Source organism: Streptomyces sp. NPDC102259 (genome assembly GCF_044766465.1).
In the GTDB taxonomy this organism is placed as follows: Bacteria; Actinomycetota; Actinomycetes; order Streptomycetales; family Streptomycetaceae; genus Streptomyces.
Genome location: NZ_JBIWMA010000008.1, coordinates 299,961 through 343,445, shown reverse-complemented (window position 1 = coordinate 343,445; position 43,485 = coordinate 299,961). Strand labels below are relative to the sequence as shown.

The 43,485-nt window shown below is 70.9% G+C and carries 41 protein-coding genes and 1 rRNA gene; 17 read left to right on the top strand and 25 right to left on the bottom strand.

Translation table 11 applies throughout. From position 1 onward, the window contains the following. Positions 1-93 (top strand): 5S ribosomal RNA (rrf, locus tag ACIRPU_RS21415); the annotation flags it as partial. Positions 94-155: 62 nt separating this feature from the next. Further along, the gene (locus ACIRPU_RS21410; RefSeq protein ID WP_403869469.1) at positions 156-719 is read left to right on the top strand and encodes a GNAT family N-acetyltransferase; all 564 of its coding nucleotides are present in this window, start codon (positions 156-158) and stop codon (positions 717-719) included. Here ACIRPU_RS21410 and ACIRPU_RS21405 read toward each other — a convergent pair. The 9 genes from ACIRPU_RS21405 to ACIRPU_RS21365 all read right to left on the bottom strand — a co-directional run bounded on the left by ACIRPU_RS21405 (position 708) and on the right by ACIRPU_RS21365 (position 12,298). After that, the gene (locus ACIRPU_RS21405) at positions 708-2,282 is read right to left on the bottom strand and encodes a type IV secretory system conjugative DNA transfer family protein (protein ID WP_403869466.1); all 1,575 of its coding nucleotides are present in this window, start codon (positions 2,280-2,282) and stop codon (positions 708-710) included. The genes ACIRPU_RS21410 and ACIRPU_RS21405 overlap by 12 nt on opposite strands. A 20-nt stretch (positions 2,283-2,302) precedes the next feature. Beyond that, complete coding sequence (locus tag ACIRPU_RS21400; RefSeq protein WP_351766832.1) at positions 2,303-3,733, bottom strand: ATP-binding protein; 1,431 nt, start codon at positions 3,731-3,733, stop codon at positions 2,303-2,305. Between the two features lie 14 nt (positions 3,734-3,747). Then, on the bottom strand, positions 3,748-5,307 hold the full coding sequence (locus ACIRPU_RS21395; RefSeq protein WP_403869463.1) for an SCO6880 family protein: 1,560 nt from the start codon (positions 5,305-5,307) through the stop codon (positions 3,748-3,750). Then, complete coding sequence (locus tag ACIRPU_RS21390) at positions 5,304-6,650, bottom strand: hypothetical protein (RefSeq protein WP_403869460.1); 1,347 nt, start codon at positions 6,648-6,650, stop codon at positions 5,304-5,306. Before ACIRPU_RS21390 ends, ACIRPU_RS21395 begins: the two co-directional genes overlap by 4 nt. Then, a complete protein-coding gene (locus ACIRPU_RS21385; protein WP_403869457.1) occupies positions 6,640-7,491 on the bottom strand; it encodes a hypothetical protein in 852 nt (283 codons plus the stop codon). Before ACIRPU_RS21385 ends, ACIRPU_RS21390 begins: the two co-directional genes overlap by 11 nt. A gap of 201 nt (positions 7,492-7,692) precedes the next feature. Next, a complete protein-coding gene (locus ACIRPU_RS21380; RefSeq protein WP_003991275.1) occupies positions 7,693-8,001 on the bottom strand; it encodes a hypothetical protein in 309 nt (102 codons plus the stop codon). A gap of 410 nt (positions 8,002-8,411) precedes the next feature. After that, positions 8,412-9,752 (bottom strand): peptidase S8, encoded by a 1,341-nt coding sequence (locus ACIRPU_RS21375; RefSeq protein ID WP_403869454.1) that lies wholly within the window; start codon positions 9,750-9,752, stop codon positions 8,412-8,414. Between the two features lie 438 nt (positions 9,753-10,190). Next, the gene (locus ACIRPU_RS21370) at positions 10,191-11,477 is read right to left on the bottom strand and encodes a PP2C family protein-serine/threonine phosphatase (protein ID WP_403869451.1); all 1,287 of its coding nucleotides are present in this window, start codon (positions 11,475-11,477) and stop codon (positions 10,191-10,193) included. Next, entirely contained in the window at positions 11,474-12,298 is an 825-nt protein-coding gene (locus ACIRPU_RS21365; protein WP_403869448.1) for an alpha/beta fold hydrolase, read from the bottom strand. The genes ACIRPU_RS21370 and ACIRPU_RS21365 overlap by 4 nt, the downstream gene beginning before the upstream one ends. A gap of 223 nt (positions 12,299-12,521) precedes the next feature. On the opposite strand from ACIRPU_RS21365, the gene ACIRPU_RS21360 reads away from it, so the two are divergent. After that, positions 12,522-13,745 carry a phosphatidylserine/phosphatidylglycerophosphate/cardiolipin synthase family protein gene (locus ACIRPU_RS21360; protein WP_403869445.1) on the top strand — a complete coding sequence of 408 codons (1,224 nt, stop codon included), beginning with the start codon at positions 12,522-12,524 and terminating at the stop codon, positions 13,743-13,745. A 137-nt stretch (positions 13,746-13,882) separates the two neighbouring features. Beyond that, entirely contained in the window at positions 13,883-14,053 is a 171-nt protein-coding gene (locus ACIRPU_RS21355) for a hypothetical protein (protein ID WP_028807375.1), read from the top strand. Positions 14,054-14,118: 65 nt separating this feature from the next. On the opposite strand, the gene ACIRPU_RS21350 is transcribed toward ACIRPU_RS21355, so the two are convergent. Beyond that, on the bottom strand, positions 14,119-14,373 hold the full coding sequence (locus ACIRPU_RS21350; protein WP_403869442.1) for a DUF397 domain-containing protein: 255 nt from the start codon (positions 14,371-14,373) through the stop codon (positions 14,119-14,121). Positions 14,374-14,489: 116 nt separating this feature from the next. Between ACIRPU_RS21350 and ACIRPU_RS21345 the strand changes: the two genes are divergently transcribed. The 3 genes from ACIRPU_RS21345 (at position 14,490) to ACIRPU_RS21335 (ending at position 17,548) form a co-directional block, all read left to right on the top strand. Beyond that, the gene (locus ACIRPU_RS21345; protein ID WP_403869439.1) at positions 14,490-15,236 is read left to right on the top strand and encodes a trypsin-like peptidase domain-containing protein; all 747 of its coding nucleotides are present in this window, start codon (positions 14,490-14,492) and stop codon (positions 15,234-15,236) included. A 425-nt stretch (positions 15,237-15,661) separates the two neighbouring features. Then, entirely contained in the window at positions 15,662-16,669 is a 1,008-nt protein-coding gene (locus ACIRPU_RS21340; protein ID WP_403869436.1) for an NlpC/P60 family protein, read from the top strand. 168 nt (positions 16,670-16,837) lie between these two features. Continuing rightward, positions 16,838-17,548, top strand: a complete 711-nt coding sequence (locus ACIRPU_RS21335) for a phosphatase PAP2 family protein (protein ID WP_403869433.1) — start codon at positions 16,838-16,840, stop codon at positions 17,546-17,548. 9 nt (positions 17,549-17,557) lie between these two features. Here the strand turns inward: ACIRPU_RS21335 and ACIRPU_RS21330 are convergent, their stop codons facing one another. Both ACIRPU_RS21330 and ACIRPU_RS21325 read right to left on the bottom strand, forming a co-directional pair. After that, entirely contained in the window at positions 17,558-19,114 is a 1,557-nt protein-coding gene (locus ACIRPU_RS21330) for an FAD-binding oxidoreductase (protein ID WP_403869430.1), read from the bottom strand. Positions 19,115-19,297: 183 nt separating this feature from the next. Beyond that, positions 19,298-19,468, bottom strand: coding sequence for a hypothetical protein (locus tag ACIRPU_RS21325; protein WP_355706145.1), 171 nt, complete (start codon positions 19,466-19,468; stop codon positions 19,298-19,300). Positions 19,469-19,610: 142 nt separating this feature from the next. On the opposite strand from ACIRPU_RS21325, the gene ACIRPU_RS21320 reads away from it, so the two are divergent. Together ACIRPU_RS21320 and ACIRPU_RS21315 are read left to right on the top strand one after the other, a co-directional pair. After that, positions 19,611-20,447, top strand: a complete 837-nt coding sequence (locus ACIRPU_RS21320; protein WP_403869426.1) for a hypothetical protein — start codon at positions 19,611-19,613, stop codon at positions 20,445-20,447. A 130-nt stretch (positions 20,448-20,577) separates the two neighbouring features. Next, positions 20,578-20,835, top strand: coding sequence for a hypothetical protein (locus tag ACIRPU_RS21315; protein ID WP_403869514.1), 258 nt, complete (start codon positions 20,578-20,580; stop codon positions 20,833-20,835). Here ACIRPU_RS21315 and ACIRPU_RS21310 read toward each other — a convergent pair whose 3' ends face one another. After that, a complete protein-coding gene (locus ACIRPU_RS21310) occupies positions 20,836-21,186 on the bottom strand; it encodes a metal-sensitive transcriptional regulator (RefSeq protein WP_355706143.1) in 351 nt (116 codons plus the stop codon). Positions 21,187-21,416: 230 nt separating this feature from the next. Between ACIRPU_RS21310 and ACIRPU_RS21305 the strand changes: the two genes are divergently transcribed. Both ACIRPU_RS21305 and ACIRPU_RS21300 read left to right on the top strand, forming a co-directional pair. Next, on the top strand, positions 21,417-22,037 hold the full coding sequence (locus ACIRPU_RS21305) for a DUF47 domain-containing protein (protein WP_028807372.1): 621 nt from the start codon (positions 21,417-21,419) through the stop codon (positions 22,035-22,037). A gap of 7 nt (positions 22,038-22,044) precedes the next feature. Continuing rightward, complete coding sequence (locus ACIRPU_RS21300) at positions 22,045-23,043, top strand: anion permease (protein ID WP_385568063.1); 999 nt, start codon at positions 22,045-22,047, stop codon at positions 23,041-23,043. Positions 23,044-23,248: 205 nt separating this feature from the next. Here ACIRPU_RS21300 and pstB read toward each other — a convergent pair whose 3' ends face one another. The 11 genes from pstB to ACIRPU_RS21245 form a co-directional block, all read right to left on the bottom strand. Continuing rightward, positions 23,249-24,025 (bottom strand): phosphate ABC transporter ATP-binding protein PstB, encoded by a 777-nt coding sequence (gene pstB / locus ACIRPU_RS21295; RefSeq protein WP_355706141.1) that lies wholly within the window; start codon positions 24,023-24,025, stop codon positions 23,249-23,251. Positions 24,026-24,093: 68 nt separating this feature from the next. After that, entirely contained in the window at positions 24,094-25,158 is a 1,065-nt protein-coding gene (gene pstA / locus ACIRPU_RS21290; RefSeq protein ID WP_403869421.1) for a phosphate ABC transporter permease PstA, read from the bottom strand. Next, positions 25,155-26,174 carry a phosphate ABC transporter permease subunit PstC gene (gene pstC / locus ACIRPU_RS21285; protein WP_384121668.1) on the bottom strand — a complete coding sequence of 340 codons (1,020 nt, stop codon included), beginning with the start codon at positions 26,172-26,174 and terminating at the stop codon, positions 25,155-25,157. The genes pstA and pstC overlap by 4 nt, the downstream gene beginning before the upstream one ends. Positions 26,175-26,316: 142 nt before the next feature. Next, positions 26,317-27,444 carry a phosphate ABC transporter substrate-binding protein PstS gene (pstS, locus tag ACIRPU_RS21280; RefSeq protein WP_355706138.1) on the bottom strand — a complete coding sequence of 376 codons (1,128 nt, stop codon included), beginning with the start codon at positions 27,442-27,444 and terminating at the stop codon, positions 26,317-26,319. A 256-nt stretch (positions 27,445-27,700) separates the two neighbouring features. Next, entirely contained in the window at positions 27,701-28,132 is a 432-nt protein-coding gene (locus ACIRPU_RS21275) for an NUDIX hydrolase (protein WP_355706137.1), read from the bottom strand. 22 nt (positions 28,133-28,154) lie between these two features. Beyond that, positions 28,155-29,258 (bottom strand): CHAD domain-containing protein, encoded by a 1,104-nt coding sequence (locus ACIRPU_RS21270; protein ID WP_403869417.1) that lies wholly within the window; start codon positions 29,256-29,258, stop codon positions 28,155-28,157. Beyond that, positions 29,239-31,596, bottom strand: a complete 2,358-nt coding sequence (locus ACIRPU_RS21265) for an RNA degradosome polyphosphate kinase (RefSeq protein ID WP_403869414.1) — start codon at positions 31,594-31,596, stop codon at positions 29,239-29,241. Before ACIRPU_RS21265 ends, ACIRPU_RS21270 begins: the two co-directional genes overlap by 20 nt. A gap of 310 nt (positions 31,597-31,906) precedes the next feature. After that, entirely contained in the window at positions 31,907-32,929 is a 1,023-nt protein-coding gene (locus ACIRPU_RS21260) for a hypothetical protein (RefSeq protein ID WP_403869411.1), read from the bottom strand. Beyond that, complete coding sequence (locus tag ACIRPU_RS21255; protein ID WP_403869408.1) at positions 32,926-33,954, bottom strand: ABC transporter permease; 1,029 nt, start codon at positions 33,952-33,954, stop codon at positions 32,926-32,928. Before ACIRPU_RS21255 ends, ACIRPU_RS21260 begins: the two co-directional genes overlap by 4 nt. Beyond that, positions 33,951-34,880, bottom strand: a complete 930-nt coding sequence (locus ACIRPU_RS21250) for an ABC transporter ATP-binding protein (RefSeq protein WP_403869405.1) — start codon at positions 34,878-34,880, stop codon at positions 33,951-33,953. Before ACIRPU_RS21250 ends, ACIRPU_RS21255 begins: the two co-directional genes overlap by 4 nt. Then, on the bottom strand, positions 34,877-35,344 hold the full coding sequence (locus tag ACIRPU_RS21245) for a GntR family transcriptional regulator (protein ID WP_403869402.1): 468 nt from the start codon (positions 35,342-35,344) through the stop codon (positions 34,877-34,879). Before ACIRPU_RS21245 ends, ACIRPU_RS21250 begins: the two co-directional genes overlap by 4 nt. A gap of 121 nt (positions 35,345-35,465) precedes the next feature. Here ACIRPU_RS21245 and ACIRPU_RS21240 point away from each other — a divergent pair, with 121 nt between their 5' ends. From ACIRPU_RS21240 to ACIRPU_RS21220, 5 genes are all read left to right on the top strand, one after another. Further along, complete coding sequence (locus ACIRPU_RS21240) at positions 35,466-36,017, top strand: RNA polymerase sigma factor (protein WP_355706128.1); 552 nt, start codon at positions 35,466-35,468, stop codon at positions 36,015-36,017. 67 nt (positions 36,018-36,084) lie between these two features. After that, the gene (locus tag ACIRPU_RS21235; protein ID WP_403869399.1) at positions 36,085-36,927 is read left to right on the top strand and encodes a zf-HC2 domain-containing protein; all 843 of its coding nucleotides are present in this window, start codon (positions 36,085-36,087) and stop codon (positions 36,925-36,927) included. A gap of 67 nt (positions 36,928-36,994) precedes the next feature. Then, a complete protein-coding gene (locus tag ACIRPU_RS21230) occupies positions 36,995-37,873 on the top strand; it encodes an ABC transporter ATP-binding protein (protein WP_403869396.1) in 879 nt (292 codons plus the stop codon). Beyond that, positions 37,870-39,420, top strand: a complete 1,551-nt coding sequence (locus ACIRPU_RS21225) for an ABC transporter permease (protein WP_403869393.1) — start codon at positions 37,870-37,872, stop codon at positions 39,418-39,420. The genes ACIRPU_RS21230 and ACIRPU_RS21225 overlap by 4 nt, the downstream gene beginning before the upstream one ends. Continuing rightward, positions 39,408-40,121 (top strand): ABC transporter, encoded by a 714-nt coding sequence (locus ACIRPU_RS21220; RefSeq protein WP_403869390.1) that lies wholly within the window; start codon positions 39,408-39,410, stop codon positions 40,119-40,121. The genes ACIRPU_RS21225 and ACIRPU_RS21220 overlap by 13 nt, the downstream gene beginning before the upstream one ends. Before the next feature lie 118 nt (positions 40,122-40,239). On the opposite strand, the gene mshD is transcribed toward ACIRPU_RS21220, so the two are convergent. Then, positions 40,240-41,166 (bottom strand): mycothiol synthase, encoded by a 927-nt coding sequence (gene mshD, locus ACIRPU_RS21215; protein ID WP_403869387.1) that lies wholly within the window; start codon positions 41,164-41,166, stop codon positions 40,240-40,242. 249 nt (positions 41,167-41,415) lie between these two features. Here mshD and ACIRPU_RS21210 point away from each other — a divergent pair, with 249 nt between their 5' ends. Further along, the gene (locus tag ACIRPU_RS21210; RefSeq protein ID WP_403869384.1) at positions 41,416-43,218 is read left to right on the top strand and encodes a bifunctional metallophosphatase/5'-nucleotidase; all 1,803 of its coding nucleotides are present in this window, start codon (positions 41,416-41,418) and stop codon (positions 43,216-43,218) included. Positions 43,219-43,485 lie beyond the last annotated feature (267 nt).

Genomic DNA, 43,485 nt, shown 5'->3' with positions numbered 1-43,485 from the left:
ACGCCCGGTTACATTCCGAACCCGGAAGCTAAGCCTTACAGCGCCGATGGTACTGCAGGGGGGACCCTGTGGGAGAGTAGGACACCGCCGAACAAATATTACGGGAAACCCCCGCACCTTATGGTGCGGGGGTTTTCTGCGTTACGGTGCTTTATATGTACACGTATATGGTCCGGACCGTAAGGGCTGATGAATGGGCCTCGGTCAAGGCTCTGCGGTTGCTCGCGCTCAGGGATCCGGCGGCGCCGATCGCCTTTCTGGAGACGTATGAGGTGGCTGCGGAGCGGCCCGACGCTTTCTGGCAGGAGCGGGCGGCCGGGGCCGCCGAGGGTGCTTCCGGGGTCCGGCAGTTCATCGCCGAGGCGGAGGAGGGGCAGTGGGCGGGGACGGCCACCATGCTCGTCGAGGAGGCCGGGACCGTCGACTGGGCCGGCTTCCCCGTGGAGCTGCGGCAGGGGCACGTCGTCGGGGTCTATGTGCGAGACGAATGGCGGGGCCGCGGGGTGATACGCGCGCTTCTCGACGCCGCCGTGGACTGGGCCCGGGAGCTGGGGCTCGAACGGGTGCGGCTCATCGTCCACGAGGAGAACCTGCGGGCGCAGGGCGCGTACCGCAAGGCCGGGTTCATACCGAGCGGGCGGACCGTGCCGCTGGGGCCGGGGGTCGAGGAGGCCGAGTACGAGTTCGTCCTCGACAGTGCCGGGGCGTCAGACCGGTAGGTCCTGGTGCGGCCAGCGGGCCTTGGCCTGCTCGCGGGAGCGGAGCAGGGCCAGGGTGGGCATACCGCGGTCGGTACCGGTGGCCAGGAGATCCGGGAGCTGGGGGATCGGAGCCACGGCCGCCACATCGTCGAGGACCAGGGACATTGGTGGGTCGAGGCGACCGGAGGATGACCGTTCGGCCATGCGCCGGCCGCGCTCGACCACGCTGGAGACGAGGGCCGTCAGGAGCGGCATCGCGCCGGGACTGGTCCTGGGGTCCTCGATTGATTCACCGAGCACATAGAGAGTTCCCCCTTCGTCCACGAAGGAATCCAAGGCGAGGGCGTCAGTTCGGTTGGGAGTGCACGCCTCGCGGATGTTGACCGTGGAGAGGGCGGAGAGGGCACGGGACGTCAGTTCCTGAGCGATGTCCCGGCGTTCGGGGTGGGCGGTGAGGGCGGCTTCGAGCTCGCCTGCCGCGCCCGGGGCGGCCTTGGGGTTGGTCCGGAGGGTGCGGACGGCTTCCTGGATTCCGGTGCCCTGGGACCAGCGGTGGACGTGGCGGATGGTGCGGCCGTCGATGGCCGCGGCGTGCAGGTAGCTGCGCAGGAGGGTTTCGGCGGTGTCGCTGACCGCCTGGTCGAGCCGCGAGGCGGGCCGGACGGGCGCGAGGAGCGCGACGGCGCGTGAGATCGCGGTCGGTTTTTCCTCGCAGCCCGTGATGGGGGACCAGTGGAGGCGGGCCGGGGTGTCGCAGAGGTGGCCGGGGTCGTAGAGGTGGACCGGGCCCAGTTTGGCTCTGGCGTCCTTGGTCTCCTGCCAGAGGGCGGGGCTGGAGGTCAGGATGAGGGCGGGGCCCTCGGCGTCGCGGATGGCCTGGGTCGCGGTCGCGTGGCGGGTTTCCGGCGGGACGTAGTGCGCCGCACCCTCGAATCGGTTGGCTTCCCACCCGACGGCCCGTTCACCTGTCGCGGCCGGGAACAGGGCTGCGGCTGCCGAGGGCTGCTGCGACTGGGGAGATTGGGGGGGCGGCGTGAGCGAGGCGTGGTGCGCGGCCGGGGTCGGCTGGAGGGTCTGCGTCGGCGTTGGAGCCGGCGGCTCGACCTCCGTCCTGGGTCCGGTCTCGACCCGCTGGGTCGGCACCTCGTGGTGCGTCGGTGGTGTCACGGTCTCCTGAGCGGGCGTCGGCGACAGGCCCGCGCGCTTTCTCGCTCGTACCGCCCTCCACCGGGCGAGTGTCCCCATCACGAACACCGTGAGGACGAGCAGGATCATCACCTGGCCGATGAACAGGCCCCAGAACAGCCCGTAGCCCGAGAAGTCCGCGGCCTCCGCTTCCGGCCAGGCGCCGGGGATGTCGTGCGGCTTGGCGATCAGGTGGCGCATGGCCAGCGGGGTGCGGGTGAAGGTGACGCCCGAGGGCCAGGAGCCGTGGTGGAAGAGGGCCGCCAGACCGGTCGCCGTCCAGACCAGCAGGGTCATGCCGAGCAGGAACGCGAGTATGCCGACCAGCAGCCCGTCGGGGACGCCTCCCTGACCGTGGCCGGGGCTGCCGTGGCGCTGCTCGTCTCCCGGTCTCATGACGACCCCCCTCTCCCGCGCTACGCCACCGTCGACTCGGACGAGCCGTCCAGGTCGGCCAGGTGCTGTTCCATGAAGGCCGCCGCTCGTCGTTCCTGCTCCAGCTCGGCGGCGAGCAGTGCGTCGTCGTCGGACATGGTGCGGTCGGTGGAGGACTCCGTCATCGCCCGGTCGGTGAAGACCAGGGGCCGTTCCGTCTCGGTGATCAGGTGTTTGACCACCTGCACATTGCCGTTGACGTCCCAGACCGCGATGCCCGGGGTGAGGGTGGGGATGATTTCCACCGCCCACCGCGGCAGGCCGATGACCCGGCCCGTCGCTCTCGCCTCGTCCGCCTTCTGGGCGTAGATCGTCCGGGTCGACGCCATCTTCAGGATGGCCGCCGCCTCCTTCGCCGCCGCTCCGTCCACGACGTCGGACAGGTGGTGGACGACCGCCACGAACGACAGGCCGAGACGCCGGCCGAACTTCAGCAGTCGCTGGAACAGCTGGGCCACGAAGGGGCTGTTGATGATGTGCCAGGCCTCCTCGACCAGGAAGATGCGCTTCTTCCGGTCGGGGCGGATCCAGGTGTGCTCCAGCCAGACCCCGACGATCGCCATCAGGATCGGCATGGCGATCGAGTTGCGGTCGATGTGGGACAAATCGAACACGATCAGCGGAGCGTCCAGGTCGATGCCGACCGTCGTGGGGCCGTCGAACATGCCCCTGAGGTCACCGTCGACCAGGCGGTCCAGGACCAGTGCCACGTCCAGGCCCCAGGCCCGTACGTCGTCTATGGCGACGTTCATCGCCTCCGCCGACTCCGGTTCGGGGTGGCGCAGCTGCTCGACGATGTCGGTCAGGACCGGCTGGCGTTCCACGATCGTCTCGTTGACGTAGGCGTGGGCGACCTTCAGCGCGAAGCCGGAGCGCTCGTCCAGGCCGTGGCCCATCGCCACCTCGATGATGGTGCGCAGCAGCGCGAGCTGGCCGGTCGTGGTGATCGACGGGTCCAGTGGGTTGAGGCGGATGCCGTGGTCCAGGGCGGCCGTCGGGTCCAGGCGGATAGGAGTTATTCCCAGCGCCTGCGCGATGAGGTTCCATTCGCCGACGCCGTCCTCGCCCTGTGCGTCCAGGACGACGACCTGGCGGTCGCGGAAGCGCAGCTGGCGCAGGACGTAGGTCTTCTCCAGCGCCGACTTGCCGTTTCCGGACTCGCCGAGGACCAGCCAGTGCGGGGCCGGGAGTTGCTGGCCGTACAGCTGGAAGGGGTCGTAGATGTAGCCCTTTCCGGAGTAGACCTCGCGGCCGATGATGACGCCGGAGTCGCCGAGGCCGGGGGCGGCCGTGGGCAGGTACACCGCCTGGGCCTGGCCCGTGGAGGTGCGTACCGGCAGTCGGGTCGTCTCGACCTTGCCGAAGAGGAAGGAGGTGAAGGCGTCCGTGAGGATGGACAGCGGATCCCGCATCAGCTCATCAGCCCCTACCTTCGGATTCCGGTGGCGAACGGGAGGGTGTTCACGAACGCCCGGTGGTGCTCTCGGTCGCACCATTCGAGTTTGAGGTACGACTTGCCGGCCGACGCCCTTATCGTGCGTTTGTCGCGGGCGAGGGCCTCGGGATTGCGGGAGGAGACGGTGATGTAGCCGACCAGGTTCACGCCGGCCGCGCCGGACGCCAGGTCCTCGCCGCGCTGGTCGAGTCGGGAGTGGGCCGCCACGTCACGTGGGTCGACGGTGCGGTTCATCTTGGCGGCCCGGCTCGCCTCGGCGTCGTCGTTCGTCTTCTCCGTCAGCATGCGTTCGATGGCTACCTCGGTGGGTTCGAGGTCCATGGTCACGGCGACGGTGCGGATGACGTCCGGGGTGTGGACGAGGAGCGGTGCCAGGAAGTTGACGCCCACCGGGGTCATCGGCCACTCCTTCACCCAGGCCGTGGCATGGCACCAGGGGGCCCGGGTGGACGACTCGCGGGTCTTGGCCTGGAGGTACGTGGGCTCCATGGCGTCCAGTTCGGCCGGCCAGGCGTTGCGCTTCGTCATCGCCTGGATGTGGTCGATGGGGTGGTCCGGGTCGTACATGGAGTGGACGAGGGAGGACAGGCGGCCCTGGCCCAGGGGCTGGCGGACGCGGATGTCCGCCTCCTGGAGGCGGGAGCAGATGTCCGTCAGCTCGCGGGCCATGACCACGGCCAGGCCCGCGTCGCGGTCCAGTTTGCGGCCCGACTGGGGGCGGGCGGCGCGGGCCATGGCGTGGGCCTCGGCGGACAGTTCGCGGGTGAAGTGCATACAGGCGACGAGGTAGGCGCGGTGCTGCTCGCTGCTCGTGGACACCATGGACTGGAGCTGGTCGTAGGAGCGGGCCAGCCAGTCGGGGGACCGCTCGTCCCCGCGGACGGCGACGTCCTTGGCGTGGGCGTCGGGGTCGGCGGGGAGCGTGCGGGCGAGCATCTGGAGCCGGGTGACGAAGCCGTCGCCGTTCGCCACGTGCTTGAGGAGGGTGCCGAAGCGGTCGACCAGGGCCTCCTGGTCCTCGCTGTCGCGCAGGCCGACGCCGGGGCCCTCGATCTCGATGGCGGCCGTCACGGTACGGCGGTCGGCGTGCAGGAGTACGGCGATCTCGTCGGGGCCGAAGGGGGCGGCCAGCCAGTTGATGCGGCCGATGCCCGGGGGCGGGCCGATCTCGATCTCCTGGCCGTCGATCCTGGTGCCCGCCTCCATGACCGTCGAGCGGTAGGTCGTGCCCTGGCGCAGGGTGCGCTTGTAGCTGCGGTTGATCTCGAACCACTTGTAGAACGTGCGGTGTTTGTACGGCACGTAGACGGCGGCCAGCGCGATCATCGGGAAGCCGCTCAGCAGCACGATCCGCAGGGCGAGGACGGGGACGAGGAGGCCGGACATCATGCCGAGGAACGCGCCGACGACGATGAGCGCGATCTCGCCGGACTCGCGGTTGCGGCCGACGATCGCGTTCGGCCGGGCGCGGCCGATCAGATATGTCCGGCGGGGCGTGATCGCGTGGGACACGTGGGAATCAGCCGTCAACGCCCTTCACCTCCCGTGCGGTTGTTGCTGCTGTTGCGGGTGTTGCTCGCGTGCGGGGTGTTGACCGGGCTGCTCGCGCGAGGGGCGGGTGCGGCGGAGGGGACAGATCCGCCGCCCCCGTTCGAGGTGCGCGAGCTGTGCGCGGCGACTCCGCCTGAGGCGGGGTTGGAGGGGCGGGCGCCGGAGGACCCGGACTGACCGCCGCCGTTGTTGTCCGCACGGGTGCTGTGCGTCTTGATGCCCTGGGCGACGAGGGTCGCCGGGGAGCTGATGACGGCCGCCGCCTTGCCCTCGGCGCCCTGCATGATGCGGTTGTTGCGGGAGCCCGCGATCTCGTCGCCGAAGCCGGGGACGAAGCGGTAGATCATCGCGCTGGCGAAGATGGCGAGCAGGATGATGGACAGGCCGGAGACTACGGCGGAGAAGGCGTTCGGGCCGTCGGCGGAGGACAGCGCGCCGGCCAGGCCGAGCACTATCACGATGACCGGTTTGACCAGGATGACGGCGATCATGATGCCGGCCCAGCGGCGGACGTGGCTCCACAGGTTCTTGTCGACCAGGCCCGCGTAGACGACCGTGCCGAGCAGGGCGCCCACGTAGAGGAGGGCGGCCCGGATGACGAGCTCCAGCCACAGCACTCCGGCCGCGAGGATCGACACCAGGGACACCACGATCAGCATGATCGGGCCGCCGCCGATGTCCTCTCCCTTGGAGAGGGCCGCGGAGAAGGTGCCGAAGAACGTGTCGGTCTGGTTGCCGGTGGTCTTCGCGAGGACGTCGGTGATGCCGTCCGTGGCGGAGACGACCGTGTAGAGGATGAGAGGGGTGAAGGCGGAGGCCAGGACGGTCAGCCAGAGGAAGCCGACGGCTTCGCCGATGGCGGTGGTGAGGGGGACTCCGCGCACCGCCCTCTTGGCGACGGCCAGCAGCCACAGCAGGAGGGTCAGGACGGTCGAGGCGGCGAAGACGACGGCGTACTGCTGGAGGAACCGCTCGTTGGTGAAGTCGACGGTCGCCGTCTCCTTCACCGCCTCGCTGAGCTTGTCCACGGTCCAGGACGCGGCGTCGGCACAGCCCTTGGCGAGGGAGGAGAGGGGGTCGAGGGTGTCGGAGACGCCGGGGTTGGTGGTGGCGCCCGAGCCCGCGTTGCCCTTCTCGCAGTACTTCTTGGCCTCGCCGGAGATGAGGCTGCAGTCCAGGCTGTCGGACGGAGAGGGCGACGACGAGGGCGACGGGTCGGGTGTCGGGGCCGCGAAGGCACGGGTGGCCAGCAGGACGGCCGAGGTCTGGACGGCCGTCACGGCTCCGGCGAGCGTGAGCAGGCGGCGCGGGTTAGCGGGCATACGTGAACCCTCCGTACTCCTCGATGGCCTTGCTGATCTCGTCGGAGGTGGCGGCCTGGTCGTCGCCGGGGACCGGGGCGGGGCCGTCCTTCTGCTCGTCGCTGACGATCTTCCAGTCACCGTCGGTCCACTGGAGGTCGAAGGTCCAGGTCTTCCAGGACGAGGTGACGGGGTCGGTCGAGCTCGTCCCGGACATGCCGATGAGGCCCAGGTACCAGACGGCGACCTTGGCGGTAGCGGTGGAGTAGGCCTGGGGCGTGGTTCCCACCGGCACCACTCGCGAGACGAAGGTGTCGCCCTGCGGGGCGTTGCCGTCGGCGTCCAGGCCCATCTTCGCGAGGAAGTCGGTCGTGTACGCCTGGTCCATGGCGCCTTGCAGCTTCGCCGCCGCGGCGGTGGTGTAGATGGTGTCGACGAGGGTGTGCCGGTTGTCCGTGCGGAACATCGCGGTTGAGCCGAGCGCCACCGCGTAGTTGGCGGCGGCCGACTGGGCACCCTGTTGGGTGTGTGCGAACCCGGAGGGAATGCCGCCCGTCTTCGTGTCCACCGGCTTGGTTCCGGTCGCGGCTGTGCTCGTGGCGTTCGGCTTGTCGCCGGTCGGGCTGTTGGCCGAGGTCGACGAGGGGTCGTCTCCTCCGCGGTTCGCGAAGGCGATCGCCGCGATGAGGAGGACGACGACGCCGACCACCGTGACCAGGCTCCGGGAGGACGAGCGGCCGCCGCCTCTGCGGGCGCCGCCGTAGGGGTCGTTCTCGGGCAGCCGCAGGCGGGTCCGGCCGTACCCCTGACCCTCGTCGGAGCGCGCGGATTCGCCGTAGTCGTGTTCGTCGCCGGGAGTCATGCCGCGTGGGCCCCCTCGCTGCCGTACCGGGACGCGTACAAGTACGACGGTAGCCGTGCTGGTTCCCGCGCGGGCGCGGTGTGGTGACTCGACATCAGGGACATCAGGGAAACGCAACCTCAGCCGGTGGGCACGACAGGTGGGTGGGGGTTGTGGGCCGGGCGTGCCCGGACGGGACTGGGGGTGGTGCGGAGGCCGCGGCTACACGGCCATGCCGTACACGATGGTGAACAGCGTCCCGAGGGAGCCGATGATGAAGACCCCCGTCAGCCCGGCGATGATGAGGCCCTTGCCCTGTTCCGCACTGAAGGTGTCCCGCAGGGCGGTCGCGCCGATGCGCTGCTTGGCCGCGCCCCAGATGGCGATGCCGAGGCAGAGGAGGATGGCGACCGCCATCACGACCTCGATCATCACCTTGGCCTCGTTGCCCAGGCTGCCGAAGGGCCCCCAGTCCGGAGCGATCCCGCCGATGATGGTGTTGATGTCGCCCTTGTCGGCCGCAAACAGCATGTAAGTCACCGCCCCTGGTGGGTAGTTCCGCGGATCCTCCGCGGGTGTGCAGAGGTCACGCCTCATTCTCGCCGACAAAGTCGCCGTCGTATGTCGACTTGACGCCATTGACGGACCGGATTCGTACGAATAGCTCGTATGGTCACTCTGTGTATCACGGCAGGTCACGCCGGGCAATGAGGCCGGAGCGGAACCTGTGGTGTGGTTCCGTCGTTAGCCCACTTCACGGCCCTGTGCCGTTTCTGACGGCTGGTCGGGTGAGCGTACGTTTCGATGTTCTCATGACGTGGCGCACACCGGGCATGGCGAACGGGCCGCGGCTGGATGCCGAGGCCCGTTCGTCCTTTCACCACGTGTGGCCCCCACGGCCCACGGTGGCTGTTCTGTTGTGGCGGAGGGGTGACGCCAGGTCAGCCGGTGAAGGCGTCCGTGCCCTGCGGGGTGCCGAGGCCGGTCGGGCCGTCGTAGCCCGACTTGGCGGTGCAGAGGTAGGCGGCGCTGGAGGAGCAGGTGCCGTTGCTGCCGCTGGTGACGTCGTTCAGGGCGGAGGTGCCGACGGCCGCGTAGGGGTACGAGGCCGGGTAGTCGCTGCTGCCGGGGGTGCCGGCGAGGGCGTAGACCGCGGCGATGATGGGCGCGGAGGCGCTGGTGCCGCCGAAGGTGTACCAGCCGGCGGTGACGCCGTAGGAGTCGTAGACCGAGACGCCGGTCGCGGGGTCGGCCACGGCCGAGACGTCGGAGATGGTGCGCTTCGCGCAGCCGGTGTCGGTCTGCCAGGTCGGCTTGGTGTCGTAGGCGGAGCAGCCGGAGCCGGTGCCCTCGGTGGAACTGGTGTTCCAGACCTTCTCGGTCCAGCCACGGGTCGTGGAGGACGTGGACAGGGCGGTGCCGCCGACGGAGGTCACGTACTTGGAGGCGGCCGGGTACTCGGCGCCGTAGCCCTCGTCGCCCGCGCTGACGGTGATGGCGACGCCCGCGTGCTTGAAGTACGAGGTGTCGTACGACGTGTCGGAGGACGACTCGGAGCCGCCGTAGCTGTTGGAGACGAACTTCGCGCCCAGCGTCACGGCCTCGTTCACGGCCTTGCCGAGGTTGGCCATGGACGAGGAGGTGGCCTCGACGAGCAGGATGTTGCAGTTCGGGCAGACGGCGCTGGCCATGTCGAGGTCGAGGGACTCCTCCTCGGCCCAGCCGCTGTCGGCGGTGGGCAGGGAGGTCGTGGAGCCGGTCTGGCCGACCTTCTTGAAGCAGCCGTTGGCGACCGTGCAGGCGGGCAGGCCGTAGTACGTGCGGTACTTGGCGAGGTCGGCGGCGGCGTTCGGGTCGTCGTAGGCGTCGACGATGGCGATGGTCTCGCCGGAGCCGTTGTCCGAGGCGGCGTCGGTCAGGCCGTAGGCGTCCTGGAGGTCGGACGGGCCGTAGCCGGTGGGGCTCGCGGCGGCGGCCTTCGGGGTGACCTTGGCGGTCTTGCCGGTCGCGGCGGCGCGTTCCTTCTGGAAGGCCGTGGTGCCGCCGGTCACGCGGAAGGAGTTGCAGGCCAGGTCACCCTTGTGCTTGGGGGTGGCACAGGGGGTGGCCGCCCAAGTGACCGTGGAGGGCGTGGTCTTGGCGGTGGCCGTGGGTGCCGCGCTCGCGTGGGCCGCGGTGCCGAATCCGGCGAGCACGAGGGCGGCGGCGCCGAGGGCCGAGGCGCCGATGCGGCGCCATCTGCCCGATATGGGGGAGGAGTTGGGGGAAGTCGTCGTACGCAACGGACAGCTCCTGAAGATGGGGTGACAGGGGCGGTGCGGGTGGGGGGTGGTGCGTGCCACCGGTACGTGGTCCCCGGTGGCGGGCGGCGGCCCGCCGACGACTGTTCTCTTGTTGAGTACGCGACAACAAGACAGGTGGCGGAATCCTGACTTCCGCCTTACTGAAGGGGGTTCGGGGATTGCTGATCAATGGCGGGCGGATGGTGCGGCGATGGCCGACGCTTGACCTCGGGCCCGCCGGGGTCGCCCTCTTCCGCGCGGACGCCCCCGGAGCCGGGGCACGGCACGGGCGGGACTGACGCTGCCGCGGCCGGGACGCGGGGGGAGTGGGGGACGGGTGCGGACTTCGGCGTGGTCGCCTCAGGGACGTGGCACGGGGCGCGGTGCGGGCGGCTTCGGCTGCTTGCGGGGTGGCTCGGGTGTGGGCGGTGAGCCGACTTACCGCTGCGCTTCGCCGGCAGGCGGGGGCACAGGCACGCTGATGGCGAGGACGGCGGTGTCGTCCTCGACGCCGGCGCCGAAGGTGTCGAGCAGGTCGCGGATCGCGGCGACGGCGCCGGACGCGGTGGTGGGCGCGAGAGCCTGGGCGAAGTCGAGGAGCGCTTCGTCCCCGTAGCGGTCGTCGTCGCTGTTCGCTGCCGTGTGGGCTTCGGTGAGGCCGTCGGTGTGGAGCAGCAGGGTGTCGCCCGCCTCCAGGTGGACGGTGGTGGTGGCGATGTGGGCGTCGGGCAGGACCCCGATGAGCTGTCCGCCGGGGGTGTCCAGGTGGCCGACGCTTCCGTCCGCCCGCAGGAGCAGAGCCGGGGGGTGGCCGCCGCCGGCCAGGGTGACGCGGAAGCCGCCATGCTCGGTGTCGGGGGTGAGCAGTCCGAAGACGACGGTGCAGAACCGGGGGTCGTCGCCGTTGTACTCGTGGTTGAGGACGGTGTTGAGGTTGGTCAGGACGGCGACCGGGTCAGGGTCGTAGACGGCGGCGGCACGAAGGGTGTAGCGGGCCAGGGAGGTGACGGCCGCCGCCGCGGCGCCCTTGCCGCACACATCGCCCAGGAACAGTCCCCACGTCCCCGCGGCGAGCGGGAAGAGGTCGTAGAAGTCGCCGCCGACCTTGTCGGGGGAGGCGATGTGGTAGTGCGCGTCCACGTCCAGGCCGGGCACGTTCACCAGCGCCGGAGGCAGCAGGGTCTGTTGCAGGGTGGCGTTGAGACGCTTGAGCTCTTCGCGCTCGTGCTCTGCCTGCTGCCGGGCGCGCAGCAGTTCGGTCTCATAGGCGCGCCGGTCGCGGGCGTCGAAGACGGTGGTGCGGATCAGTATCGGCCGCCCGTCGCTGCCGGACTTGACCGTGGAGGTGACCAGCACGGGCAGCCGTCCGCCGTCCGCCGCCTTGAGCTCCAGGGCGATCCCGCTGATCTCGCCCTGCATGCGCAGCAGCGGGCCGAAGTGGGTCTCGTGGTAGAGACGGCCCCCCACGGTGAGCAGGTCGGAGAACGTCCTGCGGCCCACCAGATCGTCGCGGGCGTAGCCGAGCCAGTTCAGCAGGGTCGTGTTGACCTTTGCGATCGTGCCGTCCAGGAGGGTGGACAGGAAGCCGCACGGCGCGTGCTCGTACAGGTCCTCGGCATTGTCCTCGATCAGCGGGGAGAACGTCGCCCTGGCGTCGTCCGGCCGCTCCTCGGGACGCGGGCGCCCGCCGCTCCCGCCGTGCCCGTCGCCGGTCCCGCACGTCATCGCAGAGCTCTGACGAAGTCGATGATCGCGGCAGCCGTTTCCTCCGGTGCGGCGAGCTGGGGGCAGTGGCCGGTCGCGTTCAGGGTGACCAGCCGGCTTCCGGGAATCCGCGACCGCACGAACGCTCCCACTTCCGGGGGCGCTATCGCATCGCTGGAGCACTGCGCGACCAGGGTGGGGACGGTGACCCCGGCGAGGTCGTCGCGGTTGTCGGACAGGAACGTCACCCGGGCGAAGACGCGGGCGATCTCCGGGTCGGTGCGGCAGAAGCTGTTGGTCAGTTCCGCACCCAGTTCGGGACGCTCGGGGTTACCCATGATGACCGGGGCCATGGTGCCTGACCAGCCAAGATAGTTCGCATCCAGTGATCCCAGGAGTTCGTCGATGTCCTCGGCGCTGAACCCGCCGCGGTAGCCGGTGGCCGGATCGTCGATGAAACACGGGGACGGGGCGAGCAGCACCAGACCGGCGAACGCCTCCGGCTCCCGCGCGGCGGCCAGTACGCCCATCATCGCGCTCACCGAGTGCCCCACGAACGTCACCGGGCCGAGCGCCAGCTCATGGCAGATCTCCAGCACGTCGTCGGCGTAGCCCTCCACCGTGGCGTAGCGCTCCTTGTTCCACGCCGACAGATCGGAGCGCCCGGCTCCCACATGGTCGAAGGCGACCACGGTGAAGTCGCGTTCCAGGAGGGGCACCACCAGACGCCACATGTTCTGGTCGCACCCGAATCCGTGCGCCAGCATCACGACCGGGCCCCCGGCGTGGCCGGACACCGTCACGTGGTTCCTGCTCCGCACGGTCGTACGACGCACAGTCATACGTCACATTCTCGCAGAGCGCTCTCTTCGCGGTCGGTAACGGCAAACGCCCCCTGCCTCACGCCGGGCGTGCGGATCGTCACCGAGGGTGAGGGGGTCGACGGGCGGGTGGCACCCGCGCCGGGCGGGCCGGGGTGCGGGAGTAAAGTCTGCTCGCCGCGTCCCGTGCCGGACCGGGCAGCGCGGCTCCCTTGTCGTCTGTGGGCGCCGGCCAGGTGACGTCATGACCAGTACGCAGGACCGGCCCGAGCTGACCGAATCCGCCGCCGACGCGTCGGCACCGGAGCGGGTCCAGGAGCGCGCAGCGCGGATACGGCGTCGTCTGGAGCGGCTGATCGGCATCGCGGCGACCGAGGGCAACGCGCTCACCGCCCTGCGCAACGGGGACGAGATCTTTCCGGCGATGCTGGCGGCCATCCGGTCCGCCGAGCACACCGTGGACATGATGACGTTCGTGTACTGGAGGGGGGACATCGCCCGCGAGTTCGCGCGGGCGCTGGCCGACCGGGCCCGGGCGGGCGTGCGGGTGCGGCTGCTGCTGGACGGGTTCGGCAGCCGGCTGATCGAGAAGGAACTGCTGGCGGAGATGGAGCAGGCCGGGGTGCAGGTGGCCTGGTTCCGCAGACCCCTGACCCTTTCGCCCTTCAAGCAGAACCACCGCTGCCACCGCAAGGTCCTCGTCGTGGACGAGCAGACGGCCTTCACCGGCGGGGTCGGCATCGCCGAGGAGTGGTGCGGCAACGCCCGCAACGAGCGGGAGTGGCGCGACACCCATGTGGAGGTCCGTGGGCCGGCCGTGGACGGCGTCGCCGCCGCCTTCGCGCAGAACTGGGCCGAATGCCACGACGAGCTCTTCGACGACAGCGACCGGTTCGTCCCGCACCGCCCGCAGGGCGACGCGGTGGTGCAGGTGGTGCGCGGATCGGCCAGCTTCGGCTGGCAGGACATGCAGACCCTGATCCGGGTGATGCTGGAGTCGGCCGAGGACCGCTTCCGGCTGGCCACCGCCTACTTCTCACCGGACGTCTTCTTCATCGAACTGTTGTGCGCCACCGCCCGGCGGGGTGTGGAGGTGGAGATCCTGCTGCCCGGCCCGCACACCGACAAGCGGGTCTGCCAGCTGGCCGGCCAGCACTACTACGAGGAGCTCACGGCCTGTGGCGTGAAGATCTACCAGTACCAGCCGACGATGATGCACGCGAAGGTCATCACCGTCGACGGCGTCGCCGCACTGGTGGGTTCGACCAACTTCAACCGCAGGTCCCTCGACCACGACGAGGAGATCATGCTCGCCGTGCTGGACCAGGAGTTCACGGCCACGCTCGACGGCCACTTCGACGAGGACCTGAAGGCCGCGGCGCTGATCCGCGAGGGGCGCTGGAAGCGGCGTTCCGCGCTGCAGCGGGCGCGCGAGGTCGCCGTCCTGCCCATCCGCCGCTTTCTGTGAATCCCGCGAAGCCCATGTAGGGGCGAAGCGCATGTGTGGGCGAACCGTATTCCCGGGAATCTCGCGCATATGCATTCAGGATTTGAGGGCGTGAAGGGGATTTCGTGGGGCACATGATTGATCGGAGGTTGATAATCATGGTTCCCCTGCTTGTTGTTCTGCTTCTCGCCCTGATCCTTTTCGGTGCCGGTTTCGCCCTCAAGGCACTCTGGTGGATAGCCGTCATCGTTCTGGCGGTCTGGCTGGTGGGCTTCGTGGTCCGCCCCGCCGGACACGGTGGCCGCAAGGGCCGCTGGTACCGCTGGTAGTCAAGACACCGGTACGAAGGGCCCCGTCGGCCATTGCCCACGGGGCCCTTCGGTATGCCGTCGTTCTATTCGTTCCTGTCGTTTTCCCATACGCCCTCGACGAAGTGATCGAATTCGCCTGCCTGAACGCCCAGTACGAACGCGTCCCACTTTCTTCGGTTCGTCGTGACGACGTTCCCCGGGTCGTTGGTCACGCGGAGGTGGACGGGAGCCTCGCCGTCGTCTCCCTCGCCGAAGGCGATCTCGATCCAGGGGCCGGGTCCGGTCGCGTCCGGCGGGGCGGCGCGGGTCCAGATGAGGTCGGAAGGGATGTCAGCCACCCGCCCACGGTAGACCCCGCCCCGCAGGAAAGGTGCTGGGGGCGGAGTGCGGGTAGCGTCGTGGGGGAAGCATGCGTCTGACGTTTCTCTCACCTTCGTGGGACACAGTGAACCCGATGAAGCGAAACGCCCTGCTCGGCGCGGTCGTTCTGCTGGCCGTCACCTCCGCCTCCGAGGCGGCCGCCGACGGTGGGCCCGGCCCCCTGGGGGTGACGGCCGTAGCGGCGGCCACGGCGCAGTCCGCGCGGGTCGGCGCGCTGTTCACCGCCGCCGACGCCGACGCCGGGAAACTCGCCGGTGAGCACTTCTGCACCGCCTCCGTCGTGCACAGCCCGCACCACGACCTCGTCGTCACCGCGGCGCACTGCCTCAGCGGGGCGGGCGAGCTGGTCTTCGCCCCCGGCTACCGGGACGGCAAGGCCCCCTACGGGATCTGGCGGGTCGAGCGGGTCTTCCTGCCCGACGGGTGGGCGCGGGGACAGGACGAGGACAGCGATGTGGCGTTCGCCGTCCTCGACGGGCGGGGCGGTGCGGGCGTCGAGGACGTGGTCGGCGGCAACCGGTTCGCGACGCGTACGGCCACCGGGGCGACCGCCGTGACCGTCACCGGCTACCCCGACTCCCTCGAGGTGCCGGTCCGCTGCACGAACCGGCCCACCGCCCACAACCCCACCCAGCAGCGCATCGACTGCCCCGACCTCACCGGCGGGACCAGCGGCAGCCCCTGGGTGAACGGCGACGGGGAGGTGGTCGGCGTCCTCGGCGGGCACGAACAGGGCGGGGCGACGGCCGACATCTCGTACAGCGTGGTCCTGGGGTCGGAGGCCGCGGAGCTCTACCGGGACGCGGCCTCCGACCCCTGAGGCGGCACGTGACGCTGTGGACGAGCTGGGTGGTCAGCGCGTAGCGCGCGCCGCCGACCGCCGGCGAGCCGGCCGTCGTCGGCGGAGGACGAGGGAGAAGGGCTGCTGACCGGTCGTCAGGGCCGCCCGGACGGACGGTGTCTCGTCCGGGTGCCGCTCGCGGAGCGTGCGCCAACGGCGGTTGCCGGTTGTCCGAGCCCGAACTCCGGTGCCCGCGTTGCCCGATCATGGTGACGGACGGGGAATCCCGGACCGACCGCTGGTGGGTGCTTGAACCGACCCGGGGCCGCCCTTTGCGTGACGCGTTCCCTCCGCCCCGACGGTGACGCGCGGAGAAGTCCGGCCCGACGCTGTTCGTGATCACCCCGCGGCACGGGAGCCGCCTCTACACTGTCGGGGGCGGACTCCTGGGCGGCGAGGGGCGGTTGACGGTGCGTAAGGCGTGGATCGTGGCGACCGCTGCCGTCAGTGCCGGCGCCGCCTTCATGATGGCGCTCGTCATCGGGGTGTACCTCGTCGGCGGGAGCGCCACGAGCGGGGTGGGCGGTGCGGGCAGGGCACTGGCCAAGGGCGCGGTGCCCGCCGCCTACCAGGCACTCGTGGAGAAGTGGGGCAACCGGTGCTCCGCCATCAACCCCGCGCTGCTCGCCGCCCAGCTCTACCAGGAGAGCGGGTTCAACCCGAGGGCGCAGAGCGCCGCCGCCGCGCAGGGGATAGCGCAGTTCATCCCGGGCACCTGGGCCACGCACGGCATCGACGGCGACGGCGACGGCGACCGCGACGTCTGGGACCCGAATGACGCGATTCCGTCGGCCGCGTCGTACGACTGCCAGCTCGCCTCGTACGTGAAGGACGTCCCCGGCGACATCACGCACAACATGCTCGCCGCCTACAACGCGGGGGCCTACGCGGTCATCAGGTACGGGGGCGTGCCGCCGTACAGCGAGACCCGGAACTACGTGAAGACGATCACGACGCTTGCGGAGTCCTTCGCCGCGCCCGTCAGCCGGGTGGATCCGTCCGAGCAGGCCGCCGGGGCCATCTACTACGCCCAGAAGAAGCTCGGCACGCCCTATCTCTGGGGCGGCAACGGCACCGCTGACCAGGGAGGACGGTTCGACTGCTCCGGGCTGTCCAAGGCCGCCTACGAGAGCGTCGGGATCACGCTGCCGCGGGTCGCCAACGACCAGTACAACGCGGGGCCGCATCCGCGGCGCAGCGAGCTGCTGCCGGGTGACCTGGTGTTCTTCTCCACCGATCCGAACAACTCGCGGGCCATCCACCACGTGGGGATCTACGTGGGGGGCGGGTACATGATCAACGCGCCCTACACGGGGGCCGTCATCCGCTTCGACCCCATCGACACGGCCGAGTACTTCGGGGCCACGCGGGTCACCGAAGATGGCGCGAAAGCGCTCCCCACGACCGTCTGAGGGATCTCCGCACCGGGCCCCTGAGCTGCGGGGATCTATCTCTCTTCGATAACGTCTGAGTGATCATTCAGTGGAGAGTGGAACGTATCAACCGGGGCCGTGCGTTCCTGTTGGTGCGGGCGCATGTGAGGTGTGCCGAGCAGAACACGACGAAGGGGCCGCAGCACCATGGCTGGACTCGCCGAATCCGGGTCGAACCCCGACGTCGACCTGCTCTATGACATCAACGGGCTGGCCAAGGACGCTCCCCACTGGCTCGACCGCACCGTCGAGTTCGTGGGCGAGTACGGGCTGCTGCTCGCCATGCTGCTGCTGATCGTGTGGTGCTGGTGGGGGGTCAGACGGCGGCCCGGCGGGGCCGAGGAGGCCGCGTCCTCCGTCGCCGCCCTGATCTGGGCGCCGCTCGCCGCCGGCGTCGCCGTGCTGGTGAACGTGCCGATACGGGGATTCGTCGAGCGGCCCCGGCCCTTTCTCGACCATCAGGGGCTGGAGGTGCTCGTCTCCGGCAAGACCGACTACTCCTTCGTGAGCGACCACGCCACCCTCACGATGGCCATGGCCGTCGGGCTGTTCGTCGCCCACCGCAGGTTCGGGCTCGTCGGGATAGGGATCGCCCTGCTCGAGGGGTTCTGCCGGATCTACATGGGCGTGCACTATCCGACGGACGTCGTGGGCGGGTTCGCGCTCGGGACCGCGGTGGCCCTGCTGCTGTCGCCCGTCGCCTCCATGCTGCTCACCCCCGTGCTGAAGGCCGTCGACCGGTCGCCCCGGGTCGGCTGGGTCGTGCGCAGCCGGGCCGCCCGGGCCGGGCAGCGGGACGGGTTCATCCCCGGGGCGCGGACCGACGTCGCCGCCGAGGAGCGGGACCTCGCGGCCTAGAGCAGTACGTCAGAGGGCCTGGGGGTAGCTGAAGAAGCCCTTCGGGTCGTACTGCTTCTTCAGCTGGGTCAGGCGCGGAAGCGCGTCGCCGTAGTACGCCTTGCGCCAGTTCGTGAGGGTCGGGTCCGCGTAGTTCTGGTAGGCCGCGCCCGAGGCGTACGGGGCCATCGTCTTGTGGGCCGTGGTCAGCCAGGACTGGGCCGCCGTGCCCGCCGTGCCGGCCCGCCAGGCCCCGATGTACTGCGCGAGCATGCGCGAGCGGCGGTGGACGAACGCCGTGGCCGTGGGCGAGACCCGGTTCACCGCGCCGCCCAGCGCGGTGAGGGCGATGCTGCCCGAGCCGCCCTGGACCGACTTCATCTGGGTGAGGAGGGTCTGGATGCCCGCCGCCGAGAGCGAGACGTCGAAGAAGTCCGAGCGGGCCGCGTACGTCTCCCGGCCCAGCGCGCCCTGCGGGGAGCGGCCCGGCGTCGAGCCCGGCAGATGGCACTGGGCGTCGGAGGAGAACGACGAGCAGCCGGCGTAGATCTCCATCGCCGCCTCGTACGTACGGCGACGGAGGGAGACGTTCGTCGCGGGGGCGCCCACCCGGTCCGCGAGGCGGTCGACCGCGTTCTGGAGCTGGCCGTACGTGCCGATGCAGAACGCGGCGACGGAGATGGTGGGGGTGCCGCCGGTGGCGTTCGCCAGATGGAGGGAGGACCAGATCTCGTCGGGCTGCGACGGGCCCCACTCCTGCCAGGCCTTCACCACCGCGGCCGCCTTCGACCAGGGCCAGGTGAGATAGCCGGTGACCGCCTGGGGCGCGGGGTGGGTCCTGAACTCCAGCTCCGTGACGATGCCGAAGTTGCCGTTGCCGGCTCCGCGCAGGGCCCAGAAGAGGTCCTTGTTCGTCGTCGCGTCGGCGGTGAGCTGCTTGCCGTCCGCGGTGATGATCGTGGCCCGGGTGAGGCTGTCGCAGGTCAGGCCGTAGGCGCGGGAGACGACGCCGTGGCCGCCGCCCAGCACCAGGCCGGAGACGCCGACCGTCGGGCAGGAGCCAGCCGGGATCGTCACGCCCTTCGCGGCGAGCGCCCGGTAGACGTCGATCAGTTTCGAACCCGCGCCGACCACGGCCGAAGTGCCGCTCGCCCGGACCCGGTTCAGCTTGGAGACGTCGACGATCAGCCGGCCGTCGCCCGAGGACCAGCCGCCGTAGGAGTGGCCGCCGTTGCGGATCGAGGCCTTGATCTTGTGGGCGCGCGCGTACGCCAGAACCGTGCGGATGTCGTCGGCGTGGGCGACGTACGCCACCGCCGCCGGCTTGAGGCTGTCGAAGCGGGTGTTGTAGAGCTGGCGGGCCGCGGCCCAGGAGGCCTCGCCGGGGCGGACCAGGGTGCCGTCCAGGTCGCGGGCGAGCGCGGCCCAGTTGGCGGGGGCGGCCACGCTGGTCGTGGTCAGCGGGGCCGTGGTGCCGTCCCCGGTGGCCGACGCGGAGGCGCCCGCACTGCCGCCGTTCGCCTTGCACGCGGTCGCTGCCGCCGCGACCGCGACCGTGCCGCCCGCGATGAACGTACGCCGTTCCATGTTCTTGCGCCTTCCCTCGGCCGCCCGTCGGCTTCATGCCGCCTCATGGAGCGAGACGGGGTCATGGGATCACAGGTTCCAGCGGGGTCCGGCGGTGACGGAACGGTGACGTCAGCCGGTCGGACGGTCGGTGCCGGTCGTTCGGTGTCGTTCGGTGTCGGTCGGTCGGTGTCGGACGGTCGGTCAGCCGCCCGTGTGCAGTTCCCCGTCCGCTCTCGCCATGCTTCTCGCCCTGCGGGCCGGTCCGCGCCAGCCGCAGGTGCAGCGGGCCAGGCAGAACCTGCCCTGTTCGACGGTCGTGGTGCTGTGTTCCCCGTCGGTACGGGGGCGGGTCGAGCCGTCCTGCTGAGTCACAAGGACAACGCTACCCAGGATCGGTGGTCAACCCGCATGGCGGTCGCAAGCCTTCGGACCGGCGTGACGGGGGCACCTACCCGTCGTTAACCGGAACGACAGCAAGCCTGTGACGGACGTACCGGTTGGGGGTGCACAGGCCATGGCGGAGCGGCGGCGCGGGCGGATGGGTGCGATGGTCCTTTCGGGGCTCATGGCTGGGGTCTGTGCGGGCGCCGCCGGGTGTTCCGTCGGCGGGGCCGCCGCCGAGGACGGCCGGGCGGCCGATCCCGTCGAGACGTTGCACCGGGCCGCCGACACCCTCGTCCGGGCGGGCACGTCGAAGGCCCGTACGTCGATGGAGATGGCCACCGGCGGGACCCGGGTGACCATCCGGGGCCAGGGTGTGTACGACTACCGCAAGCAGCGCGGCGAGCTGAAGGTGCTGCTGCCGCAGGATCCGGCCGGCACCCGTGAGCACCGTCCCATCACCGAACTCCTCGCGCCCGGCGCCCTGTTCATGAAGAACCGGGGGGCGGGTGTGCCGGACGACAAGTGGGTGCGGGTGGAGACGGCGGCCCTGTCCGACGGGAACCTCGTGACCGGCGGGGCCACCGATCCGTTCGCCGCCGCCGAGGTGCTGCGGGGGACGCGGACGGCGACGTACGTGGGGCGGACCGAGGTGGCGGGGACGGCGGTGCGGCACTACCGCGGGACCGCCGATCTGTCGGCGGCCGCCGACAAGGCGTCGGCGGACGGACGGGATGCGCTGCGGGCGGCGGCGAAAGGGTTCGCCACGGCGCGGGTGCCGTTCGACGTCTACCTCGACGACGACGGGCGCATCCGCAAGGTCCGGCACCGGTTCAGCTTCGTGAACGGGCAGCGGAAGGAGGTCGTCGCGGTGGCCTCCACGACCCTGTTGTACGACTTCGGGGCGCCCGTCGAGGTACGGCTGCCGGCCGCCGACGACATCTACGCGGGGCGGATCGCGGTGGAATGAGCCGGTGCCGGGTGGGCCGGGACGGGCATTTTCGGCCACCGGGTGGACACAAGGACTAGCCCGTCCGTGCCATGCGCGCGGTGTATAGCGCTCCCTACTCTAGGAAGTCGGTGACGGCAGGGACGAGGTGATGCGCGTGGCTCCGGGCGGCGGTACGGCAGTTCAGGACCACGAGGCCCTCGCCGAGATCGAACTGTGCGGGGAGCTGATCATCGCCGCCTCGGCGGCCGGGGAGGAACGGCTCAGTCTCGAGAGCATCGACCAGGTGCTGCGGGTGGGGGAGGAGCGGGCGGGGGGCGACTCCTCCGGGACGGGGTCCGGAGCCGGAACCGGGAGCGGCACCGGCACCGGGCGCGGTCCCGGGCACGGGGCGGGTGCGGGGCGCTGATCAGGTGCGCAGCAGGCGGCCGATGGCCTTCGTCGCCTCTTCCACCTTCGCGTCGATCTCGTCGCCGCCCCTGAGGGCCGCGTCGGCGACGCAGTGGCGCAGGTGCTCCTCCAGGAGCTGGAGCGCGAACGACTGCAGGGCCTTGGTGGAGGCCGACACCTGGGTGAGTATGTCGATGCAGTAGGTGTCCTCGTCGACCATGCGCTGGAGGCCGCGGATCTGGCCCTCGATACGGCGCAGGCGTTTGAGGTGTTCGTCCTTCTGCTTGTGGTAGCCGTGGACCGTCCCGGGCGCGTGGTCCGGTTCGACGCCGGGTGCGGCGGTGGGGCCGCCGGCCTCTGTGGTCGTCATCGTGTCCTCCAGCGCTCCGGCTCCGCACATATACCCCTACCGGGTATATCGTACCCAACTTCGGTGGGTATACGGCCCGAGCAGGGACTTCGCCGGTCGGACGGCTGTCGGTCGCCCCCCTCCCGGTGTGTCTGTCCGATGGGCGACACTGGTGTACGGCCCATTAGCCGTGGCCGGATGATGCGCCTAGCATCAGCCTGACCGAAACCGATGCATCCTGAGGACCCCACGTGCGCTTTCGTCTGACCCCCAGGGAGACGAGCTTCTACGACATGTTCGCCGCATCCGCGGACAACATCGTCACGGGCTCGAAACTCCTGATGGAACTGCTCGGGGCGGACCCCGCCGGCCGGGCCGAGATCGCAGAGCGTATGCGGGCCGCGGAACACGCAGGTGACGACGCCACGCATGCGATCTTCCACCAGCTGAACTCCTCGTTCATCACGCCGTTCGACCGTGAGGACATCTACAACCTCGCGTCCTCCCTCGACGACATCATGGACTTCATGGAGGAGGCCGTCGACCTGGTCGTCCTCTACAACGTCGAGGAACTGCCCAAGGGCGTGGAGCAGCAGATCGAGGTGCTGTCGCGGGCGGCCGAGCTGACGGCCGAGGCCATGCCGAACCTGCGGACCATGGAGAACCTCACCGAGTACTGGATCGAGGTCAACCGGCTCGAGAACCAGGCCGACCAGATCCACCGCAAGCTGCTCGCGCATCTCTTCAACGGCAAGTACGAGGCCATCGAGGTGCTCAAGCTGAAGCAGATCGTGGATGTGCTGGAGGAGGCCGCCGACGCCTTCGAGCACGTGGCCAACACGGTGGAGACCATCGCGGTCAAGGAGTCCTGAGCACTTAATGGACACCTTTGCTCTGATCGTGACCATTGGCGTCGCGCTCGGATTCACTTACACGAACGGCTTTCACGACTCCGCGAACGCTATTGCCACATCCGTTTCGACTCGGGCGCTGACGCCTCGGGCGGCGCTGGCCATGGCCGCGGTGATGAACCTCGCCGGAGCGTTCCTCGGGAGTGGGGTCGCGCACACCGTCAGCAAGGGGCTCATCGAGACGCCCGAGGGGTCGAAGGGGATGGGGATCCTCTTCGCCGCGCTGATCGGGGCGATCGTCTGGAACCTTGTCACCTGGTACTTCGGGCTGCCCTCGTCCTCCTCGCACGCGTTGTTCGGTGGCATGGTGGGCGCGGCGCTCGCCGGTGGCACGGAGGTCATCTGGTCCGGCGTCCTCGAGAAGGTCGTCATTCCGATGTTCGTCTCGCCGGTCGTGGGGCTGGTGGCCGGCTACCTGGTGATGACGGCCATCCTGTGGATGTTCCGCCGGGCCAACCCGCACAAGGCCAAGCGGGGCTTCCGGATCGCCCAGACGGTCTCGGCCGCGGGCATGGCGCTGGGGCATGGTCTCCAGGACGCGCAGAAGACGATGGGCATCGTCGTGATGGCGCTCGTCATCGGCGATGTGCAGGGGGCCGACGATCCCATTCCGGTGTGGGTGAAGATCGCTTGTGCGGTGATGCTCTCGCTGGGGACGTACGCGGGTGGGTGGCGCATCATGCGGACCCTCGGGCGGAAGATCATCGAGCTTGATCCGCCGCAGGGGTTCGCCGCGGAGACGACCGGGGCGTCGATCATGTTCACCACGGCGTTCCTGTTCAAGGCGCCGATCTCGACGACGCATGTGATCACCTCGGCGATCATGGGCGTCGGGGCGACCAAGCGGATCAACGCCGTGCGGTGGGGTGTCGCCAAGAACATCGTCCTGGGGTGGTTCATCACGATGCCCGCGGCGGGGCTTGTCGCCGCGTGCGCGTTCTGGGTCGTGAACGTGGCGTTCCTCTAGGGGGTCCTGCCCCCACCCGTCCGCCCGACTCGGTGAGGAGAGCGTCCCCGTCACGGGGCTTCGCCCTCGCCGCAGCCCCGCATCCCGCATCCCCGGTTCAGGTGTCGCAGACACGTGTGGGCCCGCCCTCCGGATCGGAGGGCGGGCCCTTTGCGTCCTCGCGGTGGCACCGCCATGCAGCACCGCGAGGGGTCGGGGGGCTCGGTCAGCCGAAGCGGCCCGAGATGTAGTCCTCCGTCGCCTGGACCGACGGGTTGGAGAAGATGCGCTCCGTGTCGTCGATCTCGATGAGCTTGCCGGGCTGGCCGACGGCGGACAGGTTGAAGAAGGCCGTGCGGTCCGAGACGCGCGCCGCCTGCTGCATGTTGTGCGTCACGATGACGATCGTGAAGCGTTCCTTGAGCTCGCCGATCAGGTCCTCGATCGCCAGGGTGGAGATCGGGTCCAGGGCCGAGCAGGGCTCGTCCATCAGGAGGACCTTCGGCTCCACGGCGATGGCGCGTGCGATGCACAGCCGCTGCTGCTGGCCGCCGGACAGGCCCGAGCCGGGCTTGTTGAGGCGGTCCTTGACCTCGTTCCAGAGGTTCGCGCCCTTGAGGGACTTCTCGACGACGTCCGCCAGTTCGCTCTTCTTGTACGAGCCGTTCAGCCGCAGGCCCGCCGCCACGTTGTCGAAGATCGACATGGTGGGGAACGGGTTCGGGCGCTGGAAGACCATGCCGACCTCACGGCGGACCGAGACGGGGTCCACGCCCGCGGCGTACAGGTCCTCGTCGTCCAGGAGCACCTTGCCCTCGACCCGGCCGCCCGCCGTCACCTCGTGCATACGGTTCAGCGTGCGCAGGAACGTCGACTTGCCGCAGCCGGAGGGGCCGATGAAGGCCGTCACCGAGCGCGGTTCGACCGTCATCGAGATGTCCTCGATCGCCTTGTGGGATCCGTAGTAGGCGGTGAGACCGCTTACGTCGATTCGCTTCGCCATTTTCTCTACTTCACTTCCAGTCAGTTCGCTGAGGGGGCCCCGTGCGGCGGTAGCCGCGGATCGCTGCTTCAGCGACCGGTCTTCGGGGCCTTCCAGCGGGCGAGGCCGCGGGCCACGAGGTTCAGGATCATCACGAAGGCGATCAGGGTGAGCGACGCCGCCCAGGCGCGGTCGTAGGCCGCTGTCGAACCCGCGCTCTGTGAGTACTGCTGGTAGATGTACAGCGGCAGCGACGCCTGCGCACCCTCGAAGGGGTTCGCGTTGATGAACGGGTTTCCGAAGACGAGGAGGAGCACCGGCGCCGTTTCGCCCGCGATACGGGCGATCGCCAGCATCACGCCCGTGATGATGCCGCCGATCGAGGTCGGTACTACCACCTTCAGGATCGTGCGCCACTTCGGGACGCCCAGGGCGAGGGACGCCTCGCGCAGCTCGTTCGGGACCAGCTTCAGCATTTCCTCTGTAGAGCGTACGACGACCGGCATCATCAGGATCGCCAGGGCGAGGGAGCCCGCGAAGCCGAAGGGCTGCATGTCGAACATCAGCATCAGACTGAGGATGAACAGGCCGGCGACGATCGACGGGATGCCGGTCATGACGTCCACGAAGAACGTGACCGACTTCGCCAGGGCGCCCCGGCCGTACTCGACCAGGTAGATCGCCGTCAGGATGCCGATCGGGGCGCCGATCGCGGTCGCCAGGCCCACCTGCTCCAGGCTGCCGAGGATGGCGTGGTAGATGCCGCCGCCCGGCTCGCTGTCCGCCACCACGCCCATGGAGTGGGTGAGGAAGAAGACGTCCAGGACCTTCACGCCGCGCTGGATCGTCGTCCAGAGCAGGGAGACCAGCGGGACCACGGCCAGGATGAACGCCACCCAGACCAGGCTGGTCGCCACTCGGTCCTTCGCCTGGCGGCGGCCTTCCACCTTCGCGGCGATGCCGAAGGTGCCGAAGATGAAGAACACTCCGGCGATCAGGCCCCACTGGATCTTGCTGTCCAGGCCGCCGGCGAGGCCGATCGCTATCGCGAGGACGAGCGAACCGGCTGCGATGGCCCAGGGGGACCAGCGCGGGAGGCTGGCGCCTTGGAGCGTGCTCGGGGACTTGTCGGCTACTGCTGCTGCGTGGCTCATGCGTTGGCCCCCGAGTACTCACTGCGGCGGGCGATGATCATGCGTGCCGCGCCGTTGACCAGCAGGGTGATGACGAACAGGACCAGACCGGAGGCGATGAGCGCGTCCCGGCCGAACTCCGTCGCCTCGTTGAACTTGCTGGCGATGTTCTGGGCGAAGGTGCCGCCGCCGGGGTTGAGGAGGCTGGCGTGGATGTCGAAGTCGGGGGAGAGGACGGTGGCCACCGCCATCGTCTCGCCCAGCGCGCGGCCGAGGCCGAGCATCGAGGCCGAGATGACTCCGGAGCGGCCGAAGGGGATCACCGACATGCGGATGACCTCCCAGCGGGTGGCGCCCAGCGCCAGGGCCGCCTCCTCGTGCATCTGCGGGACCTGGCGGAAGACCTCGCGGCTGACGTTGGTGATGACCGGGAGGATCATCACGGCCAGCAGGATGCCCACCGTGAGCATCGAGCGCGGGGCGCCGTCGTCCCAGGAGAAGACGCCGGTCCAGCCCAGGTAGTGGTTCAGCCAGCCGAACAGGCCGTCCATGTGCGGTACGAGGACCAGGGCGCCCCAGAGGCCGTACACGATGGACGGGACGGCGGCGAGCAGGTCGATCACGTACGAGACCGGGCCGCTCATGCGGCGCGGGGCGTAGTGGGTGATGAAGAGGGCGATCGCGACGGCGATCGGGACCGCGATGACCATCGCGATGATCGACGAGACCACCGTGCCGAAGGCCAGGACCGCGATGCCGAACTTCGGCGGGACGAGGCCGGTGTTCCACTCGAAGGTGGTGAGGAAGTTGGCGTCGTCCTTGCTGATGGCGAGGTAGGCCCGGTAGGTGAGGAAGACCGCGATCGCGGCCATGATCACCAAAAGGAAGATGCCCGAGCCGCGGGAGAGGGCGAGGAAGATCCGGTCACCGGGTCGGGTGGCGCCGCGCGCCGCGCGCTTCTGCTCGGCGTTCACGGCCGGCGGGGCGGTGGGCGGAGGGGTGTCGTCCGTGTCTGTGTTGTGTGTCGATATGTCCATGGAGGTCTCCGGTCTGCGGAGCCGCCTGCGGGTGTGGGGGCGGCTCGGGTGGGGCCGGGTTGTGGTCGGCCCCTGGCGGCGGTGCACCGGACGGGTGCGGTCCGGACCGGGTTTCCCCCGGCGCCGGACCGCACCACTGGGATCAGCTCAGGCCCTCGATGGTGGTGCGGACCTTGGCGATGATGGAGTCGGGGATCGGCGCGTAGTCGATGCCCGAGAGGATGCCCTGGCCGTCCTCGCTGGCGATGTAGCGCAGGAACGCCTTGGTGGCCGGCAGGGTGGCGGCCTTGTTGCCCTTGTCGCAGGCGATCTCGTACGTGACCAGGGTGAGCGGGTAGGCGCCCTCGGCCTTGGTGTTGTAGTCCAGCTTCAGCGACAGGTCGCTGCCGGTGCCGACGACCTGCGCGGCGGCGACGGCCTTGGTGGCGCCGTCGGAGGAGGCCTTGACCGGGGCCGAGGCGCCCGTGTCGACGGCGACGGTGCCCAGACCGTCCTTGGCGTACGACAGCTCCATGTAGCCGATGGCGCCGTTGGTCTGCTTGACGCCCTGGGCGACACCGGAGGAGCCGGCCGCGGCCTGGCCGCCCTTGGCCTGCCAGGCCTTGCCGCCCTCGTACTTCCAGTTGTCCGGGGTGGCGGCGATCAGGTACTTGGTGAAGTTGTCCGTGGTGCCGGACTCGTCCGAGCGGTGGTACGGCTGGATCTTCAGGTCGGGCAGCGTCGCGTCGGGGTTGAGCTTGGCGATCGCGGCGTCGTTCCAGTTGGTGATCTTGCCGTCGAAGATCTTGGCGATCGTCGCGGCGTCCAGCGTCAGGCTGTCCACGCCCGAGACGTTGAAGGCGACGGCGATCGGGCCGGCCACCATCGGCAGGTCGATGCCCTGGCCGCCGGAGCAGACCGACTTGGAGGCGGTGACGTCCTCCGGCTTGAGCGCGGAGTCCGAGCCGGCGAAGGCGACCTGGCCCTGCGTGAACGCGGTGACACCGGCGCCCGAGCCGGAGCCCTTGTAGTTCACCTGGACGCCCGAGCAGGCCTGCGTGAAGTTCTTGACCCACGCGTCGATCGCGTTCTTCTGCGCGGAGGAGCCGTCGGCGAGGAGCTGGCCCTTGGCGTCGTCACACTTGATGGATCCGGCGGCCGCGGTGGCGGAGGAGCTGCTGCCGCTGCTGGAGCCGGTGTCGTCGGAGCCGCACGCCGTGAGGGCCAGGGCGCCGGAGACGGCGAGAGCACCGAGGGAGAGAGCCCGCCGGTTCATGCGCTGAAGCTTCACTTGGGGAAGATCCTTCCAGGAGCCGCCGTCCTGAATCCGGCGGCGTGCGGAGTATGCAGAAGTCTGCTCGGCACGGACACGACCACTCGGGTCGCGCGCCGCACCGCGTAAGGCCGAAATTAGGCAGATCAGGTGAAGGCGCCTACGGGCGCGGGTGAACGGGGGGTGAACCCCTGGCGGCGGTGCGGTTAGGTCACGGAACGCTTACGTCGAGGACACGAGGCGATTCCGGCGACCGGCCGGTTCCGCCCACCCGTTATGCCAGGTGCAGGACGTGCAGCAGGGCGTCCACGAGCGTGCGGTCCCTCGGCTGGGTGAGCCGGTCGCGGGCGGCCGGCGGAGGGAGCCAGAGGAGACGGTCCACCTCGTCGTTCGGGGCGAACGCGCCGGACACCGCCTCGGCCGCCCAGTACCGGACCTGCTTGGGGCGGCCGTTCGCCTCGTAGTCCATGGTCGGCAGCCGGGTACCGGGCGCGGCCCGGTAGCCCGTCTCCTCCTGGACCTCCCGCAGGGCCGCCGCGAGCGGGTCCTCGTCACGTTTCAGCTTGCCCTTGGGGTGTGACCAGTCGTCGTACTTGGGGCGGTGGACGAGACAGAGCTCCAGCCCGCCGTCCGCAGGAGAGCGGCGCCACAGCACACAGCCCGCCGCCTGGACGGGGACGCCGTCGAGGTTGTCCGCGGTGCTCACCTGGTCCTCACCACCTGTCCGGTCAGGGTGCGCCGATGGTCTGCTTCTGCCACGCCCGCTGGAACGCGTACCGCGCCGCCTCCACCTCATGCCTCTGGTCGGCGTGCAGCACGCCGAGCGCGTACGCCGTCGCGGGCGCGATACGGGGGGTGCGGGCCGCCTGGGCCGCGGCGGAGGACGCCTCCGAGGCGTCACGGTGCCGGTCGAGGGCTTCGCCCGCCGCGAGCAGGCGGACGTCCAGCGGGGCGCTCCGGCCGTGCACGACCTCGCAGGCGTAGCGGTGCAGCCGCAGCAGCAGCCGGACCTGGTGCCAGGGCGCGTCCTGCGGGTGCGGGGCCGGGTCCGGGGAGAGGCCGTGGGTCAGGGCCTCCGCGTTGTACGGGCTGCCCGCGGTGACGAGCGGCAGCGCGGTGACCGCGTCGGCGAGGCGTTCCTCGGCCGCCCTGGCCAGGGGGCGCAGATCGGTGGCGGGGGCGGCGGAGGTGAGCAGGACCTCGCTGGCGAGGACGGCGACCTTGTCGGCGACGGCGTGGAAGCGGGAGGAGCCGAGGGCCTGGAGGGCGGTGGAGTGGGCCCGGGTGCGGGCGAGGGTGAGCTGCCGGTCCAGCAGCGCGCCCGCCTTCGCCGCGCCCACGGTGAGGTTGCCGCGGTCCGGGGTCGCCGGGTGGGCGGCGGCCCGGCCGTCCGCGTTCGGGCCCGCAGGACCGGCCGGCTGGCTGGGTACCGGCGCCGAGCCCGACAGCCGGTTCAGCGCCAGCAGCAGCCGCTCCAGGCGGGCCCCGTACGCCTGCTCCAGGGCCAACGTGCCGGACAGCCATGCCAGTTCGGGGCGGATCCCCTCCGCCCACTCGGGCTCGAGGAGCGGGCGGAAGGTGTGCAGGCTGCCGCTGATCCGACGGGCCGAGCGGCGCAGGGCGCGCACCGCGTCGACGCGCACCTCCGCGCTCGCCGCACCGCCCGTGGAGGCGCTCGACGAGCCGTTCGACACGGCGCCGCCCGTCTCCCGGTGCAGGCGCAGCGCGCGGAGGAACTCCGTGGCCTGGCCCCGGAGATAGCCCGCGAGGGCGTCCCCGGTGGTCACGGGCCCGGCCGCGCGGTCCGTCAGGTCATGGTGTCGCTGTGCCACGCCGGCGCCTCCGCGCGTCTATGAGCATCTCCTGGACGTTGCGCAGGGGCGCGCCGTCCGCGTCGTGCGAGTGCCGGATCCACTCGCCGTCCGGGCCGAGGTGCCAGGAGGCGGTGGAGTCGGACATGCCTGTTTCCAGGAACCGGTTCAGGGTCGCCCGGTGGGCCGGGTCGGTGACCCTGACCAGGGCCTCGATACGGCGGTCGAGGTTGCGGTGCATCATGTCGGCGCTGCCGATCCAGACCTCGGGCTCCCCGCCGTTGCCGAACCCGAAGACCCGGGAGTGCTCCAGGAAACGGCCGAGGATGGAGCGGACCCGGATGTTGTCCGACAGGCCCGGCACGCCCGGGCGCACCGCGCAGATGCCGCGCACCCACACGTCGACCGGCACGCCCGCCTGGGACGCGCGGTAGAGGGAGTCGATGAGGGCCTCGTCGACGATCGAGTTGACCTTGATGCGGACGTGCGCGGGCCGTCCGGCGCGGTGGTGCTGGATCTCCTTGTCGATGCGGGCGATCAGACCGTCACGCAGGGACTTTGGGGCGACGAGGAGACGGCGGTAGGTCTCGCGGCGGGAGTAGCCGGAGAGCCGGTTGAAGAGGTCGGAGAGGTCCGCGCCGACCTGCGGGTCGGCGGTGAGCAGGCCGAGGTCCTCGTAGAGCCGGGCCGTCTTCGGGTGGTAGTTGCCGGTGCCGACGTGGCAGTAGCGCCGTAGCGTGTCGCCTTCCTGACGGACCACCAGCGACAGCTTGCAGTGCGTCTTCAGGCCGACGAGGCCGTAGACGACGTGGCAGCCGGCCTCCTCCAGCTTGCGCGCCCACTTGATGTTGGCGTGCTCGTCGAAGCGGGCCTTGATCTCGACCAGGACGAGGACCTGCTTGCCGGACTCGGCGGCCTCGATGAGCGCGTCGACTATCGGGGAGTCGCCCGAGGTCCGGTACAGGGTCTGCTTGATGGCGAGGACGTCCGGGTCCAGCGCCGCCTGCTCCAGGAACGCCTGCACGGACGTCGAGAAGGAGTCGTACGGGTGGTGCAGCAGGACGTCCCGGCTGCGCAGGGCCGCGAAGATGTCCGGCGGGGACGCCGACTCGACCTCGGCGAGATCGCGGTGGGTGCCGGCGATGAACTTCTTGTACTTCAGCTCGGGGCGGTCGAGGCCGCTGATGCGGAAGAGACCGGTGAGGTCGAGGGGGCCCGGCAGCGGGTAGACCTCGGCCTCGCTGATCTTCAGCTCGCGCACCAGCAGGTCGAGCACCTCGCGGTCGATCGACTCCTCGACCTCCAGCCGCACCGGCGGCCCGAAGCGGCGCCGCATGAGCTCCTTCTCCAGGGCCTGGAGGAGGTTCTCGGCGTCGTCCTCCTCGACCTCGAGGTCCTCGTTGCGGGTGAGCCGGAAGGCGTGGTGCTCCAGGACCTCCATGCCCGGGAAGAGCTCCTCCAGGTGTGCGCCGATGACGTCCTCGATGGGGACGTACCGGCCGGGGGAGCTCTCCAGGAAGCGGGACAGCAGCGGCGGCACCTTGACGCGCGCGAAGTGCTTGTGGCCGCTGACCGGGTTGCGCACGACGACCGCGAGGTTGAGCGAGAGACCCGAGATGTACGGGAAGGGGTGCGCGGGGTCGACGGCGAGCGGGGTCAGCACCGGGAAGATCTGGTGCCGGAAGAGCGTGAACAGGCGCGCCTGCTCCTTCTCCGTCAGCTCGCCCCAGCGGACCAGGTGGATGCCCTCCTCCGCGAGGGCGGGGGCGATGTCCTCGTGGTAGGTCGCGGCGTGCCGGGCCATGAGCTCGCGCGAGCGGGCCCAGATCATCTCCAGCACCTCGCGCGGCTGGAGGCCGGAGGCCGAACGGGTGGCGACCCCGGTGGCGATACGGCGCTTCAGACCGGCCACCCGGACCATGAAGAACTCGTCCAGGTTGCTGGCGAAGATGGCCAGGAAGTTGGCCCGCTCGAGGAGGGGTGTGTTCGGGTCCTCGGCGAGTTCCAGAACGCGCTCGTTGAACGCGAGCCAGCTGCGTTCCCGGTCGAGGAAGCGTCCCTGCGGCAGCTGTGGGCCGTCGTACGGCGCCTCCTCGTACGTGTCGAGGTCGGCGTCGATGTCGGGCTCGAGGTCGGAGACCACGGCGGAGACGGTGTGGGGGCGGTGCGCGGCTATGGATCCCACGGAGGGCTGCGCGTGCTGGATCTCGGCATGGGCGTCTGACTGGCTCATGGACCCATTCTTCCGCGCCAGGAGCGTGACAGGCGCGTCGGAACGTGCGGGCGGGATCGCGTGGGGACCTCCGTGGGGCTGATTTCCCTCGGGAGGCGGCGAAGGCTCGGGCACGGCGGGCTTCATTCGCCGAGCGTCGCAAGGTCGTCTGAACCGATGGTTACGGCGACATGGCGTGCGGGATATCGGGGGGCGGCTCGCGGGGGTCGATGTGGTGGAGCGGCGGGCGGTGGGCGGTGGGACGGACGCCCCGCACACGGCGGGCTCGGGCTGCGCGCGGTGTGCGGGCGCGTGCCGCGGGGTGTGCGGCTGGGGATGGCCGCGGGGGGTGCGCCGCGGGGGGGGGGGGGGGGGGGGCCGCCCCCCCCCCCCCCCCCCCGCCCCCCCCCCCCCCCCCCCCGGGTCCGGCGGCCGGAAGAGGCCGGAAGGGGCCGGATCAGGCCGCGGAGGCGATGGCCGTGCGGCGGCGCAGGAGCAAGAACGCGGCGGCGGTGGCGAGGGCGGCGACGGTCAGGACGACGCCGGTCTCCACGAGCTGGAGCGGCCAGTAGTGCGACTCGGGGTGGTAGGTCGTGTAGGAGCCGGTGATGCCCAGGTCGTCGAGGCAGCGCCGTGCTTCCGCGGCTGTGCCGTCGCAGGTCCAGTAGCTGATGTCCGGGGTGCGCCGTCCGTGGATCAGCACACCGTTCTCCAGGTCCCAGGTGTTCTCCGGAAGGGCGACCTCGTCCGTCGTGGAGGTGCGGGTGACGGCGGGCCAGAAGGAGTCGCGGTACTGCGCCACGACGAAGGCGAGCAGCCCGGTCGTGGCGACGGAGACGGCCAGTGCGGGCAGTGCGCGACGCAGCAGCAGCGCGGTGAGCACGCCGAAGGCGAGCGCGCAGAGGCCGTACGCGAGGCCGGCCGGGCCGCGTGACAGGTACGCGTCGTCGCCCATCCACCCGTTGTACGTCAGGTTCTGGTGGGCGCCCCAGGCCCAGCGGTACACCAGGACCAGCACGGTGACGCCGGCGGTCAGGGCGAGCGCGGGGACGGCGAGCTTGGCGGTGAGCCAGCGGGCGGGGGTGATGCCCTGGGCCCAGGCGAGGCGCGCGGTGCCGTTCTCCAGCTCGCGGCCGATCAGCGGGCCGCCCGCGAAGGCGGCGACGCCGAGGAAGCAGTAGGAGATCAGCAGGCCGATCCAGCCGAGCGACTCGCTGTAGCCGACCCAGCCGATCGTCATGTCGCACAGGTCCTGGCCCGCACGCTCACAGGCCTCCCACTCCGCGAGCTGTTCCTTGGCGGCGAACTCGGTGAGCCACACCAGCCAGCCGCTCAGGGCCAGTACGGCGCTCGTCCAGACGAGGAGGGCGGTGCGGTGCAGGCGCAGCACGGTGCGGACGGTGCCCCAGGCGGTACGGCCGTCCGCGCCGCTGCGGCGGGCCGGTCCGGCGGGCGCCTCCCCGGCGGCGACGGCGGTCATACGGCGGCCTCCGATCCGACGCGCGCGGGGGTCGCGGTCGAGCGCCTGAGCAGGACGAACGCGGCCACGGCGAGGGCGGCGGCCACGGCCAGCACGAGGGCGGTCGTAGTCAGCTGGAGCGGCCAGAAGTGGGACTCCGGGTGGTAGGTCGTGTAGAAGCCGGTGGCGTCGAGGTCGGAGTAGACCTTCGCGCAGCCGCCGAGGACGGCGGTCGGCCCGCAGCCGGGGTCGGCGATGTGCGCGCCGGTGGAGGTGACCAGGCCCGAGTCGACACCGAGGCCCGAGCTCCGGTAGCCGTCGGCCAGGCTGCTGACCTGGGTGACGGCCGGCCACAGGTGCGGCATGGCCAGGTCGGCCAGGATTCGTATGGCGCCGACGACGCCGAGAGCGAGCGCCAGCGCGGGCAGCGTACGGCGCAGCAGCAGGCCCGCGAGGGCGCCGCCGGCCAGGCCGGTGAGGGCGAAGGCGACGGTGGTGGGGCCGTTGGTGTGCAGGGTGAGGTTGGCGTACCAGGAGTCGGCGGTGTCGATGCGGCCGTCGCCCGCCGTCCACATCACGCGGTGCAGCGCGACCAGCAGGCCGGTGCCCGCGGTGACCAGGACCGCGGGCACGATCAGCTTGGTGGCCAGCCAGCGGGTCGGGGACAGGCTCTGCGTCCAGGCGAGCTGCGCGGTGCCGTGCTCCAGCTCGCGGCCGAACAGCGCGGCGCCCGCCCAGGCGGCGACGACGAAGGGGAGAGCGGTCAGCGCGCCGGTCGTGTACGCGTACACGTCTTTGTAGCGGACGATCGAATCCTGGTCGTAGCGGCAGGAACCGCCGTCGTTGCAGGCCTTGTTGTACTCCCGCCAGGCCGCGGCCGACGCGTCGGTCAGCGGACCCCCCAGCCACAGAAGTCCGACGGCGAGGACGGCGACGGCACCGATCCAGATGTACAGGGCGGGCCGGTGCAGACGGAGCAGCCAGCCCGGACCGGGGGCGGCCGTGGTGGTCACCGAGCGAGTGGGCGACGGGGCGAGGTCGGTCATACGGCGGCCTCCTCGGGCTCGGCCGGGGTGAGCGGGGCGGCCTGCGGGTTGCGCAGATAGGCGAGGACGAGTTCCTCCAGGGAGGGCGTCGAGGTGCGCCAGTCGTCGGAGAGCGGGCCCGCGGGGCGCACCAGGGCGGTGAACTGACGGCCGGTGACCCGGGACTCGACGACCGTGTGGGGGGCCAGGTCCGGGGAGACGTCCGAAGTGCCGCCCGGCGGGATGGGCCGGGCGGAGTCCGCGGTGGTGCTCACGCGCGTGTGGGCGGCGAGCAGGTCGTCGATCTCACCGGCGAGGCGCACCCGGCCGCCGCCGACCAGCAGCAGGTGGTCGCAGGAGTCCTCCAGCTCGGCGACCACGTGCGACGACATCACGATCGTCGTGCCGTACTGCGCCGCCCGTGCCATCAGGGTGCCCATCAGCTCGTGCCGGGCCAGCGGGTCGAGGTCGGCCATCGGCTCGTCGAGGAGGAGCAGCTCGGGCCGCTTGCCGAGGGCCAGGGCGAGCGCGACGCGGGTGCGCTGGCCGCCGGAGAGGGCGCGGATCTTCTTCCCGGGGTCGAGATCGCCCGCGGAGACGATCCGCTCGGCGGTCTCGGCGTCCCAGCGACCCGGGTTGAGGTCGGCGCCCACGCGCAGGGTCTCGGCGACGGAGAGTTGGGGGTACAGCGGCTTGTCCTGGGCGACGTAAGCGACACGCGCGCGTGCGGACGCGGGATCCGTGCCGAGGACGGTGACCCTGCCCTCGGTGGGGGCCAGCAGGCCCGCGGCCAGGGCGAGGAGCGTGGACTTGCCCGCGCCGTTGGGGCCTACCACGGCACAGACGCGCCCGGCGGGGAGGCGGAACGTGCAGTCGCGCAGCGCCCAGCCCCCGCGTCGGCCGAAGCGCTTGCCGAGCGCGGTTGCCGCCATGGCGGTGTCGGTCATGAGGGGTCTCCAGGATTCAGGCCGTGCCGGTCGTGCCGGTCGTGCGGGTCGGTTCGGCTGTGCCGGTCGGTTCGGCCGTTCGGGTCCGGTGCGGCGAAGTGCTCGTCGAGTACGGCGGTGAAGAGCGCGGCCACGTCGTCGCGGTCCAGCGCGGCCTCCCGGGCCCGGACGGCCCAGGCGTCCAGTTCCGCGCGCAGGGGCGAGTCGGCGGGGGTGGTGTTCAGCCCGCGCCGCACGAAGGTGCCGACGCCGCGCCGGGCCTCCACCAGCCCGTCGCGCTCCAGTTCGCGGTACGCCTTCAGCACGGTGTTCGGGTTGATGGCGGTCGCCTCGACGACCTCGCGGGCGGTGGGCAGTTTGTCGCCGGGCTCGAGCACGCCCAGGCGCAGGGCCTGCTTCGTCTGCTGGACGATCTGGACGTAGGTGGCCACGCCGCTGTGCCGGTCGATGCGGTATTCGACCACTGGACAACCACCCTTTCACTAATTGAGTAGTGAAAGGGTGGTGCAAGGTGGTGCGTGAAGTCAAGAAAAAATCGTGCGGCGAACCGTGAACCGATCGGCGGGGCCCGTCCGATGAGGAGATGTGAGCGAAACGAGAAGCGACGGGGAGCTGCTGCGGGCCATCGCGGCGGACCGGGACCGTCACGCCTTCGAGGAGCTGTACCGGCGGTACGCACCCTGGCTGACCGCGCGCCTGCGCGGCCGCTGCGCCGACGCCGGGATAGTCGACGACGTCGTGCAGGAGACCTTCCTCGCGGTGTGGCGCGGAACCGCCCGCCACCGCCAGGAGGGCTTCTCCGACGACGCCGCCGGCTGGCTGTGGCGCATCGGCTCACGGCGTCTGGTCGACGCCGTGCGCGGGGACGGGGCGCGCGGCCGACTGCGCCAGGCGCTGTACCGGCTGCGCCACCGCGACGAGGCCTCGGCGGAGGAACGCGTGCTCGCGGGGGTGGAGCACGGGGACCTCGCCGGGGCCCTCACCCGCCTCTCGCCGGAGCTGCGGGCGGTCCTCCAGGCGACCGTCATCGACGGGCTCACCACCCGGGAGGCGGCCGTTCTGCTCGGCATCCCGCCCGGCACCGTCAAGACGCGGGCCCAGCGTGCCCGCAAGCAACTGCGGGAGGCGCTGGCATGAGGCGGTACGTGTGCGGAGTGGACCTGCGCGGGCGCGCGGGCGACGGACAGTCGAGGGAGGTCGTGGCATGACGTGGCACGTTGCTGAAGAGGATCTGCGGGCCTACGCGCACGGCGAGTTGACGCCGCCGCTGCTCTGGTCCGCCGACACCCACCTCACCGGGTGCGCACAGTGCCGGGCCCGGCTCGCGGGGACCACCGACCCCGTCGCACTGGACGCCGGCTGGGAGCGGCTGGACGCCGAACTGGACGCGCCGCGACAGGGCCTGCTCGAGCGGCTGCTGGTGCGGCTCGGTGTGGCAGACCACACCGCGCGGCTGCTGACGGCGACCCCGGTACTGCGCCGCTCCTGGCTCCTGTCGGTGCTGTTCCTCCTGGTCATGACGGTGCTGGCGGTGCGGGTGGCGGATCAGCCCGCGCTGTTCCTCGCGCTCGCCCCGCTGCTCCCGCTCGCCGGAGTCGCCCTGTCGTACGGCCCGTCCCTGGACCCGACGTACGAGATGGCCGTCGTCGCCCCGCTGCACGGCTTCCGGCTGCTGATGATCCGCACGGTCGCGGTACTCACCGCGGGCCTGGCGTTCAACGGCCTGGCGACGCTGGCGCTGCCGGGGTACGGGCTGCTGGCCCTGGCCTGGCTGCTGCCCGCCCTCGCCCTCATCACGACGGGACTCGCGCTGACCGCCCGGCTGGGTCCGGTCGTCGCGCCCGCCCTGGTCGGCGGCGCGTGGGTGACGCTGCTGATGGTGGCGAAGAGCCAGGAGCACGCGCACGACACGCTCGCCCCGTTCACGGTGGCCGGTCAGTCGGCCGCGGCGGCCGTGGCGGCCCTCGCCGCTCTCCTGCTCTACCAGGCCCGTGACCGCTTCGACGCGCGCCCGCTGGGCGGCTTCCCGGACGGCGGGACCGTGTGACGCGGCCGGCCGCCCCCACGGCCCCCGCCCCGGCCCCGCCCGCCCACCGGACTTCCAGGAGCTCCACATGACCACCGCTTCCACCGGCCCCGCCGACCTGACGGCCACCGACCTCACCCTGCGGTTCGGCGGGACCCGCGCCCTCGACGGCGTCTCGCTGCGGCTGACGCACGGCGTCACCGGCCTGCTCGGCCCCAACGGCGCAGGAAAGACCACCCTGTTGCGGGTGCTGGCCACGGCCGTGCCGCCCGACGGGGGCGCGTTCACGGCCCTCGGGCACGACCCCGGCACCGCGGCCGGCCGCCTAGCCCTGCGCCGCACGCTCGGCTATCTGCCCCAGACCCCCGGCTTCCACCCGGAGTTCACGGCCTTCGAGTTCGTCGACTACGTGGCCATCCTGAAGGAGCTGACCGACCGCGGCGCCCGGCTGCGCGAGGTGCGGCGCGTCCTGGAGGCCGTCGACCTCTCGGAGGTGCGCGGCACACGCATCAAGCGGCTGTCCGGTGGCATGCGGCAGCGCGTCGCCCTGGCCGCCGCGCTCGTCGGCGACCCCGGCTTCCTGGTGCTGGACGAGCCGACCGTCGGCCTCGACCCCGAACAGCGCATGCGCTTCCGCGAGTTGATCGCCCAGGCCGGCGAGGGCCGCACGGTACTGCTGTCCACCCACCAGACGGAGGACGTGGCGATGCTCTGCCACCGCGTCGTGGTGCTGGCCCAGGGCCGCGTCCGCTTCGAGGGCACCCCGGCCGACCTGACCGCCCGCGCGGCCGGCCGGGTCTGGAGCGGCACGGAACGCGACCCGAACGCGTTGGCGGGCTGGCGCACCGGCACCGGCAGCTTCCGTAACATCGGCGATCCGCCGACCGGCGCCGCACTCCTCGAGCCCACCCTCGAGGACGGCTACCTGCTCGCCCTCGACGGCGAGAGCGCGGAGGCGGCGGCGTGACCACCACGACCCCGACGATCCCGGAACCCGCCACGCTCACCGAGCCGCCGCGCGAGGGCCGCCGCACCGGCGCCGTCCTCGCCCTCGCCCGCTTCGAGACCCGCGAACTGCTCCAGCAGATCCCGGTGCTGTTCTTCTTCGCCCTGTACGTCGTCCTCGTCGCCCTGCGGCTGATGAGCAAGGACGGCATGGACGACTTCCCCGTCCTCAACACGATCGACCGCCGCACCCAGGCGGCGCCGCTGCTGTTCGCCCTCGCCCTGTTCATCTGCGCCAACGCGGCCGCGCTGCGCTCGCGGAAGCACGGCACGGTGCAGCAGTTCGGGGTTCTGGCCATGGAACCCTGGCGGCGCACCCTCGCCCATGTGCTGTCCGTGATCCCCTACGCGGGGCTCACCGCGCTCGTCGTCGCGGCCGAGTACACCCGGGAGGCGCTGAAGCCCGGGGCGATCGGCCACGGCTCCTTCGGGGAGCTGGCCGTCGGACCGCTGAGCGTCCTGCTGGCAGGCATCACGGGCGTGCTGTTGGCCCGGCTGCTGCCCTCCTCCTTCGTGCCCATACTGTTCGTCATCGCCGTGTATGTGCTCGGCATCCTGGTCTCCGGACTCATCGACGTCCGCCAGGAGTGGGTGGGCTGGCTCGACCCGATCCAGTTCTTCTCGTCCAGCGGCGGCGACCCGGTCCCCTCCGACCTGCTGGGCCGCCCGGCCGGCTGGCACGCCCTGTACGTGACGGGCCTGTGCGCCGTGCTGACCTGCGCGGCCCTGCTGGTCGCCGGCGGCCGTACCCGAGCCGTCAAGGCGGCGACCGCGCTCGCCCTCGCGGCCACCGCGGCAGGTGTGGTCGGCCAGATCCCCCGCGACACGGCGTCCCTGGACGCGGCGCGCAGGACGGCGTCCCACTCCCCGGAGAAGGTCCAGTCGTGCACGACGCACGACGGCTCGTCGTACTGCTCGTTCCCCGAGTGGAGCGGTGTACGGGACGACTGGGCGGAGGTCGTCGACCGGGTCAGGTCCGGGGCCGGCGGCGCGGCGGCGGAGACCGGGCTGACGGTCCGTCAGCGCATCTACACGGACGGCGGAGTGGAGATCGACGGCGCCCTGGACTCCTCCACCACTCCGGGTGAGGTGACGGTCGGCACGCGCTGGGGCGGCAACCGCGTCCCCGAGTTCGCGGTCGGTGTCGCCACGGTCCTGGTGGGGGGCTCGGAGGACGTGACGACCGAGCCGATGTGCGACGCCCGCGCGGTGACCATCATGTGGCTGGTCCTGGGCAACGACCCCACCCCGACGGCCACCTTCCAGAACGTACGGCTGGACGACAGCACCACCGGCTCGGGCGTGGTCCTGGCCCCGACGAACGGACTGAGCCTGTCGGGCGCGCAGACGACGGTCATCACGGAACTGCTGGACCAGCCGCGTGCCGAGATGACGGCCCGGGTCAAGGCCCACTGGACGGAGCTGACGTCCGCGAAGACGACGACCGCTCAGGCCGCGAAGCTGCTGGGCGTCGAGGTGCCGAAGGAGGCGGATCCGTGCGGGGAGTAGCGCGAGCGGAATCGACGAGGGTCCCGCCGGACCTGCTGCGGTCCCTGGTGCCGCCGGTGTGGCGCAGCCTTCCCTGGCGGGCGCTGACCATGGCCGGCGGGCTGGGCCTGTTGCTCGCCGGCGCCACCCGGCTGCCGGACCACGCTCCGGACGCCGAACTGGGGCGGCTGGTCCTGCGCCTCACCGCTCTCACCGGCGCACTGGGTCTGGCCTTCCTGCTGGACGACCCGGCCCGCAACACCACGGCGACGACACCGGTGGGCCGCCCGCGGCGCACCGTGCTGCGGCTGGCCGTCGTCGCCCCCCTGTGGGCCCTGTGGTGGACGGCGGTCCTGCTCCTGACCCCTGCCCCGACCCGCCCCGCACTCGGCCCGGCCACGCTCGAGGCCGCGGGGATGGCCGGCGCCGCCCTCGCCCTCGCGACGATCGCCGTCCGCTTCACACAGACGGCGGAGGTGGGCAGGGGCGCGGCGATCTGGCTGGGGACGGCGGCCGCGGTGGCGGTCCTGGTCCCGAACCGGTGGGGCCTGCTCGGCGCGTCCCAGGATCCCTACTGGGCGGCGACGCAGATGAGATGGGCGGTGGTGCTGGGGGCGACGGTCGCGTTGAGCGTGCTGTGGACACCGGAGCCGCTGCGGGGCCGACCCCGCAGACACGGGTCGGACCGGCTCAGCCCGACCGGGTGCAGTCTCTCCGGATGAGCCCGAGGCCGCCGCTGGCGCCCTGCGGCCCGGAGGCCCCGAGGCCCTGACGTCCCGCAGGTCTCGCAGACCCCCCAGGTCGCAGACTGGCCCCAGAACCCGGCTCCCCTTGCCCGGCTCACGTCTCCGTTCGGTACATCAGGTCCGTCTCGTGGGTGATGAACCCCAGCCTCTCGTACACCGACACCGCGGCCTTGTTGTCGGCGTCGACGTACAGCATCGCCGTGGGCAGGCCCTGCGCCGCGAGGTGCCGCAGGCCGATCGTCGTGAGCGACTTGCCGAGGCCGCCTCCCTGCGCGCCGGGGGCGACACCGAGGACGTACACCTCACCGAGCTGCTCCTCGGCGTGCACCTTCGTCCAGTGGAAGCCGACGAGCTGCTCGCCGCGGAAGGCGAGGAAGAAGCCGGCGGGGTCGAACCAGGGCTCGGACCTGCGGGCGTCGAGGTCGCGCTGGGTGAGGGAGCCCTGCTCGGGATGGTGGGCGAAGGCGGCGGCGTTGACGGCGAGCCAGGCGGCGTCGTCCTTCCCGGGGACGAAGGCACGGACGGTCACGCCCTCGGGCAGCACCGGCTCGGGCAGCTCGAGGTCGGTCAACGGCCGCCGCATCTGGCGCAGTTCGCGGAACAGGGCGAGTCCCAGGACCTGGGCGAGGTGCCGGGCGGCGGAGTGACCGCCGTGGGCCCACACCCGCAGCCGCTTGCCGGAGGCGGCGAGCAGGGCGGAGCCGAGCGCTCGGCCGTGTCCGTGGCCGCGGTGCGAGGGGTGGACGACCAGTTCGGCGGCGGGCGCCTCGACCGGATCGGTGTCCTCCAGCTGGGCGTAGCCGACGAGTTCGTCGCCGAGGTTGAGGACCAGGTGGGAGATGCCTTCGCGGGCGCCTCCGCGCAGCTGTAGGCGGCCCTGTTCGGACACCGCCTGCTGGCCGTCCGTCCGGGCGGCCTCCGCGAGCAGTTCGAGGACGGCCCCGGTCTGTTCGGGGGAGAGCTCGGAGTGGGTCTCGATGGATCGGGAGCCGGGGATCCGTGCGATGTCGTCGCTGGTCATGCGTACGAGGGTAAGGGGCGGGCCGCACAAAGTGGCGGCAAGGGGAAAGGCGGAAGGCCGCCGTCCGGAAAGGCAAAGCAGAGGGTAAGCGGAGGACAAAGGGAAACCAGGATGTAACCAAGAACCCCCTGTCGCGCTACGCGCGTTGACCCTAGGCTGCGCCGGACGGGGCCACTTCCTCATACGTCTCTCAGGGCCGGTCGGGCCCGGGGGACGCAGACGCCACAGGCAGACACCTCAGGGGGGCGCATGCCAGCCACTTCCCAGCCGCATCCGAACGGCAGACGTCGTACGTACCGTCTTCTCGCCGCCGCCGCGGGTCTCGCCACCGCAGGTGCGATGGCCGCCGCGCTCCCGGCGGACGCCCATGACGCCAAGCACTCCAAGCCGCTGCCGAGCCGCTACCAGGATGTGCAGTTGCTGTCCTTCAACGACCTGCACGGCAACCTCGAGCCCCCGTCCGGCTCCTCCGGCCGGGTCACGGAACTCCAGGCGGACGGCACCACGAAGACGATCGACGCGGGCGGTGTGGAGTACCTCGCCACGCACCTGCGCGAGGCCCGCAAGAACAACGCGTACTCGGTCACCGCGGCCGGCGGCGACATGGTCGGCGCCTCTCCGCTGATCTCGGGTCTGTTCCACGACGAACCCACCATCGAGGCGCTGAACAAGCTCGACCTGGACGTCACGTCGGTCGGCAACCACGAGTTCGACGAGGGCGCCAAGGAGCTGGCCCGGCTCCAGAACGGCGGCTGCCACCCGACGGCCGGCTGCTACACGGACAAGAGGTTCAAGGGGGCCGACTTCCCGTACCTGGCGGCCAACGTCCTGAACGAGAAGTCCGGCAAGCCGATCCTCCAGCCGTACTTCGTCTGGAAGAAGAAGGACGTCAAGATCGGCTTCATCGGCGTGACGCTGGAGGACACTCCGGGTGTGGTGTCCGCCGAGGGCGTCAAGGGCCTGAAGTTCAAGGACGAGGTCGAGACGATCAACAAGTACGCCAAGGTGCTGCAGAAGCAGGGCGTGAAGTCGATCGTGGCGCTGATCCACGAGGGCGGTCTGCCGGCCTCGGGCGCCTACAACTACAACTGTGACTCCGCGGGCGCGGGCGCCGGCATCTCCGGCCCGATCGTCGACATCGCGAAGAACGTCACGCCCGCGGTGGACGCGCTGGTGACGGGCCACACGCACGCCGCGTACGCGTGCACGATCCCGGACCCGTCGGGCAAGCCGCGCACGGTCACCTCGGCCGCGTCCTTCGGCCGTCTGTACACGGACACCACGCTGACGTACGACCGCTTCACCGGTGACATCGCGCGCACGGCGGTCAAGTCGGCGAACCACGTGGTCACCCGGACCGTCGCCAAGGCGCCGGACATGACCGAGCTGATCACCAAGTGGAACACCCTGGCGGCCCCTGTCGGCAACCGGGCGATCGGCTACATCTCCGCGGACGTGCCCAGCACGGGCACCGAGTCCCCGATGGGCGACCTGATCGCGGACGCCCAGCTCTGGTACGGCAAGGCGCTCGACCCGGAGACGGACCTCGCGCTGATGAACCCGGGCGGCGTCCGGGCGGGCCTCACCTACGCGGCCAAGGGCAGTGAGGGCGACGGCGTGGTGACCTACGCCGAGGGCTTCACCGTCCAGCCGTTCTCCAACACCGTGAACCTCCAGGACTTCACCGGCGCCCAGCTGATCCAGGTCCTCAAGGAGCAGGTGAGCGGGACGAACGCGAGCGCGCCGAAGATCCTTCAGCCGTCCGCCAACCTGACGTACACGCTGGACCTGACGAAGAGCGGCGCCGACCGTGTCGTCACGGACTCCATCAAGCTGAACGGCGCGGCGATCGACCCGGCCGCCACCTACCGTGTCTCCACGAACAGCTTCCTCGCGGGCGGCGGCGACGGCTTCACCACGCTGGGCCAGGGCACGAACGACCTGGTCGGCGTCGACGACCTGAGCGCCCTGGAGCAGTACCTGCTCGCCAACTCCTCGGCCGCGGGCCCGATCGCCCCGCCGACGGCGAACCGGATCGCGATCGTGCAGTAACCCTGTCGGCAGACAGCGAAGAGGCGGCCCCGTCACCGACGGGGCCGCCTCTTCGTATTAAAACCTGTGTGAGTTCTCCATTGGTTCCCGTTGTCGCCTGAAAACTCATCTCAGCCGCAATTCATCGAGGTCTCAGCGGAATTGGCTTTTTCCGGCGCTGGTGTCCCGTAGTGTTTGCCATGTCGAAAGCGAACGACGCGAAAGCGAACAGAGCGAACGACATAAAGGCCAGAAGTGTGGACGACACAAGGAGAACGCCATGAGCTT

Coding starts and splice junctions, on each gene's coding strand:
- ACIRPU_RS21400 (WP_351766832.1), bottom strand. CDS start 3,733: ATGCGGGATCCGCTGTCCATCCTCACGGACGCCTTCACCTCCTTCCTC.
- pstC (WP_384121668.1), bottom strand. CDS start 26,174: ATGGACATATCGACACACAACACAGACACGGACGACACCCCTCCGCCC.
- ACIRPU_RS21335 (WP_403869433.1), top strand. CDS start 16,838: ATGGCTGGACTCGCCGAATCCGGGTCGAACCCCGACGTCGACCTGCTC.
- ACIRPU_RS21265 (WP_403869414.1), bottom strand. CDS start 31,596: ATGAAGCCCGCCGTGCCCGAGCCTTCGCCGCCTCCCGAGGGAAATCAG.
- ACIRPU_RS21300 (WP_385568063.1), top strand. CDS start 22,045: ATGGACACCTTTGCTCTGATCGTGACCATTGGCGTCGCGCTCGGATTC.
- ACIRPU_RS21330 (WP_403869430.1), bottom strand. CDS start 19,114: ATGGAACGGCGTACGTTCATCGCGGGCGGCACGGTCGCGGTCGCGGCG.
- pstA (WP_403869421.1), bottom strand. CDS start 25,158: ATGAGCCACGCAGCAGCAGTAGCCGACAAGTCCCCGAGCACGCTCCAA.
- ACIRPU_RS21385 (WP_403869457.1), bottom strand. CDS start 7,491: ATGACTCCCGGCGACGAACACGACTACGGCGAATCCGCGCGCTCCGAC.
- ACIRPU_RS21320 (WP_403869426.1), top strand. CDS start 19,611: ATGGCGGAGCGGCGGCGCGGGCGGATGGGTGCGATGGTCCTTTCGGGG.
- ACIRPU_RS21405 (WP_403869466.1), bottom strand. CDS start 2,282: ATGAGACCGGGAGACGAGCAGCGCCACGGCAGCCCCGGCCACGGTCAG.
- ACIRPU_RS21310 (WP_355706143.1), bottom strand. CDS start 21,186: ATGACGACCACAGAGGCCGGCGGCCCCACCGCCGCACCCGGCGTCGAA.
- pstB (WP_355706141.1), bottom strand. CDS start 24,025: ATGGCGAAGCGAATCGACGTAAGCGGTCTCACCGCCTACTACGGATCC.
- ACIRPU_RS21250 (WP_403869405.1), bottom strand. CDS start 34,880: ATGACCGACACCGCCATGGCGGCAACCGCGCTCGGCAAGCGCTTCGGC.
- ACIRPU_RS21365 (WP_403869448.1), bottom strand. CDS start 12,298: ATGACTGTGCGTCGTACGACCGTGCGGAGCAGGAACCACGTGACGGTG.
- ACIRPU_RS21355 (WP_028807375.1), top strand. CDS start 13,883: ATGGTTCCCCTGCTTGTTGTTCTGCTTCTCGCCCTGATCCTTTTCGGT.
- ACIRPU_RS21410 (WP_403869469.1), top strand. CDS start 156: ATGTACACGTATATGGTCCGGACCGTAAGGGCTGATGAATGGGCCTCG.
- ACIRPU_RS21210 (WP_403869384.1), top strand. CDS start 41,416: ATGCCAGCCACTTCCCAGCCGCATCCGAACGGCAGACGTCGTACGTAC.
- ACIRPU_RS21360 (WP_403869445.1), top strand. CDS start 12,522: ATGACCAGTACGCAGGACCGGCCCGAGCTGACCGAATCCGCCGCCGAC.
- ACIRPU_RS21370 (WP_403869451.1), bottom strand. CDS start 11,477: ATGACGTGCGGGACCGGCGACGGGCACGGCGGGAGCGGCGGGCGCCCG.
- ACIRPU_RS21380 (WP_003991275.1), bottom strand. CDS start 8,001: ATGCTGTTTGCGGCCGACAAGGGCGACATCAACACCATCATCGGCGGG.
- ACIRPU_RS21235 (WP_403869399.1), top strand. CDS start 36,085: ATGACGTGGCACGTTGCTGAAGAGGATCTGCGGGCCTACGCGCACGGC.
- ACIRPU_RS21390 (WP_403869460.1), bottom strand. CDS start 6,650: ATGCCCGCTAACCCGCGCCGCCTGCTCACGCTCGCCGGAGCCGTGACG.
- ACIRPU_RS21255 (WP_403869408.1), bottom strand. CDS start 33,954: ATGACCGACCTCGCCCCGTCGCCCACTCGCTCGGTGACCACCACGGCC.
- mshD (WP_403869387.1), bottom strand. CDS start 41,166: ATGACCAGCGACGACATCGCACGGATCCCCGGCTCCCGATCCATCGAG.
- ACIRPU_RS21260 (WP_403869411.1), bottom strand. CDS start 32,929: ATGACCGCCGTCGCCGCCGGGGAGGCGCCCGCCGGACCGGCCCGCCGC.
- ACIRPU_RS21345 (WP_403869439.1), top strand. CDS start 14,490: ATGAAGCGAAACGCCCTGCTCGGCGCGGTCGTTCTGCTGGCCGTCACC.
- ACIRPU_RS21230 (WP_403869396.1), top strand. CDS start 36,995: ATGACCACCGCTTCCACCGGCCCCGCCGACCTGACGGCCACCGACCTC.
- ACIRPU_RS21315 (WP_403869514.1), top strand. CDS start 20,578: ATGCGCGTGGCTCCGGGCGGCGGTACGGCAGTTCAGGACCACGAGGCC.